At 29.9% G+C, this 57671-nt stretch carries 49 protein-coding genes, 1 pseudogene and 1 riboswitch (1 of these 51 only partly in view); of the genes and pseudogenes, 36 read left to right on the top strand and 14 right to left on the bottom strand.

Annotated features, from left to right (window positions below; translation table 11 throughout):
* Positions 1 to 294, bottom strand: partial view of a poly-beta-1,6-N-acetyl-D-glucosamine biosynthesis protein PgaD gene (gene pgaD / locus L3B98_RS13110; protein ID WP_238916995.1) — the 5' portion only. 135 nt of this gene lie to the left of the window's left edge; the window shows 294 of its 429 coding nt (coding positions 1–294); the start codon lies at positions 292 to 294; its stop codon lies off the left edge, out of view.
* A 2-nt stretch (positions 295 to 296) separates the two neighbouring features.
* Entirely contained in the window at positions 297 to 1520 is a 1224-nt protein-coding gene (gene pgaC / locus L3B98_RS13105) for a poly-beta-1,6-N-acetyl-D-glucosamine synthase (RefSeq protein ID WP_238916994.1), read from the bottom strand.
* 746 nt (positions 1521 to 2266) lie between these two features.
* On the opposite strand from pgaC, the gene L3B98_RS13100 reads away from it, so the two are divergent.
* The 3 genes from L3B98_RS13100 to L3B98_RS13090 all read left to right on the top strand — a co-directional run bounded on the left by L3B98_RS13100 (position 2267) and on the right by L3B98_RS13090 (position 4995).
* Entirely contained in the window at positions 2267 to 2893 is a 627-nt protein-coding gene (locus L3B98_RS13100; protein WP_238916993.1) for a hypothetical protein, read from the top strand.
* A gap of 201 nt (positions 2894 to 3094) precedes the next feature.
* Entirely contained in the window at positions 3095 to 3481 is a 387-nt protein-coding gene (locus L3B98_RS13095; RefSeq protein WP_238916992.1) for a VOC family protein, read from the top strand.
* 290 nt (positions 3482 to 3771) lie between these two features.
* Entirely contained in the window at positions 3772 to 4995 is a 1224-nt protein-coding gene (locus tag L3B98_RS13090; protein WP_238916991.1) for an Ig-like domain-containing protein, read from the top strand.
* 566 nt (positions 4996 to 5561) lie between these two features.
* Here L3B98_RS13090 and L3B98_RS13085 read toward each other — a convergent pair.
* Positions 5562 to 5978: a recombinase family protein gene (locus L3B98_RS13085; protein WP_173696319.1), complete on the bottom strand. Its 417-nt coding sequence runs from the start codon at positions 5976 to 5978 to the stop codon at positions 5562 to 5564.
* Positions 5979 to 6343: 365 nt separating this feature from the next.
* Here L3B98_RS13085 and L3B98_RS13080 point away from each other — a divergent pair, with 365 nt between their 5' ends.
* From L3B98_RS13080 to L3B98_RS13010, 15 genes are all read left to right on the top strand, one after another.
* The gene (locus L3B98_RS13080; protein ID WP_238916989.1) at positions 6344 to 7567 is read left to right on the top strand and encodes an MFS transporter; all 1224 of its coding nucleotides are present in this window, start codon (positions 6344 to 6346) and stop codon (positions 7565 to 7567) included.
* A 33-nt stretch (positions 7568 to 7600) separates the two neighbouring features.
* Positions 7601 to 8500, top strand: coding sequence for a CoA ester lyase (locus L3B98_RS13075; protein WP_015392018.1), 900 nt, complete (start codon positions 7601 to 7603; stop codon positions 8498 to 8500).
* The gene (locus tag L3B98_RS13070; RefSeq protein WP_173696321.1) at positions 8487 to 9632 is read left to right on the top strand and encodes a hypothetical protein; all 1146 of its coding nucleotides are present in this window, start codon (positions 8487 to 8489) and stop codon (positions 9630 to 9632) included. The genes L3B98_RS13075 and L3B98_RS13070 overlap by 14 nt, the downstream gene beginning before the upstream one ends.
* A 4-nt stretch (positions 9633 to 9636) precedes the next feature.
* The gene (locus tag L3B98_RS13065; RefSeq protein ID WP_238916988.1) at positions 9637 to 9993 is read left to right on the top strand and encodes a triphosphoribosyl-dephospho-CoA synthase; all 357 of its coding nucleotides are present in this window, start codon (positions 9637 to 9639) and stop codon (positions 9991 to 9993) included.
* Positions 9994 to 10023: 30 nt separating this feature from the next.
* Positions 10024 to 10521, top strand: coding sequence for a citrate lyase holo-[acyl-carrier protein] synthase (locus tag L3B98_RS13060; RefSeq protein ID WP_238916987.1), 498 nt, complete (start codon positions 10024 to 10026; stop codon positions 10519 to 10521).
* A 17-nt stretch (positions 10522 to 10538) separates the two neighbouring features.
* The gene (locus L3B98_RS13055) at positions 10539 to 10832 is read left to right on the top strand and encodes a hypothetical protein (protein ID WP_015392022.1); all 294 of its coding nucleotides are present in this window, start codon (positions 10539 to 10541) and stop codon (positions 10830 to 10832) included.
* A gap of 52 nt (positions 10833 to 10884) precedes the next feature.
* The gene (locus L3B98_RS13050) at positions 10885 to 11271 is read left to right on the top strand and encodes a RidA family protein (RefSeq protein ID WP_015392023.1); all 387 of its coding nucleotides are present in this window, start codon (positions 10885 to 10887) and stop codon (positions 11269 to 11271) included.
* 265 nt (positions 11272 to 11536) lie between these two features.
* Positions 11537 to 11707, top strand: coding sequence for a hypothetical protein (locus L3B98_RS13045; protein WP_238916985.1), 171 nt, complete (start codon positions 11537 to 11539; stop codon positions 11705 to 11707).
* Positions 11708 to 12228: 521 nt separating this feature from the next.
* Positions 12229 to 12339, top strand: a riboswitch (SAM riboswitch).
* A 181-nt stretch (positions 12340 to 12520) separates the two neighbouring features.
* Entirely contained in the window at positions 12521 to 13684 is a 1164-nt protein-coding gene (locus L3B98_RS13040) for a pyridoxal phosphate-dependent aminotransferase (protein ID WP_238916984.1), read from the top strand.
* 74 nt (positions 13685 to 13758) lie between these two features.
* Complete coding sequence (locus L3B98_RS13035; RefSeq protein WP_238916982.1) at positions 13759 to 14604, top strand: MetQ/NlpA family ABC transporter substrate-binding protein; 846 nt, start codon at positions 13759 to 13761, stop codon at positions 14602 to 14604.
* A 618-nt stretch (positions 14605 to 15222) separates the two neighbouring features.
* Positions 15223 to 16251: an ATP-binding cassette domain-containing protein gene (locus L3B98_RS13030; RefSeq protein ID WP_238916979.1), complete on the top strand. Its 1029-nt coding sequence runs from the start codon at positions 15223 to 15225 to the stop codon at positions 16249 to 16251.
* Between the two features lie 3 nt (positions 16252 to 16254).
* Positions 16255 to 16917, top strand: coding sequence for a methionine ABC transporter permease (locus tag L3B98_RS13025; protein WP_238916978.1), 663 nt, complete (start codon positions 16255 to 16257; stop codon positions 16915 to 16917).
* Positions 16918 to 16961: 44 nt separating this feature from the next.
* Positions 16962 to 18329, top strand: coding sequence for an FAD-binding oxidoreductase (locus L3B98_RS13020; protein WP_238916977.1), 1368 nt, complete (start codon positions 16962 to 16964; stop codon positions 18327 to 18329).
* Positions 18330 to 18599: 270 nt separating this feature from the next.
* Entirely contained in the window at positions 18600 to 19760 is a 1161-nt protein-coding gene (locus L3B98_RS13015; protein ID WP_238916975.1) for an Ig-like domain-containing protein, read from the top strand.
* A 309-nt stretch (positions 19761 to 20069) separates the two neighbouring features.
* Positions 20070 to 20987 (top strand): GNAT family N-acetyltransferase, encoded by a 918-nt coding sequence (locus tag L3B98_RS13010; RefSeq protein ID WP_238916974.1) that lies wholly within the window; start codon positions 20070 to 20072, stop codon positions 20985 to 20987.
* Positions 20988 to 21368: 381 nt separating this feature from the next.
* Here L3B98_RS13010 and L3B98_RS13005 read toward each other — a convergent pair whose 3' ends face one another.
* Together L3B98_RS13005 and L3B98_RS13000 are read right to left on the bottom strand one after the other, a co-directional pair.
* Complete coding sequence (locus L3B98_RS13005; protein WP_238916972.1) at positions 21369 to 21689, bottom strand: hypothetical protein; 321 nt, start codon at positions 21687 to 21689, stop codon at positions 21369 to 21371.
* 276 nt (positions 21690 to 21965) lie between these two features.
* Complete coding sequence (locus L3B98_RS13000; RefSeq protein ID WP_238916970.1) at positions 21966 to 23024, bottom strand: galactose ABC transporter substrate-binding protein; 1059 nt, start codon at positions 23022 to 23024, stop codon at positions 21966 to 21968.
* A gap of 135 nt (positions 23025 to 23159) precedes the next feature.
* On the opposite strand from L3B98_RS13000, the gene L3B98_RS12995 reads away from it, so the two are divergent.
* On the top strand, positions 23160 to 24134 hold the full coding sequence (locus L3B98_RS12995; protein ID WP_238916969.1) for a 6-phospho-beta-glucosidase: 975 nt from the start codon (positions 23160 to 23162) through the stop codon (positions 24132 to 24134).
* A gap of 96 nt (positions 24135 to 24230) precedes the next feature.
* Here L3B98_RS12995 and L3B98_RS12990 read toward each other — a convergent pair whose 3' ends face one another.
* Positions 24231 to 24905 (bottom strand): YjjG family noncanonical pyrimidine nucleotidase, encoded by a 675-nt coding sequence (locus tag L3B98_RS12990; RefSeq protein WP_238916968.1) that lies wholly within the window; start codon positions 24903 to 24905, stop codon positions 24231 to 24233.
* A gap of 14 nt (positions 24906 to 24919) precedes the next feature.
* Entirely contained in the window at positions 24920 to 25546 is a 627-nt protein-coding gene (locus L3B98_RS12985) for a hypothetical protein (protein WP_238916967.1), read from the bottom strand.
* A gap of 586 nt (positions 25547 to 26132) precedes the next feature.
* Between L3B98_RS12985 and L3B98_RS12980 the strand changes: the two genes are divergently transcribed.
* The 10 genes from L3B98_RS12980 (at position 26133) to L3B98_RS12935 (ending at position 39253) form a co-directional block, all read left to right on the top strand.
* Positions 26133 to 26753 (top strand): cyclic nucleotide-binding domain-containing protein, encoded by a 621-nt coding sequence (locus L3B98_RS12980; RefSeq protein WP_238916965.1) that lies wholly within the window; start codon positions 26133 to 26135, stop codon positions 26751 to 26753.
* Positions 26754 to 27079: 326 nt separating this feature from the next.
* A complete protein-coding gene (locus L3B98_RS12975) occupies positions 27080 to 29785 on the top strand; it encodes a PAS domain S-box protein (protein ID WP_238916964.1) in 2706 nt (901 codons plus the stop codon).
* Positions 29786 to 29794: 9 nt separating this feature from the next.
* Positions 29795 to 30847 carry a response regulator gene (locus L3B98_RS12970; RefSeq protein WP_238916963.1) on the top strand — a complete coding sequence of 351 codons (1053 nt, stop codon included), beginning with the start codon at positions 29795 to 29797 and terminating at the stop codon, positions 30845 to 30847.
* A 568-nt stretch (positions 30848 to 31415) separates the two neighbouring features.
* Complete coding sequence (locus tag L3B98_RS12965; protein ID WP_238916962.1) at positions 31416 to 31799, top strand: response regulator; 384 nt, start codon at positions 31416 to 31418, stop codon at positions 31797 to 31799.
* A 176-nt stretch (positions 31800 to 31975) separates the two neighbouring features.
* Positions 31976 to 33688 carry a methyl-accepting chemotaxis protein gene (locus L3B98_RS12960; protein ID WP_238916961.1) on the top strand — a complete coding sequence of 571 codons (1713 nt, stop codon included), beginning with the start codon at positions 31976 to 31978 and terminating at the stop codon, positions 33686 to 33688.
* Between the two features lie 2 nt (positions 33689 to 33690).
* Positions 33691 to 34173, top strand: coding sequence for a PfkB family carbohydrate kinase (locus L3B98_RS12955; protein ID WP_238916960.1), 483 nt, complete (start codon positions 33691 to 33693; stop codon positions 34171 to 34173).
* Positions 34174 to 34617: 444 nt separating this feature from the next.
* Positions 34618 to 35184, top strand: coding sequence for a hypothetical protein (locus L3B98_RS12950; protein WP_238916959.1), 567 nt, complete (start codon positions 34618 to 34620; stop codon positions 35182 to 35184).
* A gap of 495 nt (positions 35185 to 35679) precedes the next feature.
* The gene (locus L3B98_RS12945) at positions 35680 to 36471 is read left to right on the top strand and encodes a CsxC family protein (protein WP_238916958.1); all 792 of its coding nucleotides are present in this window, start codon (positions 35680 to 35682) and stop codon (positions 36469 to 36471) included.
* A gap of 444 nt (positions 36472 to 36915) precedes the next feature.
* Positions 36916 to 37707, top strand: coding sequence for a CsxC family protein (locus tag L3B98_RS12940; RefSeq protein ID WP_238916957.1), 792 nt, complete (start codon positions 36916 to 36918; stop codon positions 37705 to 37707).
* A 580-nt stretch (positions 37708 to 38287) separates the two neighbouring features.
* Positions 38288 to 39253, top strand: coding sequence for a CsxC family protein (locus tag L3B98_RS12935; protein WP_238916956.1), 966 nt, complete (start codon positions 38288 to 38290; stop codon positions 39251 to 39253).
* Between the two features lie 144 nt (positions 39254 to 39397).
* Here L3B98_RS12935 and L3B98_RS12930 read toward each other — a convergent pair.
* From L3B98_RS12930 to L3B98_RS12905, 6 genes and pseudogenes are all read right to left on the bottom strand, one after another.
* Positions 39398 to 39660: pseudogene (locus L3B98_RS12930) on the bottom strand (AAA family ATPase); the annotation flags it as partial.
* Between the two features lie 212 nt (positions 39661 to 39872).
* Positions 39873 to 40967 carry a DegT/DnrJ/EryC1/StrS family aminotransferase gene (locus L3B98_RS12925; protein ID WP_238916955.1) on the bottom strand — a complete coding sequence of 365 codons (1095 nt, stop codon included), beginning with the start codon at positions 40965 to 40967 and terminating at the stop codon, positions 39873 to 39875.
* Positions 40968 to 40979: 12 nt separating this feature from the next.
* Positions 40980 to 41387, bottom strand: a complete 408-nt coding sequence (locus L3B98_RS12920) for an FdtA/QdtA family cupin domain-containing protein (RefSeq protein WP_238916954.1) — start codon at positions 41385 to 41387, stop codon at positions 40980 to 40982.
* Between the two features lie 22 nt (positions 41388 to 41409).
* Complete coding sequence (locus tag L3B98_RS12915; protein WP_238916953.1) at positions 41410 to 42537, bottom strand: glycosyltransferase family 61 protein; 1128 nt, start codon at positions 42535 to 42537, stop codon at positions 41410 to 41412.
* Positions 42538 to 42595: 58 nt separating this feature from the next.
* On the bottom strand, positions 42596 to 43393 hold the full coding sequence (locus tag L3B98_RS12910) for an N-acetyltransferase (protein WP_238916952.1): 798 nt from the start codon (positions 43391 to 43393) through the stop codon (positions 42596 to 42598).
* A 190-nt stretch (positions 43394 to 43583) separates the two neighbouring features.
* Positions 43584 to 44714: a glycosyltransferase family 61 protein gene (locus L3B98_RS12905; RefSeq protein WP_238916951.1), complete on the bottom strand. Its 1131-nt coding sequence runs from the start codon at positions 44712 to 44714 to the stop codon at positions 43584 to 43586.
* A 503-nt stretch (positions 44715 to 45217) separates the two neighbouring features.
* Here L3B98_RS12905 and rfbF point away from each other — a divergent pair.
* The 7 genes from rfbF to L3B98_RS12870 all read left to right on the top strand — a co-directional run bounded on the left by rfbF (position 45218) and on the right by L3B98_RS12870 (position 55276).
* Positions 45218 to 45991, top strand: a complete 774-nt coding sequence (gene rfbF / locus L3B98_RS12900) for a glucose-1-phosphate cytidylyltransferase (RefSeq protein ID WP_173696346.1) — start codon at positions 45218 to 45220, stop codon at positions 45989 to 45991.
* Positions 45976 to 47046 (top strand): CDP-glucose 4,6-dehydratase, encoded by a 1071-nt coding sequence (gene rfbG / locus L3B98_RS12895; RefSeq protein WP_173696347.1) that lies wholly within the window; start codon positions 45976 to 45978, stop codon positions 47044 to 47046. The genes rfbF and rfbG overlap by 16 nt, the downstream gene beginning before the upstream one ends.
* 3 nt (positions 47047 to 47049) lie before the next feature.
* Positions 47050 to 48396: a lipopolysaccharide biosynthesis protein RfbH gene (gene rfbH, locus L3B98_RS12890; RefSeq protein WP_238916950.1), complete on the top strand. Its 1347-nt coding sequence runs from the start codon at positions 47050 to 47052 to the stop codon at positions 48394 to 48396.
* A 38-nt stretch (positions 48397 to 48434) separates the two neighbouring features.
* The gene (locus L3B98_RS12885) at positions 48435 to 50183 is read left to right on the top strand and encodes a thiamine pyrophosphate-binding protein (protein WP_238916948.1); all 1749 of its coding nucleotides are present in this window, start codon (positions 48435 to 48437) and stop codon (positions 50181 to 50183) included.
* A gap of 76 nt (positions 50184 to 50259) precedes the next feature.
* Positions 50260 to 51186 (top strand): NAD-dependent epimerase/dehydratase family protein, encoded by a 927-nt coding sequence (locus tag L3B98_RS12880; RefSeq protein WP_238916947.1) that lies wholly within the window; start codon positions 50260 to 50262, stop codon positions 51184 to 51186.
* A gap of 208 nt (positions 51187 to 51394) precedes the next feature.
* Positions 51395 to 53509 carry a glycosyltransferase gene (locus L3B98_RS12875; protein WP_238916945.1) on the top strand — a complete coding sequence of 705 codons (2115 nt, stop codon included), beginning with the start codon at positions 51395 to 51397 and terminating at the stop codon, positions 53507 to 53509.
* A 222-nt stretch (positions 53510 to 53731) separates the two neighbouring features.
* Positions 53732 to 55276 (top strand): glycosyltransferase, encoded by a 1545-nt coding sequence (locus L3B98_RS12870; protein WP_238916944.1) that lies wholly within the window; start codon positions 53732 to 53734, stop codon positions 55274 to 55276.
* Positions 55277 to 55567: 291 nt separating this feature from the next.
* On the opposite strand, the gene L3B98_RS12865 is transcribed toward L3B98_RS12870, so the two are convergent.
* The coding region (locus L3B98_RS12865; RefSeq protein ID WP_238916942.1) for a collagen-like protein at positions 55568 to 57671 on the bottom strand (2104 nt) is incomplete at its 5' end.

The following is a 57671-nucleotide window of genomic DNA, read 5'->3' as shown; positions in this document are numbered from 1 at the left end:
ATATCTTTTATAGTTATATCTTCCCCAAAAATACATTAATATAAAGCAACTACCTGCAATAACAATGGTGATTATAAAAATATGTATTATTGCACTTACATCATCTAAGGAAGATAACTTGTTATAAAAATTAGATAAATTTAATGACCATAATACTGTATATAATAATGAAAATAATACAATAGATAATAAAGTTTGAATTATATAATACAGCATCATAAGCCATCCAATTGTAGTTATTAATATTTCTAATATTCTAATGCTCTTTTTTTGCAATCCATCAATTATATTCATGTTTAAATCCCCCTATCAGGACTGTTCCATGTTGCAAATTTTTTTCTGTTTCTAAATAATGCTTTAGGAATAGCTCTTAATATAACTAAGGCACTAAAGTACCAAAAAAAAGTTGGATACCAAATTGCCCATAAATAATATTTTAATAATTCTTCATCATATCGTTTATCTAATGACATTGCTACAATGAATTGAATTAAGCAGATAAAAGATAGATATTGACCTTGCCAAAAGATAATGGAAAAGGTTTGGGTTCCAATAGCGAGTTGTACAGTCATTATTATAAACAATATAAACCATGCTATTGACCAAAATATGCTTAATATTTGTTCTATGTATACAGGCATCAAGCGCCTATATTTCCAACTTAAAAATATGTTCCAGTGACGCATTATGACTTCAATTCCACCTTGAGCCCATCTCACTCTTTGATTCCATAGACCAACAAGTGTTTCAGGTACCAACATCCAGCAAAGAGCTTTGGGTTCATATCTAATATCCCAAAAACGTTTTTGAAGTTTCCACGTTACTCCTATATCTTCTGTAATTAAGTCTCTGTCCCATAATCCACAATCTATTAAGGCTCTTTTTCTATACACTACAACAACTCCTGAAACAGTCATTACTTTACCAAGTAATCTTTGTGTCCTTTTAATAAGGCTGATAATACTTGAGGATTCACATAACTGTATTTTAGCTAGTAAAGAACTACGGTTGCGAACTCTAGGATTTCCAGTTACAGCACCAACTCTTTCACCATAGTTTGGAGTAATGAAATGAGGTATCATATAGTTTAAAGCTTCACAATCAAGATACGCATCTGCATCTATTCCAGCCAAAAACTCCCCTTTTGATGCAATTAAGCCTAGATATAGTGCATTTGCTTTACCTACATTAATTTTAAGCTGAATAACTCTTAATTTTTCATATTCTGTTGATAGGTTGTTTAATATTTTTTCAGTTTTATCTTTACTACCATCATTGATAGCTATAATTTCATAGTTAGGATAGTTTAGATTATTAAGACGTTTAATTGTATTTTCTATAGTATTTTCTTCATTATGACATGGTATTAAAATTGATACCATGGGACTCTCAGTTAAGGGTAATGCGGGCTTTTTCTCTCTTCTGTAATAAAATAGAACACCACCAATTATCCAAATTGTACTCATTATAAGTGGATACCAAAATACAAATGATGATGCATATGTTATTAATTTATTCATAAAAACTCCTTGAAAACTAATATAGAATTCCTTGATATTCTTGTATAATGCATCTTGACAAATTATTTAATAAAGAAACTAACTTAAACTAGATTATAATTATTATGTGGAGTATAAAGTAAAATATTCAAAGTATAATTTTGAAATTAAAATTGATAGATGGTATAGATACACAATGCAAGAATTAGACTTATGTGGTGACTTAGCGAAATTACATACATTTTTATTCCACAGGACTTATGAACTTTTCGATGGAAGGTTCTAAATGGCAGCTTGTCGTCATTTCAGCGTGTTCCAGATGTAAAATCCCCAAGGAGAAAGTTCATGTTTCCAAATATAAAATTTGGACATTCACTTTTGGACAAGCTATAAATGAAACAAGCCATAGAGGAAACTCGACTCACGTTCGTTCGCTGAGTAAGCGATTCACACCAAATCACAGATTTGGGTTCTCTGCTTAACAACCATCAGCAGCTCAATTTCACATGCCTGCTTCCAGAAAAATGTATATGATTTCTAGTGTAGTTTAGTAATTTTAATTTCTCAAGAGTGTATACATGTTCCATTTATAAGTTTGAGTATTAATTTGGATATATATATAGCTGGCTATTAATAATAGTAAACAAATTATGAAATTTAAAAAGTTATTGTCAAGTAATTGTTGGAACATGTTATAATTGGTTTATAATGGTAAGGTATTTATCGTTATTATAAATAAAAAATGTAATTAAATTGAAGGTGGAATAATGAATTTTTATGATGAAAAATATATTTTAGGTAATTGGAAATTTAATGATGGTAAGGGTACTCTTAGTATTGAAAAGATAGGTGAGACATACAAGTGTGCTTGGAAGATAGACAAAGAAAATACTTGTTATGAGTATTTTGGAATTGGAATATTTGTTGATAATAAGTTACTTGTGTCAAGATATAAGAAGCAAGTTACAATGGCTGGAATTGGCGTGTATAAGCAAATAGGCGATTTAAGGTCGAATTCAGCACTTTGGGCTTCAACACAAAATTTTGATATATTAGGTTCAGGGATTGCATTAAGGAAAGAAACAAGTGAAAGTTTTGAAGGCAATTATAGGGTTAGGTATTTTATAAAAGAATATGAATCTCCTATTTTTGACTTAAATATTATAAAAAAGGAACAAAGTGATAATTTATATGACCTTAATTGGGCTGCTAACAATGAAGTTAAATTACATGGAATTGGTACAATTGATAATGGACAAATGTATCTTGCTTATGGAGGGGTAGATTTTGAGTATGAAGTGGTTGTTTTAAGTAATGATAGTGCAAGGACATTGAATGGGAAATGTGCTTCGGTAAGCAGTTGTAGTATTAATGAAGAAATTTATATTAGATAGCTGTAAAATATGGATCAAATGAAATTTAAATATATTTTAATCTAGCCTATTTAGGGGGATTCTTTATTCAAGAAAAGAAAATTTATCAGATTGTCAATTACTTTAATTAAGTTGTTTGCATTTTAAAATTGAATAATGTTGCAATTGCAATATGTGTTATAATTTATACATACTGGTGAATTAAGAAGGGGGAACTATATTATGAAAGCACAAATTAATCTTATTACGATTTGGACAAACGATATAGAGAAAATGAAAAATTTCTACAATCAAGTTCTTGGATTTAAAATTGAAAATGACCTTGGCAATTATGTTGAATTTGAAAATGCTGGAGTAAGATTTGCCATTTGTATGAGAGAAGTAATGCACGGATATAGTGATGAATATAGGAAAGAGCCACTTGGGCAAGGCTTTGAACTTGCTTTCCCATGTGAAAATCCTAATGAGGTTGATGAATCCTTTAAACATTTAATCTCTAAAGGGGCAATATCTGTTCATGAACCACAAGATATGCCTTGGAATCAAAGAACAGCGCTATTTGCTGATCCAGATGGAAATATTCATGAAATTTTTGCAGAGATTAAATAGGGTATAATCTTTAATTTGCTCTTAAATTGCAACTACGAGTTAAATATTGTTTAGCACTAGGAAGAGAATATATAACAAAAAAGGACTTAAATAATAAAGTCCTTTTTTGTTATATATTTAAAGTAGAATAGTATAAATATGGATAATTTTATATGTAAAAATTTACTAAAATTCTTGGATATAAAGGAATTTGTATTACGATTATTGTTGGATTTAATTGGTATTAGAACTAAAATAAATATAAGGAATGCGCATTCATTTATTATTGAAAACAAGGGAGAGAATGATAAATGAAAAATTACTTTAAAAAGTTTAGTATAATGTTTATAATGTGTATATTATTTATTGGTATTGGAATGATTCAAAATGCAGATGTTGCTAATGCAGTAACTAAAGGGGATACAATAGCAGATGTGGCTGAAAATGGATGGCAAAGATACGATGATGGAGATAATAGAATTACATATACAGATAATTGGCAATCATCATCAGAATTACCTCTTTTATATAAGAATACTCAACATTGGATACATCCAACTGGAAATGAATCGATAAGATTTACTTTTTATGGTAGTAAATTAAGATATTATACATGTATGAATAATAGTTGCTCATCAAGTGTTAGAATTAATATTGATGGAAACGAAGAATATTTTAATACTTATTCAACAATGCAGTATACAACTCCAAATCAAGCGAAATTAGCATATGAGAAAACAAATATGTCATTAGGCTTTCATACTGTAGTTGTTAATGTTAATATGAATATTTCAGGAATATATAATGGATGGAGAGTATTAGCTTTAGATGGAATAGAGATTGATAAAGATGGTTATTTGTTACCATATGATTCATCAAAAGATATTCCTAAATCAATATCATTAAATAAGTCAACTACAAATTTAACAATAGGAGATTCAGAAACATTAATTTCAACTACAACACCAGCTGGGATAAATGTTAAATGGAGTTCATCTGATACCTCTGTTGCAACAGTAGATTCAAATGGAAAAGTAACAACCATAGGAGCAGGGACAGCAACAATAACAGCTACAACATTAGATGGAAGCAATTTAAGTGCTACCTGTGTTGTAACTGTAACACCAAAAGGAACTGATCCAAATCCACAACCAACAGACACAGATAAGATAGTTAATATTGCACATGCAAAAGGTGATAATACTAATAATGCAGGTGGAGATGTTACGATTATATTTCATGGATCAGCTGATACTACCTTGAGTGTAGTAAAGACAGCAGATGTAAAAGAGGTATGGATAGGAGATAATTTTACATATACTCTTGTAATAACTAATACTGGAACAAAGACAGCTAAAGCAGTAGTTGTAAATGATCCAGCACCTAATCATATTGATTTTAATGTTAGTGGAGTAACAACGACTCAAGGAAGTGTTGATTCAAGCTCAACCTCGAAAAATATTATAGTTAATGTTGGTGATATTCCACCTGCAGGAACAGTAACAATTAAGGTACCTGCAACTGTAATTCTTTAATTAAAAAAGTAATTCAATATTATAATACAAAAAAAGATTATAAGTACAGATATTTCTCGGTATCTAAAGATTATTGGGGATATAATATCATTCAGTAAAGATGATTTACAAAACAATGAAGTTATTAATATAAAGAAAACTGAAGAAACCGAAAAATTATTTTATGTACTAAATTCAAATAAATTAATTAAATCATATAGACAACGTGAAGAGTTTTATATTTTATTAATGGATTAAATGATGATTATTCAATTATATAAAAGTATTTTAAATAAAACTGTACGAGCTTAATCGAAGTTCACTATCTTAAATTAAGTTCGTGCAACTTTATTTATAGTTGTGAAGTTTTAATTAAAGAATAAATACTAGGTAAGTTTATGATTACAAAGAACATATGCTGTTTTATAATTGGCTAAGAATTGGGATTAAAGTGTAATATGGTTTAAAAGATATGAATGTGTCTATTAAATAAAATAAATAGTTTAGTTATGAAGCTAAAAGAAGGATAATTTTTTCTTTTGTCAAATATTAAAATTATTACATTCCATAAATTACAATATATGTATTTACAGAAGGTTTTTTGTTGTCTGATAAACGTTCGTTTTTGAGACAGTAATCATAAATTTACTCATATTGTCATTTAATTTATACATATCTTCTAACATTGGTCTGTTTAGAACATATACTTTTACACCCTTATTAATAAGCTCTGCAAATTCTTTTCTACCTTGTATATAGTTTCTACCGAATCGTTCAATAGCTGAAACTATGATATTGTCTCCATTAACAGCTACTTGTTTCAAGAGTTGATATTGAGGCCTTTCAAAGTGCTTGCCGGTTTCCTTTTCCTCCATGATTATTATATCTTTATTATTTATTCTATTTCTTTTGCAGAAATCTTGAAGCTCAGAGCTATACATTTGTCTATCTGTCTTTTGCTTTCCCGTAGTTGATACTCTAACATAATAAAACCATCTATTCATAAAATACATCATTAAAATTTAATTACTTGATGAATATAGTATATAAAACATCTACGCAAAGTTAAATTCATTTTACGTAGATGTTTGTAAATAGTTTGTTATACTTTACACATGCAATTTTACAGGGTTTTTAACCGTAGAGATATATAGTTAGAATGAACTTTCAGTGGCAAATAATGTCTTGTTGGCGGATTCTACACGAATATTGGACATCCACTAGCTGAATAGTTTAATTTTCTATATGATGCTACTTATTACATTATAAACCATATATTGATTATATTTGGAAAAGTGATATAATTTAGTTTATTAAATCAGTACAATTTGAATTTAGTATATAAATCATGAAAGAGATGAGGGGAAAAATGACGAATATTACCGATAACATTAGTGAAAATATTTCAAAAAATAATTCATCTAGTAATAAAACTGAAAAAAGTGTGAATTTTAACATGTTGGTTTTAATGTTAGGGTTTGCAGGATTTGTTTCAGCCGCTGATAATTGGTTTGTTTCACCGGCCATTTCAGCAATTGCAACAGAATTTAGTATATCAATTTCTATGGCTGGTGTAGTATTAACATCATATATGATACCGTATGGATTTTTACAACCATTTTATGGATTTTTTGGCGACTATTGGAACAAATATAGTGTGTTAAAGTATATTGTATGTGGTTTAGCTATTGGAACTTTAGGAAGTGCTTTTGCTAGTTCACTATTAGTATTATGTATTTTTCGTATAATCACAGGATTTTTTGCGGCTGGTATTGTTGCTGTATCATTGGCGCTAATAGGAGATACTGTTCCAGTATTAGATAGACAAATTTATGTTGGAAAATTTATGGGAATTGTTTTTTTAGGACAAGGTTTAAGTGCAGGCTTGGGTGGATTAATCACTAAATTCATTAGCTGGCGCGGAGCATTTGTCTTTTTTGCTATAGCAGCTACAATTTCAGCTATAATTTTATTGACAAAATCACCTAAGGATAAAAAAATTGTATCCAATGGAAAAGGGAATTTTTTTTATAAAGCTAAACGAACTATATGTTCTGCTAAAGGAAGAATTATTTTTCCCTTATCTCTAATAACAGGATTCTTATTACTGGGCGTATATTCGTATCTAGGAGCATTTCTAAATAAGATTATAGGATTGGATTATTTACAATGCGGTATAGTAATAATGTTTTATGGATTTTCTTGCTTAATAGGTGGAACAAAAGTTGGAAATTTAAGCAAAAAAATTGGAAAGAAAAACGTAATACTTTTAGGAGAATTTTTTGCTTTAATTGCAATTTTATTTTTGTATTTTCTTCATTATTGGCAATTTGCTATATTAGCTACAATTTTATTAGGATTAGGTTATATATCTATTCAATCTACCTTGGCCACACTGGCATTTGATATTACAGATGATAGTAAAGGACTTTCATCAGGCCTAATAGGTTTAGGACTTTTTGGAGGTGGCGGTTTAGGTAGTTTGTTTAGTGGGTGGTTACTTTTTATAGGAGGATATCAAGTTATTTGGCTCGTTTTTTTTAGTGTAATATTGTTATTTATTTGTATTACGCTAAAAATTAAATTATATTAAATAAAATTATCATATATAAAGAGGAGGAATTCGATGATAAAAAAAACTTTATGGGGGGCTCATTTATTTGTCCCAGGAAACAATGCAGGATTTTTATGCAAGCTACCAATAATAAATGTAAAAAATATAATTATTGACTTAGAATTTGCAACTAAAATGCCATTTAAAACGGATGGTAGATATTTAACACGTAATGCTATTTCATATATTAGATCAATCAGACCTGATATAAATATATGTGTTAGAGTAAATCTTTCTTCTGCAAGGGAACTTCAAGATGAAGATATAAAAACTGTTATTCAGGCTAAGCCAGATTCTATTAGAATACCATCTGTTAGCAATAAGTATGAAGTTGAATATGTAGATGAATTGCTTACAAAATTTGAAAAAGAAAATAAAATGGAAATTGGAAGCATAAAATTACATCCCATGATTGAAAATCCACAAGGATTAAAACATATATCAGATATAATACAAGCAAGTAATCGTGTTGAAGCAATTGCATTGGGAGGTGAAGATTGGGCATATAATTGCGGCCTGCATAGAACTAAAGAAGGGCATGAGTTAGAGCTTATAAAATTTGAAATGGTAACTGTAGCTGCTGAATACAAAATTTTAGCTATTGATACAGTTTTTTCATTTTTAGATGATACAGCTGGATTAATTTCTGATTGTAAAAATAGTAGAATACTAGGATTTAGAGCTAGATCTACAATAAATCCAAGACAACTTGAAATTATAAATAATGCATATGCACCATTAAATGAAGAAATAGAGTGGGCAAAATCAACTTTAGACGATTTAACAGAAGTTAAATTTAATAATACAATAAATTACGTATCAAAAGGAGTTATAGTAGATCCACTTGCTATTTATCAAGCAAAAGATATACTAAATAATATTAATGAGGTGAATTTAAATGAAGTTAGTTAATGATAATATTAATTTATTAAAAAATAATTCTAAAATAAAAAAATTAGATATAAAATTAAGTTTAACGGAAATTAAAGAATGCATGTACAAGTACAAATCAGATTCTATGTGTAAAACAGATATAGAAATTAATGAATATGATGGTATTACTGTATTACTAAAAGGTAGTAGTGATGAAACAATAGAAACTGATTGGAAATATTTCAATGATATTGTTACTTACATAGTTAACAATAGAAAAGAGGATGTAAAGAAAGATACATTTAAAAATGAATGTATTATTAATGAACGTGATAGAAATTATACAAGACCATATGAAATTTTAGCAAGTGATTATGTTAATCAATATTCTAATGGTAGACTATATATTACAGGACATGTTGCTTCTTTAATGGATAAATTAGATAAATGTATTCTTGAATTTGCAAAACAAGAAAATGCAATTGAATTTTATTCAGAGCCATTATGGTATGAAGATGAACTTGAAAAGTTTGGGTATAGCAAAGATAATGAAAATTTATTTAAAATAAATAAATTTGATGATAGGTCTGATATATATTGGCAAAATGCTGTATGTGATAATATTTGGGAATCCTTAGAAAATAAAACGATTGATAAATTTACGGTTTACAGTTCATTAGGAGTATGCAGTAGAACTGAAAGAAATCAAACATATTTTTTTGAACGAATGAATGTATTTCATATGAGAGAAATAGTAGCTGTTGGAGAAAAAGAAAATGTAATTAAATTTCGTGAACGTGCTATTCAATTTGTAATTGAACTTAGTCAAAAATTAAAATTGAATTTTTCATTAGAAGAAGCTAGTGATCCATTTTTTATTGAAGATACGAACACATTGAAAGACACTAATTCCAAATTAGAACTACCAGAAGTTGTAAAAGTTGAATTTAGACCACATTTATATGATAATAAGTCACTTGCATGCGCTAGCTTTAATGTTCATGGAAACTTTTTTGTAAAAAAATTCAATTACATGAGTAAAAACAATGATGAGAATTTATGGACTAGCTGTATTGCTTTTGGATTGGAAAGATGGTGTTGGGCTATCCTTGTTCAATTTGGAACAGATGTAAATAAGTGGCCTGAGCATCTAAAAAGCTTAATATTTTAATTAAGTGGAAAATGTTAATATATTTACTCAAGAAAAATACGAAAAAGTAGATTATAATTTTGGAGATGATATCAATAATTTATTATTGAATAAGTTTATTACTAAACTTTGTTTTGATGCAATAGTAAAAGAACCATGTATATGGCCAAGTTTTGGATTAGTTACTTTTAACAGTTCTGGTTTTCATAATGATATGGATTATTATCTATTGGTAAAGAGCGGTAAAAGTATTGTTCCATATTTTTATTTGTGTTTTGAAATAGGATGCAATAGTTCATATAGTAAGGGAATAATTATTGTTAATGAACTAGAAATATTAATGAAAAAAATAAATGGAGTGCAGCTGCATCTGGAGATTTGATAATAGTATTATTGGTTATGGTGAGTATTTATGAATCAATATTTATCGATAATAGGTAAAAAAATATTAATGGCTAGAGAAGAACGCTATTTAAAAAAAATAAAAATTAGTAAAAATCACAAATGCATTATAGAACTATCGCTGAACATTCCAGGGGTTCCGAAGTCAGGGGGAATATGGGCAGGAGTTTTTAAAGTTTGCATTAGGTCTATTCAAGATAATATTCCATCACAATTGTTATTATATAACATAGATATTGCAGGATATTATGCAGTATTTAGCTCTTATATTTCATTAAAGGATACAAAAATAAAAAGTTGTCTAATTGAAGAGCAAAATATGTGGGGAAGGCTAGTTGATATAGATTGTTTTGAAAATGGAGTTAAGATATCAAGAGAAGATGTAGGCTTCAAAGAACGTAAATGTATTTTATGTAATAATTACAATTCAGTATGTATAAGAAATCATGTTCACAATATTAAAGAATTAAGATGTGAAGCCGAAAAATTAGCTAAAAATATTGAATGAAATAGAAGGTGAAAATATTGAATTATACTGTTTTAGAAAAAAGTGGTAGTGATGCTTCATATGATTTAATAATAGAGGCTATAGAACCAAAACCAGATAATGGTTATATAGTAAAATCAGTTGTTGCTACAAATAATAAAATAATAGAAGATATGATTAATAATATGTTAAATTTTGAATTTTTACAAGGCATTAGCTGGGGGTTAAGATTTAATTTCTTTCAACATATACCTGACCAATGGATACTTGAAGCGCGTTTAGAATCTCTTTTTGAGAAAATGACTAAAAAAGAAATGAGTATTAATAGATAATTTTGTTATAACTAATTATATTAAAAGTACAGAGAAGGTGAAAAGGAAAGAAATGAAAAAAGAAATATTAAACTTGCCTAATGTGAAACAACCTGATTACCCATATAATCAAGTAGTAAAAGCTGGGAATACTTTATATTTATCAGGCCAAGTATCATGTGATTTACAAAGTGGACAATTTATATTGGGAAATATTGAGATTCAAACAAAAAATGCATTAGAAAATATAAAATATTTACTTGAAAACTCAAATTCTTCAATGAATAATATCTTAAAAGTTGTAGTATATATGAAAAATATTTTTGAAGTTGATAAAATGAATGAAATTTATAAAATGTATTTCAAAAAAAATGAATTACCAACAAGAGTAGCAATTCAAACTACATTTCCAAATAAAAATATAGAAATTGAACTAGAAGTAGTTGCTTTAACAAATTAAAATATTATAGGGGCTGTCGCATTAGCGTATTAAAATCCGTTAACGACAGCTCTTTTCTGGTTTATAAACAAGTTGGAAAAACTGATAATGTTGTAGTGAGTATTGGAGCAACTGACAAGTTCAGTGAGAATGAATTAAATGATGCAGTGAATTGCATAAAGAAAAGTTTTAAAAGTTATAATGGAGCTACTCTGACAAAATTATGGTATGATAAAAAAAATCAGATCAATTTATTGAGGGGTATTTGAAAAATGGGAGAGGTTCAGTGAATGGTGTTAAAACTGAAAATGTAATTGTTTTGCTATCAAATTTTGATGTAGATTCTTCAGGTGGGGATGGAAGTTTAAATCCAAATTCAACTTATGATAATTATAATTGGATATTAATAAGAGACAGTAAAACGGATAGTTGGAAAGTTGATGATCGTGGATATTAAAAAAGAAAATAACTAAATACATTGTATACATAATTACAAGAAGTTCACAATTTTCTATAATGCCTGAATTAATAAAAAAGTTGTCACATGCTTGACATAAATATTATGTATTATAAATATATAAAGTAGTTAAAACATTATTTACCCCTTATTAAATATAAATATCCAATATGCAGAATGATCTATTCACCCTAGTAGATCATTCTTTTTATTTAGTTTTAATAGGGTTTATTTATATTTTAGAAAAAACAAATTTAGGTGAAAATTTAATGGAGACATAAAAAATATTGGAGCTTAAGTACCTGTTTTTAGCAGGTGCTTTTCTTTGAAAAAATCAATTGGTAATAAATATGGCTTTTAACCCAAACTATAATGGCTGTTAGCCAGATTCGTGATGTTAAAATACCGTGTATGCTAGTAATTATAAATACTAGCATAACCTTAATGTTTATGCATAAAATGTATTGACAATTTAATAAGCTGAATATATACTAAACTTATAAGAAATGAAGGAATTGAATAACTTATCAAGAGTGGTGGAGGGACTGGCCCTATGAAACCCAGCAACCGATCAAGTAATGATTTACGATGACGTGGTGCTAATTCCAACAGCGTTAGCTGAAAGATAAGAGAGAAAATTTTTATGCAAAGATGCACTAGAGATTAATCTCTAGTGCTTTATTTTTATATAATAAGTTTTTAATTTATCTTTGTACTGCTATTGTATCTAAGATAGAGATTTTTATATAAAAATATACGAGTATTTTGATAAGAATTATAAGCTTATAATTTAAATATATTGGGGGTATAAATATGCCAAAATTAAGTAATAGATTAGATTGGTTTTCTGAATCTATAATAAGAAAAATGACTAGAATAGCTAATAAATATGGAGCAATAAATCTTTCACAAGGTTTTCCGGATTTTGATCCACCTAAAGAGATACTTAATCAATTAAAAGAAGTTTCAGAAAAAGGTCCACATCAGTATTCGGTGACTTGGGGAGCACAAAATTTTAGAGAAAAGCTAGCATTAAAGCAAGAGAGATTTATGGGAATTAAAATAAATCCAGATGAAAATGTGTTAGTAACCTGTGGAAGTACTGAAGCTATGATTTGTGCGATGATGAGTGTTTGTAATCCGGGAGATAAAGTAATTGTTTTTTCGCCATTTTATGAAAATTATACAGCAGATACAATTTTATCTGGATCTCAGCCTATCTATGTTGAATTAAAGCCGCCAGCTTTTAACTTTGATAAAGAGGAATTGAAAAATGCATTTAAACAAAATCCTAAAGCACTTATTCTTTGCAATCCGTCAAATCCTACAGGCAAAGTATTTACCGAAGAAGAGCTGCTATATATAGGAAGCCTTGCAAAAGAATATGATACTTTTGTAATTACTGATGAGGTTTATGAGCATATAATTTTTAAGCCTCATAAACACACTTATTTAGCAGCTTTAGATGGAATGTTTGAAAGAACAATTTCATGCAGTTCATTATCAAAAACATATTCAATTACAGGATGGAGACTTGGATATATTATTGCAAGCAAAGAGGTAATAGAAAATTGTAAAAAAGTTCATGATTTCTTAACTGTAGGAGCAGCAGCACCTCTTCAAGAGGCAGCAATTAAAGGCTTGGAATTTGATGATGAATATTATGAAGAATTGAGTAAAATTTATGAAAAAAAGAAAAAATTATTTTTGGATGGATTAGACGAAATAGGGCTTAAGTATTACGAGCCTCAAGGTGCATACTATGTAATGGTTGATATATCTGAATTTGGATATGATGATGATTACGAATTCTGTAAATGGTTAGCTAAAGAAATTGGAGTAGCAGCAGTACCAGGTTCAAGTTTCTTCAAAGAAAAAGTAAATAGTTATATAAGATTTCATTTTGCAAAGAAAGAAGAAACCTTAAAAGAAGCTCTTAAGAGACTTGAAAAACTTAGGAAATATAGAAATAACTAAATTAATTAAAGCAAGATAAAGTTAAAAGCATTAGCAATAAATACAAAAACAATAAATTTTGGAGGGAATAAAAGATGAAGATTTTAAAGAAATTAGCAGTACTAGTGATTATAGGAACAATAGGAGCAAGCTTGGTTGCATGCGGAAGCAGTAAAGAAAGTGCAAAAACAGATAGTAAAGAAGTGGGGAATAAAAATATTGTAATTGGTGTATGCCCAGGACCTTATGGGGATATGGTCAAGGAGGCGTTAGCACCAGCCTTAAAAGCTAAAGGATATACAGTTTCGACTAAAGAATTTAGCGATTATATTCAGCCAGATAAAGCCTTAGATAACAAAGAAATAGATGCAAATTTATTTCAACACACAGAATATTTAAAGAAATTTAGCTCAGATAATAACTTGAAAATTTCACCAGTAATAGTTGTACCAACTCTTTCAATGGGAGTGTTCTCAAATACCATAAATTCATTAGATCAATTAAAAGATGGTGCTAAAATAGCAATACCAAATGATGCTTCAAATTTAGCAAGAGCATTAAAATTATTAAAGGAAAATGGAATTATTAAGTTAAAAGAAAACATTGATGAAACTAAGGCGACTGAAAAAGATGTTGCAGAAAATCCTAAGAATATTAAATTCACACCAATTGAAGGTGCACAACTTGCTAGAAGTATTGACAGTGTTGATTTAGCAGTAGTTCCAGGAAATTTTGCATTTGCGTCTAAGCTTGATTATTCAAAAGCACTAGCTGTTGAAAAATTAGCAGAAAATTATAAAAATGTTGTTGCAGTTAGAACAGAAGATTTAGATAAAGATCTTGGAAAAGATTTGAAAGAGGCTGTACAATCTAAGGAATTTAAAGATGCTATTGAAAATGGGAAATTTAAAGAATTCAGTAAACCGGATTGGTGGAAATAATTTAAAACAATAAGTTGTGAATGAAAATATAGATATCCAACGCGAGAATTAGACTTATGCAAAACTTACCGAAATCAGATACATTTATCTTCCACAGGACTAGTGAAATTTTCGCTGGAAGGTTCTAAATGGCAGCTTGCCGTCATTTCAGCGTGTTCCAGATGTAAAATCTGGACAAGCTGAAAATGAAACAAGCCATAGAGGAAACTCGACTCACGTTCGTTCGCTGAGTAAGCGATTCACACCAAATCACAGATTTGGGTTCTCTGCTTAAGAACCATCATCAGCTCAATTTCACATGCCTGTTTCCAGAAAAATGTATATAATTTCTAGTGTAGTGTTACGATTATAATTTCTCAATGATGCATGCATATTACATTTATAAGTTTGATTCCTAAATTGTATATCTATATATAATTAGATATATATTTTCATTCATTAAAATAATAATACGTATTTAAAGATCACAAGAAATATTAAAATGGTCATTAATATAAGTTCCAATTATCAATGTGCAATTGTCATTAGCTACGAAAGCCGTTACGGATTTCTTGATGTGAGATGTAAAATCTTAATTAGAACTTATATATTTACAAAATTTAGAAGGTGGTGAAAATAATGATTGTATTAAAAGATGTTAATGTTGAATTCAAGTTAAAAGGAAATTTAGTTCGTGCTGTGAATAATGTGAATTTAACTATAAATAAAGGTGAAGTATTTGGAATTGTAGGCTTAAGTGGAGCAGGAAAAAGTACTTTGGTTAGGGTTATAAATTTACTACAAAAACCTTCGTCTGGACAAGTTTTTATTAATGGAAAAGATATTACTAAATTAAATAGGACAGGACTTAGAAAAACGAGACTTAAAATAGGTATGATATTTCAACACTTTAATTTAATTGGTGGGAAAACAATTTATGAGAATATAGAATTTGTTTTAAAAGCAAATAATTATGAAAAAGAAAAAAGAAGAGATAGGATTTATGAATTATTAGAACTTGTAAATCTAAAGGATAAGGCAGATGTATATCCTTCAAATTTAAGTGGTGGTCAAAAGCAACGGGTTGGAATTGCAAGAGCTATTGCAAATAATCCAGAAATACTTCTTTGTGATGAAGCAACTTCGGCATTGGATTTAGAAAATACTGAGGAAATATTAAACCTTTTAAAGAATATAAAAGATAAGACTGGAATTACAATAGTGTTTATAACTCATGAAATGGAGGTTGCAAAGAAATTATTCAACAGAGTTGCAGTAATGAGTAATGGGGAAATAGTTGAAGTCAATGATATATATTCAATTTTTTCAGATCCTAAGCATGAAGTGACTAAATCATTAATAAGTAGAAATTCTAATTTAGATTTGCCAAAAGAAATTATTAAGTCTATAAATGAAGGGGAAATAATTAAAGTTTACTATAAAGGGGATAATAGTTTAAAGCCAATTATTTCTGATGCAGCTAAGAATTTTGATGTAGACATTAGCATTATTCATGGAAAAATTGATTATATTGACGGAAGGCCAATTGGGATATTAATAATAAGTATAACTGGACATAAAGATGAAATAGCTAAAGCAAAGGTATATATTAAGGAAAATGTTATTAAAACAGAAAGAATTGTTAATGAATATTTGGAGGTGATTTAACAAATGGATTCTACAATTGAAATATTAAAAAGTGAACTTGGTCAAGCGGTTTTAGATTCAGGAAAAATGATAGGAATAGCAATGATAATATCATTAATTGTTGGAGGGGCTTTAGGTCTTGTATTATATTTAACCTCTAATAAATTATTTTTTAAAAATAATTTAGCTAATTCATTTGCAGGATTTATTATAAATATAATTCGTTCACTTCCATTTATAATATTATTGGTTTTGTTACTTCCAATCACTAAAATAATAGTTGGTTCTAATATTGGACCAGAAGCAGCAACAGTTCCTATTACTATTGCAGCAATTGCATTTTTTGCTAGATTGTCAGAGGGAGCTTTTAATGAAGTTGATAGTGGAGTAATAGAAGCAGCAATTTCATCTGGTGCAAGTTTACGCCTTATTTTGTTTGATGTATTAATAGTAGAAGCTTTTCCAAGTTTAATAAGGGCAATTACAGTAAATTTAGTAAGCTTAATTGGGTATTCAGCTATGGCAGGAATTGTTGGCGGCGGAGGAATAGGTGATTTAGCAATAAGATATGGATATTACAGATATGAAACTGGGGTAATGATTGTAACGGTTCTTATTTTATTGGTTTTAGTACAAGCAATTCAAATAACTGGAGATGCTTTGGCTACAAAGTTATCTAGAAAATAAAATTATTATGTTTATTAGCTTCAAAGCATTAAGGGGGCATCAAAATGAAATATAATTTGTTAAGAAATATAATTAAGGATGCAGAAAGAATTATCTTTGGGGAGGAAATAGATAAAAAATATTTAACAGATGGACTTAATTTAGATTATGGGGAAGCTGATGTTTTGGTTTTTGTAGAGAATGGGGAGGAAATCAGTAATATAATAAAGTTTGCCAATGAAAATTTAATACCAATTACACCTAGGGGTGCTGGAACCTGTCTTACTGGGGCAACAATACCTAATAAAAAAGGAATAGTTTTAGATTTATCAAAAATGAATAATATATTAGAATTAGATGAAGAAAACTTTAATATAACAGTAGAGCCAGGCGTCTTATTACAGGATGTTCAAGCATATGTAGAAGAAAGAGGCTTGTTTTATCCTCCAGATCCAGGTGAAAAAACTTCAACTATTGGAGGCAATATAAGCACTAATGCTGGTGGGATGAGAGCAGTAAAATATGGAGTAACCCGTGATTATGTACGTGAACTAGAAATAGTTACAGGAAATGGTGAAACAATAACTGTTGGAAGTAAAACTATTAAAAATAGTTCAGGATTGGATTTAAAGGATTTAGTTGTAGGATCTGAAGGCACTTTAGGGATTATAACTAAAGCTACCTTAAAGCTTATACCAAAACCTAAAAATACAGTTAATATATTGATATCATTTGAAAAGCTAGAAGATGCTATAAAAAGTGTGAGTAAAATAATAAAATTAAATGCAAATCCAACTGCAATAGAATTTATGGAAAGAAATATAGTGGAAAATTCAGAGAAATTTTTAAATCTAAAATTACCTTCTAATTTAGGGAATGCTTACTTGATTCTTACTTTTGATGGTGAAGAAAAAGAAATAATTTCAAATTACACCAATGCAAGAGAAGCAGCAATAAATAGTGGAGCGTTAGATTTTAAGGTTCTAAATGAAAATGAAGCTATAGATACTTGGAAAATAAGAGGTGCGCTAGCAAGTTCAGTAATGGAATTTAATGAACAACTGCCTATAGATATAGTTGTACCTATAAACAAAACATCAGAGTTTGTTGAATTCACCAATAAAAGTGGAGAAAAGCATGGCTTACAAGTTATTTATTTTGGACATGCTGGAGATGGAAATACTCATGTGAGTATAATAAGAAACGGCATGGAAAAAGTTGATTGGAAGAAGAAATCCTACGATTTAGCTTATGAATTATATATAAAAAGCCATGAACTCAATGGTCTGCCATCAGGTGAACATGGAATAGGATTAAGTAAAAAAGAATTTTTTAAAAATGTTACAGGAGAAAAAGAATTGCTATATATGAAAGGGCTAAAAGCTGTATTTGATAAGAATAATATATTAAATGAAGGAAAAGTGTATTGTTAGATTCTCATAAAATACAATGTTAGTAAATATGTTTTAATTAACTAAAAGATAAATTTGATTTATGAACAAATAATAAAGTCCTTTTTTGTTATCAGTTTAAAGTAGAATAGTATAAATGTAGATAATCAAACGTGTAAAAATTTACTAAAATTCTTAGATATAAAGGAATTTGTATTACGATTATTGTTGGATTTAATTGGTATTGGAATTAAAATAAATATAAGGAATGCGCATTCATTTATTATTGAAGAATAAGGGAGAGAATGATAAATGAAAAATTACTTTAAAAAGTTTAGTATAATGTTTGTAATGGCTTTAATGTTTATTGGTATTGGAATGATTGAAAATGGAAGTGCGGTTAATGCTGCTATAACAGCAGACGGATGGCAAAGATATGATGATACTGATAAAAGATTGTTATATACAAAAAATATCATGGGATCAATTAGTAGTGTACATTATAATGGAAGCACAAGTGTCATCATTCCAGGGGAGTCTGTTAAATTTACATTTTACGGAACAAAATTACGAGTTGTTTGTGCAGAATGGAGCAATAAATCTACAAAAAATGTCATTAAAATAGATGATAATATAAGTGATACATTTTCAAGCTATCATAGCAATTCAGGAAGTGTAAGCCAGATAGTAACATATGAAAAAGAGAACTTACCAAAGGCTTTTCACAAAGTAACTATAACAGTTCCAAATGATGAGGTTAATAAAAATTTAGAACTAGATGCAATAGATATAGATAACACAGGTTATTTAATAGGTAACAATGAATCAATAACATTAGATAAATCAACAATGAATTTAAATGTAGGTGATTCACAACAATTAACAGCAACAACAACACCAGCAGGAGCACAAGTGACATGGAAATCAAGTGATCCTTCAGTAGCAACAGTAGATTCAACTGGAAAAGTTACTGGAGTAAAAGAAGGAACTTGTACAATTACAGCTACAACTGCTGATGGATTAACTGCAACCTGTGTTGTAACTGTAACACTAAAAGGAATTGAACCAAATCCTAATCCGACTCCAGATCCAACAGATACAGATAAGATAGTTAATATTGCTCATGCCAAAGGTACCAATACTAATAATCCTGGTGGAGAGGTTACGATTATATTTCATGGATCAGCTGATACTATCTTGAGCGTAGTAAAAACAGCAGATGTAAAAGAGGTATGGATAGGAGATAATTTCACATATACTCTTGTAATTACTAACACAGGTACAAAAACAGCTAAAGCAGTAGTGGTAAGTGATCCAGCACCTAATCATATTGATTTTAATGTTAGTGGAGTAACAACTACTCAAGGGACAGTTGATTCAAGTTCAACATCAAAAAACATTATAGTTAATGTTGGAGATATACTACCTGGAGGAACAGTAACAATTAAAATACCTTCAACTGTAATAGCATAAATTGATTTTTTGAAAAAATAATTAAATATAAAGTTTATGAAAGGTACTTGCAAAATGCATGTACCTTTTAATATTGTTACATAATGGTATAAATGGATATTTTATAAATTATTAGAAGCTGTTTTCTGGGTTTGTAACTGGCGGAAAGTATGAATTGTTTTGTGTTTTTAGAATACAAAAGAATTTTTTTGTGAAGAATGTTTAGAGTAGATGTAATAAATAAAAGATATTCTTAAAAATTTAACAATACATGCTATAATTGAAGTAAAGTAGTTAGATTATGATGAATTAAGTTTGAGGTAGGATAAAATGAGTTTAAAAATATTAAAAACAACTGGTAATAATATTGATTTTATAAAACTTATAAAACTGTTAGATGATGACCTTAATGAACGATATGGGGAACTACAAAAGCAGTATAATAAGCATAATAAAGCTGACTATATAAATGATGTGATAATTATTTATAAAGATGAAATACCTGTTGCATGTGGAGCCTTCAAGGAGCACAATGTTGAGGACATAGAATTAAAACGAATATTTGTAAAAAAAGAATACAGACGTCAAGGATTATCCAAATTAATAATTAGTGAATTGGAGAAATTAGGAAGAAGCAAAGGGTATAAATATGCTCTGTTAGAAACAGGAATAAAGCAGCATGAAGCAATTAATCTGTATAAAAATACTGGTTATGATATAATAGAAAATTTTGAGCCATACAAAGGGAATACAAATAGTGTATGTATGAAGAAAAAATTATTTAAGGAACAAAAAATGCCAATTTGTGTTCCAGATTTATCATTAAGACCATTTAGTCTTTCTGTAGAGAGGACAATGCCATTCTCACCAAGCATTTTGTACAGGGCTTGGACTGAACAGTTTGATCTCTGGTTTGCAGAACCAGGTTCTGTCTTGATGAAAGGAGAAGTCAACACTGCTTTTTTCTTTGAAACGGCTTTTGAAGGAAATCGCTATCCACACTATGGACGTTTTCTCAGACTTGTGCCTGACAAATTGGTTGAACTTACATGGATAACTGGTGCTGGTGGAACTAAAGGTGCTGAAACAATTGTGACTGTAGAATTGAAGGAAATAGAGGATGGAACTGTATTACGATTAACTCATGCAGGGTTTTTAGATGAAGAGTCAAAGAATGGACATGAGCAAGCATGGCCAATGGTTCTTGCACAATTGGAGGATAAATTGAGGAAGTTCTATAACAGTTAACTAGTATGTTGTAGAAAGTATATAGTAATTAAATAAAGAATGAAAAATTGCACCTAAGGTTATGGTTAAGTGCAATATATAAACTTAGTTATAGGCTTGTTTTTACGGTAACTTTCAAGGTCTTAACAAATACATGTTGTAATATTAGACACAAGTTTTTGGCTGTTTGATTGTCTATGTTTCCTAAGTGAAGTTGTGATTCGAGTTTATACATTAACAATCATGTTTGATTGTCAGCCATTATATAAGCTTGTAGTTGGGTTTGATAGTAGGTATTTGTGTTAACAATTGAGTGTTTATATACAATTGAAAAGTAGATTTATTTATATATAAGAGAATGATTTTGGGTATAGTGCTTAGGGGAGAACTAAATATATTAGATTAAAACGGAGAAAAAGATACTTCTCCAGCACCAATTATTATTAGAATATCGCCTTCTTGGACAGGTCCCAATTTTACGGTTTCGTTTAGGTTCAAAAAACGTAAAAATATTTTCTGATTACCTTTAGAATCAATTACTGCTACACTAAGAGTTTTATCAGGAGTTATTAGTTTAGCTGTAATATATTTTCCACTATATTGAGTGATACTATGTATACCTTGTGTATAAGTAGTAGAAATAGGGATTGGCTGTGCTTGTGGCGTTTTAACAAATAAAAATATATAAATTAGAAAAAACACTAAAAATCTCTCTATTTTCATAAGAACACCTCCATTATATTAGTATTTTATTTTAATAATTAGAATATGCATCCTACTGATAATTAAAGTGTCAATAATGTTTTATGTCGTAATACTAGTATAAAGATGTATACTTAAGAAAATTAATGATTGTCATAACACTGACATAAATATTATGTATCATAAATGTATAAGATAGTTAAACATTATTTTCCCCTTATTAAAAATAAATATCCAGTTTAAAGAATGGTCTATTCACCTTAGTAGATCATTCTTTTTATTTATAGAGAAAGTAGGTTAAATCGTAATATATTTATCATATGGATATGGAATTATAATTTCTCCATTAACAATTTTATAATTAGTATTTTCGATAGGATTTAAATTGTGAATTAAGTTCATTCCAATAGTATAAAACAGTTCAGCTTCAGCCTTTGGATCAAGAATAATTGTACCAGTCATAAATCCTTTATCAATTAAATTTTTAGCTTCGAGTAATCCATCTACTCCAACAACGGCTATAGTTTTAGCTTTATCACCTTTATTATAGTTATATTTTTGCAATGCTTCAATTGCTCCAATTGCCATAGCGTCGTTATTTGCAATTATTGCTTCAATTTTGCCATCATATTTAAGAAATAATGAATCCATGGCCTCTTTAGCTAATTCTCGTAACCAATAGCCATCTATTAGTGCAAGCTGCTGTGTTTCTATTCCTGAATCATTAATTGTTGAAATAGAATATCTTGTTCTATTAATTGCGGCAGGATTATCTTCTTTACCTTGTAGCAAAACATATTGTAATATATTATCATTATTTTTATCTAGAGCATTTTTATTATTATTCCATAAATCAACAAGTATTTGACCTTGATATATACCCTGTTGCTTAGAATCAGATGATACAAAAGCAACTTTGTTATAATAGTTCAAAACTTTTGAAACGACTTCTGGACTAACGTTCTCTAGAATTAGAGGAACATTTTTTGGCTTGACTTTCAATATGACGTTTTCTAGTACATCTTCGCTTGTATCAGCCAAGCTTGCTATAATTAGATCAATATCACTTTTAAGAATTGAATCTAATGTCTCGTATTGTAAAGAAATATTATCGTTTCCGTAATAGAAGGTAAATCGAATATTCTTATGTTCTTTTTGAATATCCTCTAAATTTTGTTTTAGTTGTAATAGAAATAAATCATTAGGACTAGATAATAATACTGCAACATTAGCTACAGAGGTATCATTAAAATCAAAATTTGGGTTAGCAAATGCATTAAATTTAGTATTAAACATTAGATTTAAGGATATTGATATTATTATAATGAATAAAGTTATTTTTTTTAATATTTTCATTAATAACCCTCCAATTCATTGTTTAAAAGTATAATATTAAATATTAGTGTTTCTACTAATATAAAATTTATCCTAATTAATACATCTCTGAATTGATAGATTCATAGAAAATACTTATAATGGAGAATAAAAGAATTGTGCCCTAATGCATGGTTAATTAATTTCACTAATCAATCTGGTATGGTTACTGAAGCAATAATTAAACATGGTGGCTGGAAAAATTGTATTGGATTATGTAATGTACCAATTATGGCATTAAAGGATGAATTTAAAATGTTTGATTTAGCTGAAAAAGATTTTATACATCAGTTTGCAGGATTAAATCATTTTCATTGGCATAAGGTTTCAGATGGAAGTGGAAATGACTTAACTGATAAGATTATAGATAAAATGTGTCTTGAAAATTCAGCAACTCCAGCTAATATTCATGATGTGAAATACTTGAAGGATCAATTGAAGGAAATGCAGCTGATTCCTTGTGCATATCATAGATATTACTACATGCAAGATGAAATGCTAAAGGATGGATTAGAAGAATTTAATGGAGTTGGAACTCGTGGACAACAAGTAAAGAAAACAGAAGCTGAATTGTTTGAATTATATAAGGATGAAAACTTAGACCATAAACCTAAACAGTTAACAAAACGTGGAGGAACATATTATAGTGATGCTGCATGTGAATGTATTAATGCAATTTATAATGATAAAAGAACTACAATGGTAGTTAGTACTCAAAATAATGGGGCAATAGCTGACTTACCATATGATAGTGTTGTAGAAATATCTTCTATAATCAGTGGAAAAGGAGCTATGCCGCTTAACTGGGGAAAATTTAATTCAGCAGAAAGAGGCTGGGTGCAATGTATGAAGGCAATGGAAGAATGTGTTATTAAAGCAGCTATTACTGGAGATTATGGACTAGCATTACAAGCATTTATGTTAAATCCATTGGTAAAGGGTGGAGCTTGTGCTAAACAAGTTTTAGACGAATTATTAGTTGCACATAAAAAATATTTACCTCAATTTGCCGATAAGATCGCTGAATTAGAGGCAGAAGGTGTAGAATCTAAAGATTCTGTTGTGATGGAGTTAATGGTTAATGGACATTAATAATTATTAGGGCAAAACCAAAATTAATATTGTAAATTTTGATTATTTAATGCGTTGATTTATAGAATTGAGATTCTTTAATCAACGCATTTTTCTTTATACTATATCTAAAAGTTTTGAAATATCACATATAGTATGTTTAGAATATGTACAAGTAGTAGTTTTATCATATTGATAAAAACAAGAATCAATTCCGCTGTTAATTGCTCCTTGCACATCAGAAGTAGGGCTATCCCCAACCATTAGTATTGAACTTTTAGAAACTCCAGCCAGATTTTTTATGCAAAAGTCAAAGAAATAAGGTGAAGGCTTTTCATATGTTATTGTTTCAGAGATAAAATGTCCATCAAATAAGTTTATTATTCCAGCCTTTGATAAGCGTTTTATTTGGGTTGAATATACACCATTTGAAGCTGAATATATTTTTTTACCCATTGCCCTTAGTTTGATTAAAGTATCTTCTGCATTAGGAATAAGAGCAGAAGAATTATCAAGATAAAATCTGTACTTTTTTTCTACAGCTTCACCATCGACTTGTAGATCATAAAGCTTAAAAAATTCACTAAAGCGAGTATTAAGAACAATTTCTTTAGAAATTTTGCCTTGTTCAAGTTTGTGCCATAAAGCTTGATTTATTTTTTTGTATTGTTGTAATAACTCCTCTGTGTAGGTTAGGCCTGTCTCTTTAATGACTTCTTTGAAGCTATCTTTTTCAGCAACATTAAAATCTAAAATAGTGTTGTCTAAGTCCATTAAAATAATATCATACATGATATTGTCTCCTTCTATATACGTTTTTTATGATAATAATATGATAAACCCATTAGACGGGAAAGCAGAAAAAAGCTTATTATGGTGCCCTCTCTTATATAAAGAGCATGACTAGTTATTAAAGTTAGGATTATTGTTGTAACCATAAAGAAAATATCAAATCTCATTCTTATTATTGTTAAGCTGCATCCAAGCTTTTGACCTAACACTAGGCATAAACTTTCGAGAGGAAACTTAATGATTTCCATAGAAAGAATTGCACCTAAGCTAATTGAAGCTAAGCCAAGCCCAAGCATAAATATAACTAATCTAAAGAAATAAGTTTCTATTACAAAATTATTTAAAATAGAATAAACAAATAAATTGATAATATAACCATTTACTATTGTAGCTATTATTTGAATAATATCATAGCGATTTAGAGAAGCTTTTCTAATAATAAGATAGATTATGAAAAATAATAAATTTAATAAGTTTAGAAAAGTACCAATCTCTAAATTTAAAAGGTCAGCTATTAGCAAAGAAAAAGCATTAAGCATACTTTGACCAATTCCAGCCTTGATTTGGAAAGAAATTCCTAAGCCAAGCATTAAAAACAATGCTATTGAGTATAAAGCTTTTTTTATATATTGAACCTTCATTTTATTCACCTTGTATAATGAACATATATTATAAAAATAATAAATTTAGTGAGTTTAGAAAAGTACCAATCTCTAAATTTAAAAGGTTAGTTATCAATAAGATATATAGATATTCAAACCAAGAATTAGACTTATGCAACAATTACCGAAACCAGATACATTTATCTTCCACAGGACTAATGAAATTTTCGCTGGATGGATTCTAAGTGGAAGGTTGCACTCATTTCTGCATGTTCCTAAAGTAAATTTATGACAAGCAGAAAATGGAACAACCTTCCACTAATAACCATCACAGCTCAATTTCATATGACTGATTCCAGAAAAATGTATCTAATTTCTAGTGTAGTGTTACGATTATAATTTCTCAATTATACATCTATATTCCATTGATAAGTTTGATTCTTAAATTTGATATCTATAGTAAAAATTCATTATACGTTTCCTTTCTTAATATTTTTTACTACAATTAACATAAGATGTTGTGGATTAGTTTTCTCGCCTTGTAATTAATTATTTTATATTAGTATGATAAAATGAAATAAGAAAATCATATATGAGAAATATCATATTTTAGGAGAAGAATAAAATGTTTTTTGATAAGGAAATACCATCAATAATAGTTGAAAATGGAAAGAAAAGAACTTTTAAAAAAAATCATAATATTTATAAAATAAACAGTAAAATAACACATTGCTATTTTATTTTATCAGGTACCGTTAAAATTTATATAGATCATACAAATGGAAGGCGTTCAATTCTTGACTTTGCTTTAGAAAAGGATTGGTTAGGAGAACTTTCTTTGTTTCATGAGGAATCTGATATAAAAGAAAACAAAGTGCTTCAAGAGGTTGAATGTTTAGAATTTGATATAGAAAAATTACAAGCCTTATGCAGAGAAAATGCAGAAGTTTCTTTTTACTTTGCAGCATATATTTCTAATAAATTATTAACCCGAAGTTATCGAATGAGTGAAAATTTGAATTATTCCTTGGAAAATAGACTTGCAACTTTTATTCTCCAATATGAGCAAAAAGGTATATATAATATAAGTCATACAGATGTTTCAGAATATATGAATGTTAGCTATCGCCATGTACTATATGTTATTAAGCAGTTTTGTGAAAATGGTGTGTTAGCTAAGGACAAGGAAAAAGGGTATATTATTTTGGATATGGAGAAATTAGAGCGATTGCGGGAAGAAAAATAAAATTATACCTACCTGCCAAATCAAATAAGAAGAGACGGTTTCATGCTTTGTATGACAAAATATATAGAGAAGATACTTTATATATGGCTTGGGAATTAGTAAAGAGAAATAAAGGAACTGCTGGTATTGACGATGTATATATTGAAGATATCATTAGATTTTAATATCTACATATTATGACAAATTAAATCAAAATCAGAACCCTATAGTATTGAATAAAAATTGAAATGCATTAAAATATAACGTAGGAGATTTATTATTTTATAAGCAAAGATTTAAAATAATTAATGATAAAGAGTATATATGAATTTAATTTGGGGTGTTTTATGATAAATAATCTAAGAAAGAAAATAAGTCAAAGGCAAGAGGTATTATCTCAGGTTTTGTATAAAACATTAATTTCAGTTAGCTTAGGGCTTATAGGCTTTATTGGAACATTTTTTGCATCAGGATTAAAAGTGGATCAATTTAATTTAGATTTTGTTTGGAGTTTGATCTTTCCTATGCTTGTTACTCAAGCTTGGGGAGTAAAATATGGAATTTTAAGCTCAGTTATTGGATTAAGTGCATTTCATTCTTTTTATCTTTGGCAAAATGAAGGCTGGGCGTGTTTTGTCAGTTTTTTAATTAACATTGTTTGGTTTATATTACATGGATATGGAGTAGAGAAAAGAAAACAATATAAAAAATATATTTATAATATTTACTTTATTGAGATATTTTGTTTGTTAATAAATTTAGGATTGTACTTTTTTTTATTTCCACTCTCAATAAAATATAATCTACACTCTTGGTATAATGATGCTATTACTATGGTTAATATAGGGGATCTTAATATATTTTTTATAAAAAGAATAGTTCAAGATTTTTTTATCCTTACTGGATGCGATACATTACTATTATTACCAAGTGTGAAAAAATTATTTTTATTTAATATAGAAAGTAAGTCAAGGCATAATGGGACTATTTTAGCAAGGGCTTTGGCTATTTGTATAATCTTTTGTTTTCTTTCAATATTTATAGAATATTTATTACATTTGAGAGATAATCCATTTGCATTATCTCAAATTGTTGATACCAGAGATGTAATACATTTTATTATTCTTATAATGTTTTGTATGGTTACAGGAAGCGTTACTATCAGTTACCTTGAGAAAAAACAAAAGGCAGAGGAACTTGTTAGACAAAGCGAGAGAAAATATAATGATATTTTTGAAAATATAATGAACCTTTATAGTGAGACTTTAATTAATGGAACAATAGTTGAGATATCTCCTTCTGTGAAAAAAATATTAGGATACGAGCAGCATGAAGTTATAGGAAAAAATATAGGAATAATCTATAAAGAACTTAAGTTTAGAAAACAAATATTAAAGCGTTTGTTGGATGAAAAAAATATTGAAAACCTAGAGATTGAGGTGAGAAAGAAGGATGGTACGAAATGTGTCTTGCTAGTAAATTTTAGAGTAGTTAATACAGAAGATGGATTAGAAAAGATTATTTGTATTGGAAGAGATGTGACTGATTATGTGGAAGCTAAAAGAAAAGAAACTGAGATACAAGAAGAATATAAGATTATTTTCGATAAAATGCTTGAGGGAATGATAGTAAGTGAGTTTATATACGATGAAAACGGTGAACTTGTAGATGCAATAGCAACCAAAGCAAATCAAGCAATTGAGAAACATCTCGGTTTAAAGGCTTCTGATGTTATTGGTAATACATATATAAAATCCCTTGATGGAAATAAATCAACTTTGAAGAAGCTTCAGAATATATTAAAGACTGATACTCCATTGAAATGTGAGGCTTTCACCCAAAGATTTAATCGACATTTATTATTAAATGTTTTTAAACTTAATAACAAACAGATAGGTATAATGTTTCATGACATCTCTGATTTAAAGCAGTTAGAAGCAAATCATAGAGAAATGGCAGAGCGTCTAGAAGCGGTTTTTGAAAGTACTAATGATAGGATATATTCAGTAGATAGGAATTATCGAATTTTAAATTTTAATTCGGCAGTAAAAGATTATATTAAACGAAGCTATGACGTTGAGATTGAGATTGGTCAAAGTATATTGGAACTTGCATCAGATGAGGTTACACAGGAATGGAAAGTTTTTTATGACAGGGCACTGAGTGGAGTGAGATATAGTTTCGAATATTATATTACTCATGAGAAAACATATGTTGAAGTATTCTTTAATCCTATATATCACAATAGGGAAATTTGTGGAACAGCTGTATTTATTAAAGACATTACTAAAAGAAAAAAAGCTGAACTGGAGATTATAAAGATTAACAAAGAACTGGAGCAGCTTGTAGAAGAACGTACTAGGGATCTAAGAAGCACTTTAACAGAACTAGAAGCCTTTACTTATACGGTTTCACATGATTTGAAATCGCCTTTAAGGGCAATTGATGGATATAGCAGGATAATTCTTGAAGATTACGAAGAAACTCTGGAAAAAGAAGCTGTAAATATGATAACTAATATCGCTAACGTGAGCTGTGATATGGTAAAACTCATTGACAAGGTGCTGCAATATTCAATTACTTCTAAAGAAAATATTCAAAGGGAAAAAATAGATATAAGAGAAATGTTCATAAATGTATTTAATGAAATAAAGGCAACATGTGTAGGAAGAAATATTGAGTTTAATATAGAGACAGCAATACCAACTGTGATTGCTGATAAAACTCTTATAAGACAAGTAGTTTATAATATACTAAGCAATGCTATGAAATTTACAAAAAACAAGGATATTGCCATTATTAGTGCTGGCTGTTTACAAAATTATAATGAACAAATTTTCTATATAGAAGATAATGGGGCTGGTTTTGATATGAAATACTCCAAGAAGCTTTTTGCCATGTTTCAAAGGCTTCATAATAAAGAAGAATATGAGGGAAGTGGAATTGGATTAGCTACAGTACACAAAATAATTCAAAGACATGGAGGAAAAACTTGGATAGAGAGTAATTTAAATAAAGGTACTAAGGTATTTTTTTCTCTTCCCATAGAATAAGGTGATTAAATGTACAAGGTAATGATAGTTGATGATATGGAAATAGTGAGATTACAATTGAAGAGACTGAAAATATGGGGGGAAGTCTCAGGGTTTGAAATTACAGATGAAGCTAGAAATGGATATGAGGCTCTACAAAAACTTCAAACTAATCCAGTTGACCTAATTATAACTGATATCCGTATGCCTATAGTAGACGGAGTAGAATTACTTGAGGAGGTAATGAAAAAAAAGCTGGTGTTTTGTGTAGTGCTTCTTAGTGACTATAGCGAATTTGAATATGCTAGAAAAGGGTTGGTATTAGGTGCTTTTGATTATCTTATTAAGCCAGTAAATGCAAATGATATTAACAAGTTACTTGAGAGAGCTAAATTGTTCATCATTGAAAAAAAGGAAGAGAAAAAACTAAATGTGTATAACTATTCAGTAGATGTTACACAAATATTAGAATTGTTTGAAAGTGGCAGAACAGTAGAAAATTTGGCTTATTCTATTTTTGATAAACTAGTTTTTGGTGATTTGGATAAGATAAGAATGTATCATCTAATTACAGAGTTTTTCGAAGAAGTATTGGAAGCAATAAACAATAATATGCCTTGGTTTATAAAATTTGCTGATGTAAGTTATATTAAGAGCTTAAATCTGAATGATTTAGCTTCTTTAGATGAATTACGTGATATATACATTTCGTGTATTAAAAATTTAGAAGCACAAATAATGTACCTATATTTAGGTAAAAATTATGGTGATTTAATAAATAAAGTAAGCATTTTTATTTTAAATGATGTGGAAAATGAAGTTGCATTATCTACAATTGCAAACTATATGCATATGAATAAAAATTATCTATGCGAAATTTTCAAGAAAAAGACGAGTATGTCACTTTTAGATTATATGACAAAAGTTAAAATGGAACGAGCTAAAAAGATGCTTAGAGAGTGTGAAGATAGAAGTTATGAGATAGCAGATAAACTGGGTTACAGGGATCCAGAGTATTTTAGTAAGTTATTCAAGAAGTATTCAAGTATGTCACCAACAGAGTATAGAAAATTAAAAAAATAAGAAAAAAATGAAAGCGGTTATGAGATTAACGATATATTTAAAGAGTAATTTATTCTGAAAATTAATTTTTTCTTAGAAATTAAGTAAAAGCAATGTATTATTTGAAATGTACATTGCTTTTATTTTTTAAACTGAATTTTTTCCGGGTAAAATATAGTTTTTTTTCATTAAATTTTAAATTAAAACAATGTATAATAAATTGTGTTTTTTATAATCTATGGAGTAGTTGAAATTGCAATGTGAAGATTTCAGCTAGTACTCAAAGGGTTACCAATAAGATAATCATTTTAATATTGTTATCAATATACAACTAGGGGGCGAAATTATACTGAAAACTATTAGACGAAATAAATTATGAGATTTTAGCTTTTAAAAATCTTGAATATCAACATATTATTCAATCATAAGAAAGTCATTAAATGTTAAATGTACATTTTTAATTGGAATTTATATATCTAAAAATAGACGAGAAATTTTATGCAAATTGAATATTACTAAAAGCACAGTATAATCTTAATTTATAACATAGTATGTTTATACTATAAGTTGAAAAGGAAGGTTAAAAATAATGAATGAAAAGCAAAAAAATATATTAGTGGTTGACGATAGTGCAAGTGTTAGAAATTTTATAAAACTTATTTTAGAAGATGCAAATTACAATGTATATGAAGCATCTAATGGTGAGGAAGGAATTGCGGTATATAAAAAATTAGGTAATATTGATTTGATAATTACGGATATATATATGCCTCGAAAAAGTGGATTAGAGCTTGTAGTAGAACTAAGAGAAGAATATAAAGATATAAATATAATTGTTCTTTCAGATGGTGGTAAGTATAATTTTTCTAATGAGTTAGATATTTGTGAAACGCTGGGAGCTGCTTATTTTATAAAAAAGGATTTGATTAATAACGAGTTGATTAAACTAGTAAATAAAGTGTTTTTGCATTAGAGTTCAGTACAACTTCAGAACAAGTATCAAAGTTTGCAATAAACTTAGAGAATATTTCTAAAAAGCAAAATCAAGGGATAAATGAGTTTGAAATTTAAATATATCAATTTTGTTATGCTATGTTTGAGTTATTAATGTGAACGTTCAATAATTAGTTTATAAATGGAGGAAATATAATGAGGATTTTTAACAACTTAAAAATGTTATATAAGTTAATGACAGCTTTTATAATAATGGTAGTATTTATTGGAAGTGTTGGCTTTGTAGGAATATCAAATATGAAAGAGATTAATTCAAATGTTTCAGAGTTGTATAATATTGACTTAATAGGCGTAAAGGATCTAAATATGCTTAAAACAAATCTTATGACGATTAGAGCAGATATTTTACAAATTCTAGATCCTAAAAATAGCAGTAAAGTTTCTAGTTTGGTTGATGATATCAACAAAATGCAAGAGGAAGATATGAAGTTAGTTGAAGAGTATAAAACTACAATCACTACTACACTTGATCAGGAGCAGTTTGCTCAGTTTGAAAAATTATTAGGTGATTATAGAAGTGCTCGTAATCAAATTACAGATAAAGTAAAGATTTCAGATTATGATGGGGCTAATGCTATTTTTCCCGAAGCCTCTAGAATTAGAAATGATATGTTTGCTATATTAGATAAAGAAATAAATTTAGCTACAGGAATGGCTGCTGACGATTATAATAGCAGCAATGCGATTTTTAAAAGTAGTACAATTATATCTATTAGTATTATAGTAATAGCTATAATAGCAGCAATTATTTTGGGAACCATTATATCTATTGTAATTTCAAGAAGATTAAAAGATATTCTAGCATTTTCTGAAGCTATAGGGGAGGGGAATCTTACTGCAACAATTAATATTGATTCAAAGGATGAAATAGGAAATGTTGCTAAAGCATTAAATAAATCTAAGGAAAATATTAAAATTCTTATAAGTGAAATAATGAATGGTGCTAGTGATATGAGTGCAACCAGTGAAGAGTTATCTGCAACTGTTGAAGAGGTTTCATCTAAAATGGAAGTAGTAAATGAATCAGTAGAACAAATATCTAAAGGAGTTCAAGATTTAAGTGCTACTACTGAGGAAGTAAGTGCATCAACTGAAGAAATAAGTGCTAGTACAAATGAACTTGACAATAGAGCGAATGATTCGAAAATATCTGTAAACAAGATAAAAGAGCGCGCTATTGATATAAAAGCTAAAGCTTCAAAAAATATAGAAGAAGGTACAGTTATATATGACCAGAGCCGCTCAAATATTCTAAACGCAATTGAAAAAGCTAAAGTTGTAGAAGATGTTAAAATTATGGCGGATTCTATTGGAAGTATAGCACAGCAGACAAATTTATTAGCTTTAAATGCTGCAATAGAGGCTGCAAGAGCTGGGGAACAAGGAAAAGGATTTGCAGTAGTTGCAGATGAAGTAAGAAAGCTTGCCGAGCAATCTTCACAAGCTGTTTTAGATATTCAAAGTATGGTTGGGCAGGTACAGGCAGCAGTTGAGGAGCTTTCACAAAGCGGACAAGATGTACTTAAGTTTATTGATAATAATGTGAAATCAAGCTATGAATTCCTTAAGAGTACAGGGATTCAATATGAAAAAGATGCAGAATTTATGAACAATATTACTGAAGAGATTTCATCTTCGTCAAAACAAATGAATGACGTTATTGAACAAATAAGTGAGGCTATACAAAATGTATCTGCAACGGCAGAAGAATCAGCTGCAAGCTCTGAAGAAATAGCAAATAGCGTTAATGAAGTGACTTTTGCTATTAGCGATGTTGCAAAATCTGCACAAAGTCAGGCAGAACTTGCTCAAAAATTAACTGATATGGTACAGAATTTTAAATTGTAATTATGACCCTTGGAAAAGATGGTGCTATAGCTTCTAATGGATTAGAGACTATCAGATTCGAGACTTTAGCTAAAGAGGTAGTTGATACAACTGGAGCTGGAGATGCTTTTTGGTCAGGTTTTTATACTTCAATAATTAAAGGATATTCTATAAGAGAAGCATTAAATCTTGGATTTGCAGTAAGTGCGTATAAACTTCCCCCATTTCCTTCGTTTGGAGATAGAGGTTTTGCTCCTCTAACTTATTTAGATATTGAGCCTAAGTTTGGTACTTGGGAGGATATAAAAACTATAGGAGAAAATTTTGATATCTTAGTAGATTTAATGGTTAACCATATTTCTTCGGGAATATTTGTAGATACTTATGCTAGGTTAAATCCTAGAAAGAATGATTTCTTATATTTCACTGCAACTGATGAGTGTACTAAAGAATGCTATGATTTTGTTGTAATATTCAGTTGTAATTCATGCAGATGTTATTATTAATTTACTTTCAAAAAATAACTAGTTAATAATTGTATAGATTAAATTATTAATATGAGTTAAATGCAGAAGTATGTTGAATTCTTAAATTTAATATCAAGTAGCATAAAATTTACAGTAAGACAAATTCAGCTTGCTATTAATTTAATGCTATTTTTTTTTGTTGTAAAGATTACAAAGCGTGAACTTGGTAATACATGATCTTTAAGTCATAGGTACTCAAGCTTGCTAATTTTTTATGGAAATAGGAGTGGCACCTTAAAGCACCGATTCATATACTGTCATATAATAAGAATGGTTTTTAATAGCTGCTTATGTTTTTATGTGAATAATTGCAACAATTAAAAAATTTGTTTATATAACTAAAAAAGAAAATTAATTGAAATGGAAAAAGAAAACTATATGGATGAACTAATATATTTATACAGATAATTTAGGAGGAAATTTATGAAAAATAAAGAAATATCATTAGAAGAAATTATGAAAGATGCAGATCTAGCATCAGGGTTAGATTTAGATATGTTAATAGATGAATATGTATATGAAGATGAGGATATAGAAGTAGAACCTAAGAAAAAAACTAAAAAAGAAATAGAAACTGATGGAGAAAGATGTCATAGGTGTAATGTGCCTCCAATTAAAATAAGTTGTGATTTAGAAGTAGTTGTTGGACGTAAAAATAAGATTATTTATGTACAACCAGGAAAACTACAATATTTTACAGCAACTGCAAAAAAATGTTGTGGTGATGAGACAATTGAAATAGAATATTGCGGTGATAATATAAAGTGTATATGTGGGGAAGCAGTTATACGCGGTTCTCTTGGATATTATAAAATAGTTAAATCAGGAATAATATTTATACCTCGTCGTAATCTATCTGAATTTCCTAATGAGTGGTTTCCAACAGATATTTTATGTTTCAAAGCAAAAAGTAAATGTGATAATGAAGTTAAATTTGATGTAATATTCACTTATTCTAAATGTGTAGATGGACATTGTAAATGTCATTAAATCTACGAGAAAATTATATATAAATTAAAAGATAATGAAATTTAATAAAGAAGAGGATAATAAGGCTCTGTAAATAATTTTGTGTAAGCTAAACAGAATGAACTTCTTCCTTGCAATAATTGAGATAACAAATTATTGCAAGAAGGAGTTTTTTTTATTCTTTAGGAAATTATATTGTTGGACAATCTGTGGATAACTTTTGAAACAGACTAATCAACTAGGTTTAATATTTTAAAAGAATAAAAAATAAATCATATTCGCCTGCCAGATTTTTCTCACATGCGTTCGAAAAGGCAGATGCGTAAAAAAAATCTACGGCTCCACAGTCGCCTACGATTTTTTTATTTGCTGATATTGATGAAAGAGAGACTTTGTACAAAACCAGTCATCAAATTATGATAAAATAAATCGTTTATCAACGCACAAAAAGGAAAAGTTTGTATAATCTATATATTAGAAAGCATTAACATTAGAAAAAATGGAGGAAACATTATAATGAGTGACAATAAAGAAAATGCAAATTATGGTAAGAGTGTAGAATATTCTCGTGAAAGTGCTGAGCCTTGCGCTATCGTTAAGTCTCAAGTAGAATCACTAACTGAACAAGTTGCGGTAAATCCTACTGTTATTGAACCAGGACCTGTATTTGTTAAGATTCCAGTTGTATTGGCAGAGACAAATATAACCATTCCTGTTGAAGCTACTATCAAATTGGACAAAGCAGCTATAGAAATTAAACGAATTAAAAAGAATGTATTTTTAACCCAATCTCGTATTATTCCATTTTCTCAAGATGATCGACCTGGTACTGGAGTACTATTTATAGAAGGTTTTATAAGAAAGAATATTGAGTATGCAACACAAACTTGTACTACAGCTGGAACTCCAAATGTTTGTGGAGATATAAGACACTGTACAGTTGAAGTACCTTTTAATTTCACTACAAGAATTACTTTCCTTAGACCACCAATTTTTATTGAAAATACTACTCCAAGTGAATTAGAATTTTTTACAGATAAACTTCAAGGTTGCGATGTTTGTTCAGATCCAGTGATTGGACGTAATCCTTGCGATCAGAGTTCTTCCTTCACTGAATTCTTTAATGAAAAACCTTTTACTGAATTAGTAAGAGCGGACATTACTGAAGTTGATATTCACACAAATCCAACTATCAGCTGCAAAACTCCTACAGAACAAATTTTTAATAAACTCACAGAAAAAGTAGTAGTAAATTTAACACTAAAAGTATTACAAAAACAACAAGTAAGAGTTACAGCAATATGCTAATATAACTTGTTCTAAATTGATGTTAAAAATAAAAAAACAATATAAAATTCAGAAAATAATTTCTAAGCAAAAATTTGATTGTTTTTTGAATATTATGGGACAGTATATAGTTTTGTTTTTGTATAAAACTATCCACTGTCCCATTAAATAGTTCTTATTATTTTCCTTAAGATAACTTCTTTCTTTTTTCTCATGTCCAGCTAAAGTTATGGAGTAATAAGCGTATTCTAATGTCTATCAAATCTACCTGCTCTAAGAAGAGCCTTATCTAGCATATATCTAATCTATTTGTAGAAACAATTACTACTATACCTTCTTCTTGCCCAAAACCAGCTATCAAATTATGATAAATTAAATCATATATCAGTGGCACAAAAATGAAAGGTTTGTATATTATATATATTATAAAGTATTCACATTAGATAAAATGGAGGGAACATTATAATGAGTAATTATGGAGAAAATGCAAATTATGGAAAGAGTGTAGAATATTCTCATGAAAGTGCCGAGTCTTGTGCTAGCGTTAAATCTGAAGTAGAATCACTAACTGAACAAATTGCTGTGACTCCTTTAGTTATTGCACCTGGACCTGTATTTGTTAAGCTTCCAGTTGTATTGGCAGAGACAAATATAACAATTCCTGTTGAAGCTATTATCAAATTGGATCAACCAGCTATGGAAATTAAACGAATTAAAAAGAATGTATTTTTAACCCAATCCCGCATTATTCCATTTTCTCAAGATGGGCAATTTGGGACTGGAATACTATTTATAGCAGGTTTTATAAGAAAAAATATTGAATATGCAACTCAAACTTGTACTACAGCTCGAACTGCAAATGTTTGTGGAGATATAAGACACTGTACAGTTGAAGTGCCTTTTAATTTTACTACAAGAATTACTTTCCTTAGACCACCGATTTTTATTGAAAATAGCACTACAAGTGAATTAGAATTTTTTACAGATAAACTTAAAGGTTGCGATGTGTGTTCAGATCCAGTAATCGGACGTAATCTTTGTGATCGTAGTTCTTTTGACACAGAATTCTTTAATGAGAAACCTTTTACTGAATTAGTAAGAGCAGATATTACTGAAATTGATATTAACACAAATACAACTATAAGCTGCAAAACTCCTACAGAACAAAGTTTTACTAAACTTACAGAAAAAGTAGTAGTAAATTTAACACTAAAAGTATTACAAAAACAACAAGTAAGAGTTACAGCAGTACTATAATAAAAAAATTTAAATTTAGAAATTTAATTAAAGATTAAATATAAAGTACGTTTACTGAATTACAAATTAATTACTATGTTGCAGACCTAAAGCTTACTAAGAGAGGTTTTAGGTCTGTCTTTAGGACGAGATAAATATTGGTGTAAAGATATCAAAAGTGAGAATTATACTTATGCAAAACATACCTAAATCAGATACATATTTATTACAGCGGACTAATAAAATTTTCGCTGGATGGGTTCTAAGTGTAAGGTTGCACCCATTTCTGCATGTTCCTAAAGTAAATTCATGATAAGCAGAAAGTGGAACAACCTTCCACTAATAACCATCACAGCTTAATTTCATATGCCGCTTGCACAAATATGTATCTAATTTCTAGAGTAGTGTTATGATTATAAATTTTCAATGATGCATGTATATTCCATTTATAAGCTTGATTCTTAAATTGGATATCTGAATCATTACTAGAAAAATAAAAAACAATATAAAACTAATAATTTAAAATCTATATTGTAATTAAATTAATTTTATGAAAGCTTATATACTTAAATTAATTAAATTCTTAAGTGGAGGAGAAGTTATGGAAAGAATATACTATTCAAGACAATATTATAATCAAATTAAGAGAAAACAGTATAAAAAATTCTTAGAAGAAGATAATATTAAAACTGGTAGTATAGAAGATAATAAGATAAATGACAATAACAAAAAAAATAATAACTATAGTTCTTCAGAAATTAATAGTGATAATGAAGGATTAAATAAAGAAAATACAAATGTTTCTGAGTGTGTAGAAGCTTGTCATGAAAGTGTTAATTCATGTGAAATCGCTACTGATCAAGTAGAACCACTAACTGAACAAATTTCTGTAACTCCTAATGTTATTACACCTGGACCTGAATTTGTTAAGATTCCAGTTGTATTGGCAGAGACAAATACAACGATTCTTGTCGAAGCTACTATCACATTGGGTCAAGCAGTTATGGAAATTAAACGAATTAAAAATAACGTATTTTTAACAGAATCCCGTATTATTTCATTTTGTCAAGAGGATCCACTTGGTACTGGAATAATATTTATAGCAGGTTTTATAAGAAAGAATATTGAGTATGCAACTCAAACTTGTACTGTAGCTGGAACTCCAAATACTTGTGGAGATATAACGCACTGTACAGTTGAAGTACCTTTTAATTTCACTACAAGAATTAATTTCCTTAGACCACCGATTTTTATTGAAAATAGCACTTTAAGTGAATTAGAATTCTTTACAGATGAGCTTCAAGGTTGTAATGTTTGCTCAGGTCCAGCAATTGGACGCAATCCTTGCAATCAGAGTTCTTTCGTCACCGAATTCTTTAATGAAAAACCTTTTACTGAATTAGTAAGAGTGGATATTGCTGAAGTCAATATTCACACAGGCCCAGCCTTGAACGGTAGAATTCCTATAGAACTAATGTTTACTCAACTCACGGAAAAAGTAGTAGTAAATTTAACATTAAAAGTATTACAGAAACAGCAGGTTAGAGTTACAGAAATAGAACTATAAAATTCTATGCAGAAATTTAATTGTTACTAAAGCATTATGGTACAATAGATAGTTTTGTTTTTATATAAAACTATCTATTATCCCATTAAACAGGATTTGCGATTTATTATAGAGCTAATTTACCTAACTCATCTTCATATAGAGTTTCTTTTTTAAATGTAAAGAAGAATTCTTTCTCTAATATTAACGTCTGGAAGCGATACTTCAATATGTCTATCAAATCTATCTGGTCTTAAAAGAGCCTTATCTAGCATATCTAATCTATTTCTAGCGGCAATTACCACTATACTTTCTTCTTGCCAAAAACCAGGCATTTTCATTAAAAGAGCATTTAAGGTTTGATTTTTTTTACCATTACTTCTTGCCTTATCTATAGCATCAATCTCATCAATGAATATTACAGCTTGAAAATCTAAAGCATCAGAGGAAGAATATCTAAGACGGATAAAACATCATAGGAAAAAGAACCTTAACTTAGGATATATCTAAAATTAAAGTTCTTAAAAAATATTTATAGCCTCTATAATAAGCAAAAGTGCTTTATTATATCCACCTCTATATAGAATTGTTTTTCATGTTGAGCAGTGCTTATTTTGATTTCTTAATTCTTAGTATACTTTTACCACTGATTTAGAACACTTATTACATAATTAATTTCTGATTCACTTATTCCATACCATAGTGGCAAACTTAATACTGTCTTCGAAATATTTTCTGCCACTGGAAAATCTCCAGACTTATATCCTAAATCTTTATATGCCTTTTGAAGATGAATAGGTATTGGATAGTGGATTAAAGTTTCAATTCCATTAGCCTTTAGATAATTTACCAGCTTATCTCTAAATTCTGTCCTTATTATAAAAATATGCCATATAGATTCATATGCTGAGTTTATAAATGGAAGAGTTATTTTATTATTCTTAATTCCTTCAAGATATAGTTTGGCATTTTCTTGTCTAGCAGTATTCCATTTATCAAGATATTTTAGTTTTATTCGTAAAAATTCTGCTTGTAGTTCATCTAGTCTTGAATTAACTCCTTTATATTCGTTATTATATTTAATTGTTGAACCATAATTTCTTATAGCTCGTACTTTTTGTGCTAAAATACTGTCATTAGTGAGAATACATCCACCATCACCTAAAGCTCCTAAATTCTTTCCGGGATAAAAGCTAAAGCCAGCTGCATCACCAAGATTTCCTGTTTTTTTACCCTTATATATGGCTCCATGTGATTGGGCTGCATCTTCTATAAGTTTTAAATTATATTTTTTACAAATTACTTTTATTTTATCAATTTCTGCTGGTCTTCCATACAAGTGAACAGCAATAATAGCTTTTGTTTTTGGAGTAATAGCTTCTTCAATTTTATTTACATCTATATTAAAGGTATTAATATCGGGTTCTACAAAGACAACCTTTGCACCAGCATAAGAAACTGCCAGTGCAGTAGCAATAAAGGTGTTAGAAGGCACAATAACTTCATCTCCACCACCAATATCATATCCTCTTAAAATAATGGAAAGAGCATCTAATCCATTTCCGCAGCTTATACAATAATTAGTATTACAATATTTAGAAAACTCTTGCTCAAAAGCTTCTACACTGTGTCCTAAAATAAATGAATTTCTATCATATATTGTCTTAAAAGCATTTAAAATTTCATCTCTTATTTCTGTATGCATTGGTTCTAAATTCAAAAACGGTATTTTCATATAAATCACTTCCTAATATCTATTACATGCTTCTTGCATATAAAAGTCCATATTTCGTATATAATCATTTTCATCATAATAATCAGATGCAAGCACTAAAAGAACTGCACCATCGCTAAAATCATACATTTCTCTCCATACGTAAGGCCCAATATATAGACCTACTGATGAACAGTCTAATAAAAACTCTACTTCTTCTTTTGGATTTTTAACTTTTATTTTTACAGAGCCATTAACACATATGAGCACTTGATGAAGTTTTCTATGAGCATGAAACCCTCTTGTTATATTAAGCGGTACTTTTGAAATATAATAAATTCGTTTTATATCAAAGGGAACATCTATCATTTCCTCGATAGGTGTCAAATCCCCATATTTACTATTTATATTTATAAATTTTAACAAGGAACAATTATACATGGTGCCTCCTTAATAAATATTGTTACATATCTTTTAAAAACTTTCTTAAATATTCTTCGTCTAATTCAAAGCTATTTTGATAAAGCACAATATTAGGATTGTAATGAATCTTTGCATCTAAATAATAGCACTGTTGCCCTAGGACACCAGCTATATTCGAATAGCAGGAAAGTTTTATTTCATTAGGTAATATACAAATAATTTTTACGCTTTTATTAGCAAATAAAATATTTGTAAATCCAGCGCCACTTGCACCGGCTATAAATTCAGCTTCAGAAAAAATTTTTAATTGGTCTTGAAAGGACATTATTTCTGGGTATATAATTTCATAACCATATTCTTTAAAAATTTGTTCGATTTTATCTTGATTCAGTAGTAATCTAGTTCCCCAACAATTTTTTCTAGACATAAATAATTTTCTAGATATATTACTATTAATGGATAAATTATCATGAAGTAGATTCACAGCTAAATTATTCATGATATAATCTTCATATCTTAACAATGTATTTTTCTTTAGATCAATAGGTCCAATAAGTAAGTCTGATATATATATTAATTTTTCAATATCATAACAGTATCCTGCTTTTAGTGGAATGATGTTTTTACCATGAATGTTTAGCATATCTAATTCATCTTTGAAAGGTTTAATTTTAAGGCATCTTTCATCTACTAATATTGGAACTTCATTATATTCTTCTATCTCATTAATCAAACATAATTTAGATAATATTTCCATATTGAAATGAAAATAATTAAAAGAAGCATTTGATAAAAGCATTATACCTTCTTCAATTTTCTCATTTGATTTTTCGTAGTAAGCTAAAGTAACATTCTTATCCGCAAAATATACATTACTCACTGATAAATTAAATCTATTTTCATGATCCCTTAGTGGTAAATCATAAATACAATTATCATTTTCATCAAAAATTATGCTATTTTCACCAACTAAGTTTACATTATATAATTCAGCTATATAAATTTCTGGAAATTTAACATTTATATAATTATTAACCTCAGTATTATCTCTATAATCTGGTATATAATTTTTCTCGGAATGTTCCTTTTGTTTAATAGAATACTTGAAATTATGAATATTACAATATTCTTTACATGAAATATTATTTAATCTTCTATCAATGCTCATTTGTTAGTTCCTCCTGCTTTAACATATAGGTAAGATTTAGTGCTGCAAATTGAATTATTTATTTTAACTTTTCATTTTTTAACCATTGTTCATATCCTAAGTTTGCCCAAGGCATTCCTCTGGAAAAATTATATTTCCAAGGATAAACTTCTTGTCCTGTAAGTTTATTTTTTATATCTTTAGTTAAACATATTTTTTTTGCTGGATTTCCAACTACTACTGTTTCTTTTTCAACATTTTTAGTTACGGTGCTTCCTGCACCTACTAAGGATTCAGATCCTATATTTACTCCAGGCAGGATTATGCTTCCAGCAGAAACTACTGCATATTCTTCTATAGTAGAGCCTATTATATTTTGCGAGGGTGGGGTAGGATCATTAGTTAATATTACATGTGGAAAAATCCAAACAAAGTTTTTTATTACACTTTTCTCACCTATAAATACGTTACTGTGAAGACTAACATAATTCTCTATTATACATTCTTCCTGCACATCAGAGGAGGTTCCAATTCTAACATTGTTGCCTATTACTGAACCTTCTCTAATAGTTACTCTATGACCAGTTTGAAAGTTATTTCCTATAGTTGTATCTCCATAAATAATTGTTTCACTCCTAATTAATGCATTTTCTCCGATAATTAAAGGATGCATCTTATTTATCCTATCAGAATAAAAATCTATTAAATACTCACCAATAATACATCTTGCTCCTATAAAACTTCCTTTTTTTATATGAACGTTATCTCTTATTATTGCTCCATAGTCTATAAAACAATCATCTTCAATGAATACATTATTGCCAATAATAACATTTTCTTTAACTGTAGCAGTATCTGAAATTATACATTTATTCATATAGCTACCTATCAATATAACCTTTCTATTACAGTTACTTTATTCCATTTTATCTTATGCATATATTGAAAAAAGTGTGTTTATGCTGTTTCAATATACAAGTATTTAATACAAAAGATCATGAAATTAAAGCTTATCTGCAAATAAGCCTTGAGTGAAGGTTTATTTTAACTCAAGGCTTAAAAATTGGCTACTTCATCATTTTTAAAAATTTTCTTAGAAACTCTTCATCCAATTTAAAGCTATTTTGATAATACCTAAATGGTGTTACTTTAGAAAGTTCTGCATCTAAAAAATAGCACTGTTGTCCGAGTATTCCAGCTATATTTGAAATCCAAGGCCATTCTATCGCCTTGGGTTGTATACATATAATTTTCGCATTTTTATTAGCAAATAAAACATTTGTAAATCCAGCACCATATGCACCTGCTATAAATTCAGCTTCAGAAAATATTTTCAATTTATCGTAGAAAGACATTGCTTCAGTAAAAATGATTTCATAACCATTTTCTGAAAAAATCTGTTCAACAATATCCTGATTTTCTAATCTAGGGTTAAAAGTATTTCGTCTAGAGATAAATATTTTCCTAAATATATTACTTTTAATTGACAAATTTTCATTTAATGGTTTGATACATAAATCATCCATAACACAATCTTTATTTTTTAACAAATAACCTTCTTTAATCTGAAACGGATAAATCGCTAAATCTGAAATGTATATTAATTTTTTTATATTATAGCAGCACCATTTTTTTATAGAAATTATTTTACGACCATTTTTATTTAGCATTTGTAACTCTTCTAGAAAATGCGGTATTCTAAGGCAAATTTCATCTATCAATATTGGGACGTTATTATATTCATCTACTCCATTAATAAGGCATAATTTAGATAACACTTCTGTATGAAAATGAGAAAAATTATAAGAACAAGCAGCTACCAGCATTATTCCTTCTTCAATGGTTTCAATAGGTTCATTATAGTTAATACAAGTATTAGTTTTATCTACATATATTGTATTATTACATTTTAAATCAAACTTATTTTCATCATCCTTGAGTGGTAGGTCATAAATACAGTAATTATTTTCATCAAAAATTATATAATTTGCACCAATTATATTAACATTATTTAATTCGGAAATAAAAATTTCTGGATATTTCACTGCATTTATATAATTAGTATACTCCGGTTTATCTCTGTAGTTAGGTATATATATATTTTGAGAATGTTCTTTTAATATAATAGAATATTTCATATTATGAATATCGCAATATTCTTTACAGGAAATATTATTTAATCTCTTTTCAATAGTCATTTATTAAATCCCCTCCAACTTAGGCATATGAAAGAAACAAGTCCATGAAGCAAAATAGACTAGCATGCTGACTTGTTATTTTTTAAAATATGCCTTAATAATGACGTTTAATATTTTTAAGTTCCACTTCTGTTAAATAACTTTTATCATTCATAAACTAATAGTAATCATATAATCGCGAAATGAAAAATTTTACAGTATATAATATGATAATTTAATGTATTTGGATACAAAAAAATAAAAGAATCCACAAATACTTGTAGATTTTGCGGTAGAATTTATTTTTCTCTCAGTAGTATTTATAAACACCTTTATAATTTTACAAAACAATCCTTAATCAATACTTATATCTGGTTGCAGGGTAGCACACTTTTTTCAGTATATTCATAAGATAATATTGTTCTAAGATGACTGGTTAATAAGAAGATATATAAAATAAAGTATATAGTTGCAAATTTTTTATAAATAAAATTTTAAATTAAGTACTAATGAAGGAGTTAGAAATGAAAGTTGTAATATTAGCAGGTGGATTTGGAACAAGAATTTCAGAGGAAAGTCACTTAAGACCAAAGCCAATGATTGAAATCGGGGACATGCCAATTCTATGGCATATTATGAAGATATATTCACATTATGGATACAATGATTTTGTGATTTGTTGTGGATACAAGGCTTATATGATTAAAGAGTATTTTGCAGATTATTATTTATATAGAAGTGATGTTACATTTGACTTTAGTAAAAAGAACAAAATGACTGTACACAACAATTTTTCAGAACCTTGGAAAGTTACATTAGTTGATACAGGTCTTAATACTATGACAGGCGGACGTATTAAAAGAATACAAAAATACATCAATAAATCTCCATTTATGCTCACATATGGAGATGGAGTCAGCGATATTAATATTGCTGAACTTGTTAAGTTTCATGAAGCTCATGGAAAGATAGCTACTATGACAGCAATAAATGCTGGGCAAAGATTTGGTGTTCTTGATATCAATAAGGATAATGGAATTAATGCTTTTCGCGAAAAAAATGATGATGATGGTAGCATGATTAATGGAGGATTCATGGTGCTTAATCCTGAAATTTTTGATTATCTTGAAGGGGATAGTACAGTATTTGAAAAAGCTCCCTTAGAAACAGTTGCTAAGATGGGTGAACTCATGGCATATAAACATGAAGGGTTTTGGAAATGTATGGATACACAAAGAGATAAGCAACAACTTGAAGCGTTATGGGAAAGTGGGGAGGCGCCATGGAAAAAATGGTGATGAATTTGGAATTTTATAAAGGAAAGAAAGTTTTAGTAACAGGTCATACTGGATTTAAAGGATCTTGGCTTTGTAAGATACTTGTTAAAGCAGGTGCTGAAGTTATAGGATATTCCTTAATTCCACCTACAAATCCAAATTTGTTCCAGATTTCTGGAATTGATAAAGAAATTAACTCTGTAATTGGTGATATTAGAGATTTAGGAAAGCTAATGGATACATTTAATAAATATAAACCAGAAATAATTTTTCATCTTGCAGCTCAACCTATTGTACGTGATAGCTATAAAGAACCAGTTTTGACATATGAAACTAATGTAATGGGAACTGTTAATATACTTGAATGTGTTAGAAAAAATGAAAGCGTAAAGTCATTTTTAAATATTACGACAGATAAAGTCTACAAAAATAATGAGTGGGAATGGGGATATCGTGAAAATGAACAATTAGATGGATTTGATCCGTATTCAAATAGTAAGTCTTGCTCAGAACTTGTTACACATAGTTATAAGAACTCTTTCTTTGCAGAAGGTCAAGTTGCAATTTCTACAGCTAGAGCTGGTAATGTAATAGGAGGCGGAGATTTTGCTAATGATAGAATTATTCCAGACTGTATTAGAGCAGCTGAAAAAAGGCAACCCATTATAGTAAGAAATCCACATTCAACTAGACCTTATCAACATGTTTTAGAGCCTTTAAGTGCATATCTGATGATAGCTCAAAAACAATATGAGAATATAAAATATGCTGGCTATTATAATGTTGGACCTAATGAGTCTGATTGTATAACAACAGGAGCTTTAGTGGATATATTTTGCAAAAAATGGGGACAAGATATGACTTGGGAAGATAAATTTATGGGAGGACCTCATGAAGCTAGTTTCTTAAAGTTAGATTGCTCTAAGATTAAAACGGTATTTGGATGGAGCCCTAGATGGAGTGTAGAAACAGCAATTGAAAAAACAGTTCAGTGGGCAAAATGTTATTTTGAACAATATGATATTAATGAATGTATGACTAAACAAATAATAGAATTTTTTAAAGAGGGAGAATAAAGCATGTCAGATAATTTAATGCAGCAAAAAGATAAAAACGAGATTTTAAAGCTTGTTAGTGAATATTGTGATAAGTATCATAAAAAGGCTGATTATGTAGAAGGTCAGAGGATTCCTTATGCATCAAGAGTTTATGATAATGCAGAAATGGTTAATCTTGTAGATAGTTCCCTTGAATTTTGGCTCACATCTGGAAGATATACTGTTCAATTTGAAAGTGAATTTGCTAAATATTTAAATGTAAAATATTGTAGTCTTGTTAATTCAGGTTCAAGTGCTAATTTAAATGCTTTTATGGCTTTAACATCGCCACTACTCGGAGATAGAGCAGTAAAACGTGGTGATGAAATCATTACTGTTGCAGCAGGTTTTCCTACCACTGTTGCACCTATGATTCAATTTGGTGCAGTACCTGTTTTTGTGGATGTTACAATTCCACAATATAATATCGATGTAACAATGTTAGAAAAAGCATTATCCGACAAGACTAAGGCTGTTATGGTTGCTCATACACTAGGGAATCCTTTCAATTTAAGTGCTGTTAAAGATTTATGTGATAAAAATAATTTGTGGCTAATTGAAGATAATTGTGATGCACTTGGTTCTAAATATACAATAAATGGAGAAGAAAAATTCACAGGTACAATAGGTGATATTGGAACTTCAAGTTTTTATCCACCACATCATATGACAATGGGTGAAGGCGGAGCAGTATACACAGATAATCTATTACTTAATAAAATAATTCGTTCACTCCGAGATTGGGGAAGAGATTGCATTTGCCCTCCTGGAATGGACAATTATTGTAAACATCGTTTTGATAAGCAATATGGTGAATTACCTGTTGGATATGATCATAAATATGTATATTCACATTTTGGCTATAACTTAAAAGCTACTGATATGCAAGCCGCCATAGGATGTGCACAACTTAAAAAATTCCCTTCTTTTGTTGAAAGAAGAAAAGAAAACTTTAAAAGATTAAAGAAAAATTTATTAGAAGTTGAAGATAAGCTTATTTTGCCTATTCCATGTGAAAATTCTGATCCAAGTTGGTTTGGATTCCTTATAACTTGCAAGGATGGAGTAGATAGAAATAAGATTGTTCAATATATTGAAAGCAAAGGAGTTCAAACAAGAATGTTATTTGCAGGAAATTTGATAAAACATCCATGTTTTGATGAATTGAGAACTAATGGTAATGGATATCGTGTTGTTGGTAATTTAACAAATACAGATAGAATTATGAATCATACTTTTTGGGTAGGAGTATATCCAGGAATGACTGATGAAATGATAGACTACATGACTAAAATAATAAAAGAAGCTGTTAAAAATTATATACCCTAAATTTGCGTCATTTAAGTAATTGTGGAAGGAACTGTAATGTGAAGTTAAGTGATTATATTGTAACTTTTTTAATTGATAAAGAAATAACTGATGTATTTGGTTATCCTGGTGGAATGGTAACACATCTTATGGATTCTTTTGATAGATACAAAGATAGAATTTTGGCACATGTAAACTATCATGAACAAGGAGCTGCCTTTTGTGCTTGTGGATATGCTCAAATATCAAATAAGCCTGGAATTGCTTATGCTACAAGCGGTCCAGGGGCTACAAACCTTATTACAGGGATTGCAAATGCTTACTTTGATTCTATTCCATGCATATTTATTACAGGTCAGGTTAATACCTATGAATCAAAAGGAGACACTTTTACTCGGCAAAAGGGATTTCAAGAAACAGATATTGTAAGTATTGTAAAACCTATTACTAAGTATGCAGTGAAAATTGAAAATGAAAATAACATTAAGTGTGAACTTGAAAAAGCATTTTATATAAGCTGTAATGGGAGACCAGGTCCTGTGCTTATTGATATTCCTATGAATATTCAAAGGGCAGATGTTATTCCAGATAAATTAACAAGTTATAAATCTACAAGTGATGAACCTACAAGCGATGAAGAAACCAGTTGTTATTATGAGGATATAAAGAATACTATATTAGAAATGTTGAAGAATTCTAAACGACCTGTCATTTTAGCAGGAAATGGTGTCAACACTGCAAATATTAGAAATAAATTTAGAGAATTTGTTGACTTAATAGGAATTCCAGTTGTTACAAGTATGATTGGAAGAGATGTAATACCCAATTATGCTATAAATAATTTTGGATTCATAGGTGCTTATGGCCATAGAAAAGCAAATTTTATTATATCAAATAGTGATTTAATTATTAGCTTCGGTTCTAGAATTGATTGCAGACAAACTGGAAGTAATTTAAAAGTTTTTGCACAAAATGCAAAAATTATACGATTTGATATTGATAATGGAGAACTCACAAACAAAATAAAAGATGATGAAATATCTTTTGTAGTAGATTTAAAAAAAATCATATCTATATTGCATACAGAAGAATTTAAAATAAAAAACAACTATTTAAAATGGATAAATGCATGTAATAAAATCCGAAAAGAGCTTAAGGGTATTGGTGGAATGCAATATGAAAATAATATTATAAAAGAATTTTCGTATAAGGTTCCAGATCATTCAATTATAACAACTGATGTTGGTCAAAATCAGGTATGGGTAGCACAATCTTTTGTTATGAAGAACAATCAAAAAATGCTTTTTTCTGGAGGACATGGTGCAATGGGATATTCACTTCCAGCCGCCATTGGTGCATATTATGGCAGCAAGGAAAACGTAATTTGTTTTAATGGAGATGGTGGATTACAAATGAATATCCAAGAACTCCAATTTATAGTAAGAGAAAATATCCCTGTTAAGGTTATAGTACTTAACAATAGCTCATTAGGCATGATTCGTCATTTTCAGGAAATGTACTTTGAGTCTAATTTTGTACAAACTAAAAAAGAGTGCGGTTATACAACTCCTGATTTTCAAAAAATTGCAATTGCTTATGATTTAAGATATGCGAATATAAATTCTATAGAGGAAATTTCGAAATGCGGAAATATGTTAGTAGATGATAAACCTTGCTTTATAGAAATAAAATTAAGTGATACTACTTATTTGTATCCTAAGCTTGCTATGGGTAGACCAATTCATGATCAAGAGCCACTTTTAGATAGAGAGTTGTTTAATAAATTAATTGATATTTGTAATATTTAAGTAAAGTAGAACTAGTAATGATAATGCTAGTTCTACAAATTTATAAGTTAGTAAAGAGAAAGAGGTATTATAAATTATGAAAAATGTAATAGTAACTGGCGCTACTAGTTTCATAGGAGTACATATAATTAAGGAATATCTTAAAAACAACTGTGCAGTTATAGCTGTAGTTAGACCAAATTCAAAAAATTTATATAGATTACCTAAAAACAATCTTTTAACAGTTATAGAGATCGGCATGGAAAATATTGAAAGACTTATAGAGAAAATCGAAATAAAAAAAATAGATATATTTTATCATTTAGCATGGGCTGGTGCAAGAGTGCCATATCGTGATGATACTATTTTACAGAATGAAAATTATAATTGTGCAATAAATACTATGAAAGTTGCTAAACGATTAGGATGCGATACATTTATAGGAGCTGGATCGCAGGCTGAATATGGTAAATGTATTGGCAAGATTGATGAAAGCTATCCCGCAAAACCAGTTACTGAATATGGTAAGGCTAAATTAAAAGCTTATAAAACACTTAGAAAAATGGCTAAAAAAAATAACATAAAATTTATTTGGGCAAGAATATTTAGTGTATATGGTATTTATGATTATAAAGGAACACTTGTTATGTCAGCGTTAGTTAAGATGAAAAGAAATGAAAGTATACAATTAACTCAATGTGTACAAAGTTGGGACTTTATCTATGTAGAAGATTTAGCACGAGCAATGTATTTACTTGCAAATACATCTTGTATGGATGGAATATATAATATTGCAAGTGGAGAAAGTAGGCAACTTAAAGAGTTTGTAATAGATATGAAAGATATTTGTAAATCAAATAGTGAGTTACAATTTGGAGCAATACCTTATAATAGTGAAAGTGTCCTAAACTCTGAACCAATTGTAGATAAATTGAAACAAAATTTAGGATGGTCTTGTAATGTGAATTTTAAGGAAGGAATTAAAAAGATATTGGAATTTATTAGTTTAGAGATAGATGAATGAAAAAAATAAGTATACAAACACTTTTATAATTTTCAAAATAAGCCTGTGATCAAATACTCATATATAAGTACAGAATAGCACACTTTTTTCATTATATTCATAAGATAATAGGATGCTAAATGACTGGTTGATAAGATTAGATATACAAAATATATATAGTTTAAATTAACATATGGTCTAGTATAAGGCATATTTAGGGAGTGGTTTCATGAATAATAATAAGATTGCATTTATAATCTGCGTTTTAAATGAAAGCCAGTTTAAAGCATGTGCTTCATATATTAATGATTTAGAAATTCCTTTAGGCATTGAAGTAGATGTAATTAGTATTAGAGAGAGTAACAATATTGCGAAAGCTTATAATAATGGATTAAATCAAACAGATGCTAAATACAAGGTTTATCTTCATAGTAATACTTATATAATAAATAAAAGCTTAATAAAAGATATATTAGATATTTTTGTTAATAATAACCAAGTAGGTCTAATTGGCGTTGTTGGAGCAAAAAGATTACCAGCTAGTGGTTTATGGTGGAATGATGTATGTAAAGTAGGAGAAGTAAATATTTTAAATAATGAAACCAAAGAATATTATAAATTAAATAACATTATAGAGAAATATGAAATTGTTGAGGCTGTAGATGGATTAATAATGGCAACCCAATTTGATATAAAATGGAAAGAAGAAATATTTGATGGTTTGTATTTTTATGATATTTCAGAGTGTATGGAGTTTAATAAAAAAGGCTTTCAGGTTGTAGTTCCAAGACAAGAAAAAACATGGTGTATACATGATTGGGGTACTGAAGTTGATAGCGAACTTCAAAATGAAACTGAAAAATACAGAAAAGTTTTTCTGAAAGAATATCCAATTATAGAAAATAGAAATATTTGTACATCAGAAGATTTGTTTGATTTCAATAGAGAAGAAGCTATGAATATATTGGTTCAGAATAGAAAAATTTTAGAAAGCTATGTTTATGCGATGAAAAATAGCCTAGCATTAAGTGATTATGAGAGTGTATCAAGTGATGCTTATAGTTTTGCAGCTAAGGCTTCTTGGGAGGTTTATCATCCTGACTTTTATCAATCCCCTGAAATAGAGAATATGCTTTTAGAATGTGCAAATAAATTACCTGCAGAGGATTATGTTATAAAGGATAAAAATAGTAAAAAAAGAAAAGTACTTCATGTTTTGAGTGAAGGATATTCTACAGGAGGTCATACAAGATTAGCTAAAAATTGGATAAAAAGTGATGCTGATTCTATTCATTCGTTAGTTACTACCTGGCAAATAGAAAGTACTCCACAGTGGCTTTTGGATGAAATTAAAAATAGTGGCGGATGGATTTTTTCCCTTGAAACTGTTTCTGACAAGCATGTTGAAAGAGCTGCAAAGCTTAGAAAGCTAGCATATGAATGGGCTGATATTGTAGTGCTTCATATGCATATGATGGATCCAATTCCAGTAATAGCATTTGGAATAGATGATGGACCACCTGTAATTTATATGAATCATGGAGATCATCTTTTTTGGCTTGGAGCAAGTATAGCTGATTTAGTTGTAGATCTTAGACCTTCTGGACAAAAGCTGACTTTGACTAGAAGAAGTTGTAATAATTCTTTTATATTACCTATACCGTTAGAAGCTAAAAAAGTTTTTAATAGAAATGAAATTAGGAAAAAATATAAAGTGAACGAAAATGAAATTGTTATATTAACGATTGCTTCCAATTATAAATTTAGGAGTATTAATGATTATAATTATATTGATATCATAAAAGAGATAGTTAACAAAGTTGATAATTGCAGAGCTTATATTATTGGTCCTAATGATACAGGAAAATGGCATGAAATAAATATTGAAACAGGTGGAAAAGTAAGAGCATTAGGAGTAGTAACAGAAATAGAAGAATTTTATCAAATATCAGATGTCTATTTAGATTGTTTTATGATGGGAAGTATGACATCACTATTAGATGCTTCTAAATATGGACTATCAATAATAAAATTCACAAATAGTCATTGCCCCATTCTTACTGAATTTGATGAAGAATTTGAAGTATGCAGTTATAACAATATAAATGACATTATACAAGAAATTAATGAACTAAAGAACGGTAATATTGAAACGTATGAGAAATATAAAAGTGTTAACGATGCTATAGAAAAAAATCATATATTGGATACCAAGGAAAAAATCAAAAATATATACAGTAGGGTAGATAATCACAGAGTAAATAGAAAATTGACCATAAGTAATGGTACAGAAGATTATGATCTTTTTTGGATTCTATTAATCAATAGGGGATATGTTTACTAAGGGATGGATAAAGATAATATAGGAATATAAAAAAGATTTTAGATAAAGACGCATAAATGCCCAAAGTAAAACTTTACTTATGCGTATCAATCGAAATGAAGGTCATGCATTTCTAGTTTTAGATATGTACTCATAGTATAAGTGCAATGTTAGAATATGGCAAGCTATAGATATATTAATAAGGAAATACAATATAGATTTAATAACAAAAGGGGGATGAACATGCAATCAAACAATACTCCGCTATTAACAGCTCATTTATTTGTTTTAAGGAAGAATTCATGGGACGGATTTGATGAAATGTTAAAAAGACTTAATGAAAATGGAATAACAGTGAAATTGTATGAACCTAATGATGCATTATTAGATATAAATCCTAAAAATCCACGTGTTTATGTTTCACTGGGAGAAAATGTAGAACAATTTCCAACACTGTATGCTATGCCTTATCATGAGAGAAAGCGTTGGTTACATTACAAGTCTCCAGCGGACATTCAACCAGGTTATTTATTTTACTGCTGGCTCAACCGGACGGATCCACTCCCTAAAAATAAAATAATACCTGATATTCAGTTTTCATCTGACACTCCATTAGTGTCATTGTTCACAGCTGCATATAAATCAAAAGAAAAAATTCAGCGTCCTTATCGCTCCTTATTGAATCAGACCTATACCAATTGGGAATGGGTAATTGTGGATGATTCTGGTGATGAGGATGCCACATACAATCAAGACTTACTACCGCTAGATGACCCACGTGTGAGGAGATTTCGACAAGATTACCGCAATGGCTATATTGGAGCAACTAAACGGTATGCAGCAGGTCTGTGTACGGGAGAAATTTTAGTAGAAGTAGATCATGATGATGAGTTAACTCCTGATTGTTTAGAGAAAATAGTCCATACATTTCAGAAGCATCCTGAATGTGGCTTTGCATATGGGGAGAGTGCAGAGGTGTACGTAGGGAGCAACGATGCACAATGGTATGGTTGGGATTGTGGCTTTGGATACGGTATATATTATCGGGTTTGGGTGCATGAAATGAATCGATGGCAAAATGTGTTAAGAAATACTGTCATCAATGGGACTACCATACGTCATTTAGTTGGGTTGCCCAATCATCCACGTGCGTGGACAAGAGAGTGTTACCATCTGCTTGGAGGGCACCGCGAAGAACTATTGGTCGCGGATGATTATGACATGCTAGTTCGATCATTTCTTTGCACTAGGTATGTATGCATTCCTGATTTGGTCTATATACAATATAGAAATGAGAATGGGGATAACTCAACTTTTACTAGAAATCAGCAGATCCAAATTCTCGTAGGTGAATTGTACAGATATTATAGTGAAAGAATCCATGCAAGAGTTAATGAACTTGGAGTATATGAATATGTGTCATATAGTCGTGTATGGGAGAGAGAACCTAATGACGCAGCTCTTAAAGCAGCTAATATAATTAATGAGGATTCATCCAGAATTTCAATGTTGTTTCCAATTCCATACTCTTGTTCTGCAATTAAGCATGACCAATTAATTAAGACTATTAAAAAGGGTATAGAAAATAACTTTAAAGAAATAGAAGTGGTGGTTGTCGGTTATATTCCTGAAGAGGTTGAGTCTTTTGCATCTAAAGCGCCTATGGGAGCAATTCGCTGGTGGCCAATGGAGCCAAAGGATTCATTAGAAACTTGTATCCAATATGCCAAATTTTGCTCTTCATGTAAAGAGAAAGTTGTTATATTACCAGAATCGCTACAAGAATAATTGGAACATTACTATAAGGTGATTCTAGCTTATTTGAATCCAAGTTAGATAAAAATGCACAATAAAATTTTCCTCTGTTATAATGTGATCAATATTTTTCACATTATAACAGAGGATTTTTTTACGTTGTTTGTCTTTTATATTTTTTGTTAATATTAACGTTTATGTACGTGGAAATAAAATATATACTCCTATAAATTATGAAGCCTTTGGATTAATGCAAAATAAGAACAGAGTGTCGAACTTGTCGACACTCTGAGTCGTGGAAAAGCACGACTTTTTACACTATTATTAGATAGACAAGATTATATCAATTGCTACACCACTAGCTAAGCCTATCATGCCAGTGGTAATTTCTACTGATATTAGATTACATGCACTTACAGGAATATTTTCAGCTATAAATGCGCAAGGATTTGGAGTAACTGCATTATTTGGTCCGGTTATTGTTAAAGGAGTACCAACGACTGAAGTCGTAAAGCCACCATCTGTACTTATAACAATCGTAGCAGTTACTAAGTCGGCTGCTGTTAAGATATTGTTTCGGATGTTTAGTCTCAAACCTGTAATAGTTCCATTAGCCGGTATGACTACAGAATTTCGTGCAAAGTCAATACCGGAAGTTCCTAGTCCAACGAAATTGCCAGTAACAATACTTTGTTGATCTGTACCTAGATATATTATTGAAGAATCTTGACGACCTTGAGGTCCTTGAACACCCTGAGCACCTTGAGATCCTTGAGAGCCTTGAGAGCCTTGAGAGCCTTGAACACCCTGAGCACCTTGAGAGCCTTGAGCACCTTGAGAGCCTTGAGTACCTTGAGATCCTTGAGAGCCTTGAGCACCTTGAGAGCCTTGAGAGCCTTGAATACCCTGAGCACCTTGAGCGCCCTGAGAGCCCTGAGCACCTTGAACGCCCTGAGCACCTTGAGAGCCCTGAGCACCTTGAGAGCCTTGAGTACCTTGAGCACCTTGAGCACCTTGAATACCTTGAGCACCTTGAGAGCCTTGAGCACCTTGAACGCCCTGAGCACCTTGAGTACCTTGAGATCCTTGAATACCCTGAGCACCTTGTGCGCCTTGAATACCTTGAGATCCTTGAATACCCTGAGCACCTTGAGAGCCTTGAGTACCTTGAGTACCCTGAGCACCTTGAGAGCCTAGAGCACCTTGAGCGCCTTGAACACCTTGAGATCCTTGAATACCCTGAGCACCTTGTGCGCCTTGAGTACCTTGAGATCCTAGAGCACCTTGTGCGCCTTGAATACCCTGAGCACCTTGAGAGCCTTGAGCACCTTGAGCGCCTTGAACACCTTGAGATCCTTGAATACCCTGAGCACCTTGAGCGCCTTGAGCACCTTGAGCACCTTGAGATCCTTGAGCACCTTGAGAGCCTTGAGCACCTTGAGAGCCTTGAGTACCTTGAGGTCCTTGAACACCCTGAGCACCTTGAGATCCTTGAGAGCCTTGAGTACCTTGAGATCCTTGAGGTCCTTGAACACCCTGAGCACCTTGTGCGCCTTGAGTACCTTGAGCACCTTGAGATCCTTGAGTACCTTGAGCACCTTGAACGCCCTGAGCACCTTGAACGCCTTGAGATCCTTGAGCACCTTGTGCGCCTTGAATACCCTGAGCACCTTGAGAGCCTTGAGCGCCTTGAGAGCCTAGAGCACCTTGAGGTCCTTGAACACCTTGAACACCCTGAGCACCTTGAGAGCCTTGAGCACCTTGAGAACCTTGAGTACCTTGAGGTCCTTGAACACCTTGAACACCCTGAGTACCTTGAGAGCCTTGAGCACCTTGAGCGCCTTGAGATCCTTGAGCACCTTGAGAGCCTTGAGCACCTTGAGGTCCTTGAACGCCTTGAGGTCCTTGAGAACCTTGAACGCCCTGAGCACCTTGACGCCCTTGAGCACCTTGAGAACCTTGAGATCCTTGAGAACCTAGAGCGCCTTGAGGTCCTTGAACGCCTTGACGCCCTTGAGCACCTTGAGGTCCTTGAACACCTTGAGATCCTTGAATACCCTGAGCACCTTGAGAACCTTGAGCACCTTGAGTACCTTGAGGTCCTTGAACGCCTTGACGCCCTTGAGCACCCTGAGCACCTTGAGGTCCTTGAACACCCTGAGCACCTTGAGATCCTTGAGCACCTTGAGTACCTTGAGGTCCTTGAACGCCTTGACGCCCTTGAGCACCCTGGGCACCTTGAGAACCTTGAGAGCCTTGAGGTCCTTGAGCGCCTTGACGCCCTTGAGCACCTTGAGCGCCTTGACGCCCTTGAGCACCTTGAGAGCCTTGAACACCTTGAGAACCTAGAGCGCCTTGAGGTCCTTGACGCCCTTGAGCGCCTTGAGAACCTTGAGTACCTTGAGTACCTTGAGAGCCTTGACGGCCT

The organism is Clostridium sp. YIM B02555, assembly GCF_022320955.1.
Taxonomy (GTDB): domain Bacteria; phylum Bacillota; class Clostridia; order Clostridiales; family Clostridiaceae; genus Clostridium; species Clostridium saccharoperbutylacetonicum.
The sequence above is the reverse complement of the archived record's forward strand: the minus strand, read 5'-3'. Positions and strand labels throughout refer to the sequence as shown.

Bases quoted from the DNA above. Each gene is read 5' to 3' on its own strand.
- L3B98_RS12935 (WP_238916956.1), top strand. From the start codon at position 38,288: ATGGAAAGAATATACTATTCAAGACAATATTATAATCAAATTAAGAGA.
- L3B98_RS12980 (WP_238916965.1), top strand. From the start codon at position 26,133: ATGTTTTTTGATAAGGAAATACCATCAATAATAGTTGAAAATGGAAAG.
- L3B98_RS12965 (WP_238916962.1), top strand. From the start codon at position 31,416: ATGAATGAAAAGCAAAAAAATATATTAGTGGTTGACGATAGTGCAAGT.
- L3B98_RS13070 (WP_173696321.1), top strand. From the start codon at position 8,487: ATGAAGTTAGTTAATGATAATATTAATTTATTAAAAAATAATTCTAAA.
- L3B98_RS13050 (WP_015392023.1), top strand. From the start codon at position 10,885: ATGAAAAAAGAAATATTAAACTTGCCTAATGTGAAACAACCTGATTAC.
- L3B98_RS13030 (WP_238916979.1), top strand. From the start codon at position 15,223: ATGATTGTATTAAAAGATGTTAATGTTGAATTCAAGTTAAAAGGAAAT.
- L3B98_RS12915 (WP_238916953.1), bottom strand. From the start codon at position 42,537: ATGAGCATTGATAGAAGATTAAATAATATTTCATGTAAAGAATATTGT.
- L3B98_RS13010 (WP_238916974.1), top strand. From the start codon at position 20,070: ATGAGTTTAAAAATATTAAAAACAACTGGTAATAATATTGATTTTATA.
- L3B98_RS13090 (WP_238916991.1), top strand. From the start codon at position 3,772: ATGAAAAATTACTTTAAAAAGTTTAGTATAATGTTTATAATGTGTATA.
- L3B98_RS12940 (WP_238916957.1), top strand. From the start codon at position 36,916: ATGAGTAATTATGGAGAAAATGCAAATTATGGAAAGAGTGTAGAATAT.
- L3B98_RS12875 (WP_238916945.1), top strand. From the start codon at position 51,395: ATGAATAATAATAAGATTGCATTTATAATCTGCGTTTTAAATGAAAGC.
- L3B98_RS13005 (WP_238916972.1), bottom strand. From the start codon at position 21,689: ATGAAAATAGAGAGATTTTTAGTGTTTTTTCTAATTTATATATTTTTA.
- L3B98_RS12880 (WP_238916947.1), top strand. From the start codon at position 50,260: ATGAAAAATGTAATAGTAACTGGCGCTACTAGTTTCATAGGAGTACAT.
- L3B98_RS12945 (WP_238916958.1), top strand. From the start codon at position 35,680: ATGAGTGACAATAAAGAAAATGCAAATTATGGTAAGAGTGTAGAATAT.
- rfbG (WP_173696347.1), top strand. From the start codon at position 45,976: ATGGAAAAAATGGTGATGAATTTGGAATTTTATAAAGGAAAGAAAGTT.
- L3B98_RS12905 (WP_238916951.1), bottom strand. From the start codon at position 44,714: ATGACTATTGAAAAGAGATTAAATAATATTTCCTGTAAAGAATATTGC.
- L3B98_RS12950 (WP_238916959.1), top strand. From the start codon at position 34,618: ATGAAAAATAAAGAAATATCATTAGAAGAAATTATGAAAGATGCAGAT.
- rfbF (WP_173696346.1), top strand. From the start codon at position 45,218: ATGAAAGTTGTAATATTAGCAGGTGGATTTGGAACAAGAATTTCAGAG.
- L3B98_RS12985 (WP_238916967.1), bottom strand. From the start codon at position 25,546: ATGAAGGTTCAATATATAAAAAAAGCTTTATACTCAATAGCATTGTTT.
- L3B98_RS13095 (WP_238916992.1), top strand. From the start codon at position 3,095: ATGAAAGCACAAATTAATCTTATTACGATTTGGACAAACGATATAGAG.
- L3B98_RS13035 (WP_238916982.1), top strand. From the start codon at position 13,759: ATGAAGATTTTAAAGAAATTAGCAGTACTAGTGATTATAGGAACAATA.
- L3B98_RS13025 (WP_238916978.1), top strand. From the start codon at position 16,255: ATGGATTCTACAATTGAAATATTAAAAAGTGAACTTGGTCAAGCGGTT.
- rfbH (WP_238916950.1), top strand. From the start codon at position 47,050: ATGTCAGATAATTTAATGCAGCAAAAAGATAAAAACGAGATTTTAAAG.
- L3B98_RS13080 (WP_238916989.1), top strand. From the start codon at position 6,344: ATGACGAATATTACCGATAACATTAGTGAAAATATTTCAAAAAATAAT.
- L3B98_RS12870 (WP_238916944.1), top strand. From the start codon at position 53,732: ATGCAATCAAACAATACTCCGCTATTAACAGCTCATTTATTTGTTTTA.
- L3B98_RS12970 (WP_238916963.1), top strand. From the start codon at position 29,795: ATGTACAAGGTAATGATAGTTGATGATATGGAAATAGTGAGATTACAA.
- L3B98_RS13085 (WP_173696319.1), bottom strand. From the start codon at position 5,978: ATGAATAGATGGTTTTATTATGTTAGAGTATCAACTACGGGAAAGCAA.
- L3B98_RS13000 (WP_238916970.1), bottom strand. From the start codon at position 23,024: ATGAAAATATTAAAAAAAATAACTTTATTCATTATAATAATATCAATA.
- L3B98_RS12925 (WP_238916955.1), bottom strand. From the start codon at position 40,967: ATGAAAATACCGTTTTTGAATTTAGAACCAATGCATACAGAAATAAGA.
- L3B98_RS12920 (WP_238916954.1), bottom strand. From the start codon at position 41,387: ATGTATAATTGTTCCTTGTTAAAATTTATAAATATAAATAGTAAATAT.
- L3B98_RS12975 (WP_238916964.1), top strand. From the start codon at position 27,080: ATGATAAATAATCTAAGAAAGAAAATAAGTCAAAGGCAAGAGGTATTA.
- L3B98_RS13020 (WP_238916977.1), top strand. From the start codon at position 16,962: ATGAAATATAATTTGTTAAGAAATATAATTAAGGATGCAGAAAGAATT.
- L3B98_RS12960 (WP_238916961.1), top strand. From the start codon at position 31,976: ATGAGGATTTTTAACAACTTAAAAATGTTATATAAGTTAATGACAGCT.
- L3B98_RS13060 (WP_238916987.1), top strand. From the start codon at position 10,024: ATGAATCAATATTTATCGATAATAGGTAAAAAAATATTAATGGCTAGA.
- L3B98_RS12955 (WP_238916960.1), top strand. From the start codon at position 33,691: ATGACCCTTGGAAAAGATGGTGCTATAGCTTCTAATGGATTAGAGACT.
- L3B98_RS13015 (WP_238916975.1), top strand. From the start codon at position 18,600: ATGAAAAATTACTTTAAAAAGTTTAGTATAATGTTTGTAATGGCTTTA.
- L3B98_RS13075 (WP_015392018.1), top strand. From the start codon at position 7,601: ATGATAAAAAAAACTTTATGGGGGGCTCATTTATTTGTCCCAGGAAAC.
- L3B98_RS13100 (WP_238916993.1), top strand. From the start codon at position 2,267: ATGAATTTTTATGATGAAAAATATATTTTAGGTAATTGGAAATTTAAT.
- L3B98_RS13040 (WP_238916984.1), top strand. From the start codon at position 12,521: ATGCCAAAATTAAGTAATAGATTAGATTGGTTTTCTGAATCTATAATA.
- L3B98_RS12990 (WP_238916968.1), bottom strand. From the start codon at position 24,905: ATGTATGATATTATTTTAATGGACTTAGACAACACTATTTTAGATTTT.
- pgaC (WP_238916994.1), bottom strand. From the start codon at position 1,520: ATGAATAAATTAATAACATATGCATCATCATTTGTATTTTGGTATCCA.
- L3B98_RS12910 (WP_238916952.1), bottom strand. From the start codon at position 43,393: ATGAATAAATGTATAATTTCAGATACTGCTACAGTTAAAGAAAATGTT.